This is a genomic window from Chryseobacterium sp. CS2K3 (genome assembly GCF_059515185.1).
On record NZ_JCAKRW010000001.1, the window covers coordinates 402,202 to 459,872 of the forward strand.

55 protein-coding genes (2 of these 55 only partly in view) are annotated in these 57,671 nt (G+C 36.7%); 30 read left to right on the plus strand and 25 right to left on the minus strand.

What is annotated here, in order from left to right; genetic code table 11:
* Positions 1 to 1,139, plus strand: partial view of a Fe-S cluster assembly protein SufD gene (gene sufD / locus AC5YGG_RS01825; protein ID WP_496142707.1) — the 3' portion only. The gene continues 169 nt to the left of window position 1, outside the view; 1,139 of the gene's 1,308 nt are visible here — the last part of the coding sequence; the start codon falls outside the window, past its left edge; its stop codon occupies positions 1,137 to 1,139.
* 68 nt (positions 1,140 to 1,207) lie between these two features.
* Here the strand turns inward: sufD and AC5YGG_RS01830 are convergent, their stop codons facing one another.
* Both AC5YGG_RS01830 and AC5YGG_RS01835 read right to left on the minus strand, forming a co-directional pair.
* The gene (locus AC5YGG_RS01830) at positions 1,208 to 2,131 is read right to left on the minus strand and encodes a DUF3078 domain-containing protein (protein ID WP_496142708.1); all 924 of its coding nucleotides are present in this window, start codon (positions 2,129 to 2,131) and stop codon (positions 1,208 to 1,210) included.
* A 229-nt stretch (positions 2,132 to 2,360) separates the two neighbouring features.
* Entirely contained in the window at positions 2,361 to 3,287 is a 927-nt protein-coding gene (locus AC5YGG_RS01835) for a DUF3078 domain-containing protein (RefSeq protein ID WP_496142709.1), read from the minus strand.
* A gap of 246 nt (positions 3,288 to 3,533) precedes the next feature.
* Here AC5YGG_RS01835 and AC5YGG_RS01840 point away from each other — a divergent pair, with 246 nt between their 5' ends.
* The 4 genes from AC5YGG_RS01840 (at position 3,534) to AC5YGG_RS01855 (ending at position 7,492) form a co-directional block, all read left to right on the plus strand.
* Positions 3,534 to 4,301: a rhomboid family intramembrane serine protease gene (locus tag AC5YGG_RS01840; RefSeq protein ID WP_496142710.1), complete on the plus strand. Its 768-nt coding sequence runs from the start codon at positions 3,534 to 3,536 to the stop codon at positions 4,299 to 4,301.
* A gap of 34 nt (positions 4,302 to 4,335) precedes the next feature.
* Positions 4,336 to 5,445, plus strand: coding sequence for a DNA-processing protein DprA (gene dprA / locus AC5YGG_RS01845; protein ID WP_496142711.1), 1,110 nt, complete (start codon positions 4,336 to 4,338; stop codon positions 5,443 to 5,445).
* Positions 5,446 to 5,635: 190 nt separating this feature from the next.
* Positions 5,636 to 6,994 (plus strand): NADP-specific glutamate dehydrogenase, encoded by a 1,359-nt coding sequence (gdhA, locus tag AC5YGG_RS01850; RefSeq protein ID WP_496142712.1) that lies wholly within the window; start codon positions 5,636 to 5,638, stop codon positions 6,992 to 6,994.
* A gap of 186 nt (positions 6,995 to 7,180) precedes the next feature.
* Positions 7,181 to 7,492: an iron chaperone gene (locus tag AC5YGG_RS01855; protein WP_496142713.1), complete on the plus strand. Its 312-nt coding sequence runs from the start codon at positions 7,181 to 7,183 to the stop codon at positions 7,490 to 7,492.
* Between the two features lie 45 nt (positions 7,493 to 7,537).
* Here the strand turns inward: AC5YGG_RS01855 and AC5YGG_RS01860 are convergent, their stop codons facing one another.
* Positions 7,538 to 7,840 carry a hypothetical protein gene (locus AC5YGG_RS01860; protein WP_496142714.1) on the minus strand — a complete coding sequence of 101 codons (303 nt, stop codon included), beginning with the start codon at positions 7,838 to 7,840 and terminating at the stop codon, positions 7,538 to 7,540.
* A 248-nt stretch (positions 7,841 to 8,088) separates the two neighbouring features.
* A complete protein-coding gene (locus AC5YGG_RS01865) occupies positions 8,089 to 8,577 on the minus strand; it encodes a YkgJ family cysteine cluster protein (protein ID WP_496142715.1) in 489 nt (162 codons plus the stop codon).
* A 100-nt stretch (positions 8,578 to 8,677) separates the two neighbouring features.
* On the opposite strand from AC5YGG_RS01865, the gene AC5YGG_RS01870 reads away from it, so the two are divergent.
* Both AC5YGG_RS01870 and AC5YGG_RS01875 read left to right on the plus strand, forming a co-directional pair.
* Positions 8,678 to 9,058 (plus strand): group III truncated hemoglobin, encoded by a 381-nt coding sequence (locus AC5YGG_RS01870; protein WP_123858541.1) that lies wholly within the window; start codon positions 8,678 to 8,680, stop codon positions 9,056 to 9,058.
* 309 nt (positions 9,059 to 9,367) lie between these two features.
* A complete protein-coding gene (locus AC5YGG_RS01875) occupies positions 9,368 to 9,781 on the plus strand; it encodes a fascin domain-containing protein (RefSeq protein ID WP_065395658.1) in 414 nt (137 codons plus the stop codon).
* 81 nt (positions 9,782 to 9,862) lie between these two features.
* Here the strand turns inward: AC5YGG_RS01875 and AC5YGG_RS01880 are convergent, their stop codons facing one another.
* The 6 genes from AC5YGG_RS01880 to hflX all read right to left on the minus strand — a co-directional run bounded on the left by AC5YGG_RS01880 (position 9,863) and on the right by hflX (position 15,230).
* Positions 9,863 to 10,933 (minus strand): calcium:cation antiporter, encoded by a 1,071-nt coding sequence (locus AC5YGG_RS01880; RefSeq protein WP_496142716.1) that lies wholly within the window; start codon positions 10,931 to 10,933, stop codon positions 9,863 to 9,865.
* Positions 10,934 to 10,999: 66 nt separating this feature from the next.
* A complete protein-coding gene (locus AC5YGG_RS01885; RefSeq protein ID WP_496142717.1) occupies positions 11,000 to 11,332 on the minus strand; it encodes a DUF6122 family protein in 333 nt (110 codons plus the stop codon).
* The gene (locus AC5YGG_RS01890) at positions 11,329 to 12,048 is read right to left on the minus strand and encodes a DNA alkylation repair protein (RefSeq protein ID WP_496142718.1); all 720 of its coding nucleotides are present in this window, start codon (positions 12,046 to 12,048) and stop codon (positions 11,329 to 11,331) included. The genes AC5YGG_RS01885 and AC5YGG_RS01890 overlap by 4 nt, the downstream gene beginning before the upstream one ends.
* A 25-nt stretch (positions 12,049 to 12,073) precedes the next feature.
* Positions 12,074 to 13,354 carry a cation:proton antiporter gene (locus AC5YGG_RS01895; protein ID WP_065395654.1) on the minus strand — a complete coding sequence of 427 codons (1,281 nt, stop codon included), beginning with the start codon at positions 13,352 to 13,354 and terminating at the stop codon, positions 12,074 to 12,076.
* A 17-nt stretch (positions 13,355 to 13,371) separates the two neighbouring features.
* The gene (locus tag AC5YGG_RS01900; RefSeq protein ID WP_496142719.1) at positions 13,372 to 14,007 is read right to left on the minus strand and encodes a DUF4919 domain-containing protein; all 636 of its coding nucleotides are present in this window, start codon (positions 14,005 to 14,007) and stop codon (positions 13,372 to 13,374) included.
* The gene (gene hflX / locus AC5YGG_RS01905; RefSeq protein WP_496142720.1) at positions 14,007 to 15,230 is read right to left on the minus strand and encodes a GTPase HflX; all 1,224 of its coding nucleotides are present in this window, start codon (positions 15,228 to 15,230) and stop codon (positions 14,007 to 14,009) included. Before hflX ends, AC5YGG_RS01900 begins: the two co-directional genes overlap by 1 nt.
* A 195-nt stretch (positions 15,231 to 15,425) precedes the next feature.
* Between hflX and AC5YGG_RS01910 the strand changes: the two genes are divergently transcribed.
* The 4 genes from AC5YGG_RS01910 (at position 15,426) to AC5YGG_RS01925 (ending at position 19,720) form a co-directional block, all read left to right on the plus strand.
* A complete protein-coding gene (locus tag AC5YGG_RS01910) occupies positions 15,426 to 16,133 on the plus strand; it encodes a LytR/AlgR family response regulator transcription factor (protein WP_496142721.1) in 708 nt (235 codons plus the stop codon).
* Between the two features lie 162 nt (positions 16,134 to 16,295).
* Positions 16,296 to 16,772, plus strand: coding sequence for a T9SS type A sorting domain-containing protein (locus tag AC5YGG_RS01915; protein WP_496142722.1), 477 nt, complete (start codon positions 16,296 to 16,298; stop codon positions 16,770 to 16,772).
* A gap of 5 nt (positions 16,773 to 16,777) precedes the next feature.
* On the plus strand, positions 16,778 to 19,300 hold the full coding sequence (locus AC5YGG_RS01920; RefSeq protein WP_496142723.1) for a beta strand repeat-containing protein: 2,523 nt from the start codon (positions 16,778 to 16,780) through the stop codon (positions 19,298 to 19,300).
* Positions 19,301 to 19,306: 6 nt separating this feature from the next.
* Positions 19,307 to 19,720, plus strand: a complete 414-nt coding sequence (locus AC5YGG_RS01925) for a hypothetical protein (RefSeq protein WP_496142724.1) — start codon at positions 19,307 to 19,309, stop codon at positions 19,718 to 19,720.
* A gap of 90 nt (positions 19,721 to 19,810) precedes the next feature.
* Here AC5YGG_RS01925 and AC5YGG_RS01930 read toward each other — a convergent pair whose 3' ends face one another.
* On the minus strand, positions 19,811 to 20,248 hold the full coding sequence (locus AC5YGG_RS01930; protein ID WP_496142725.1) for an META domain-containing protein: 438 nt from the start codon (positions 20,246 to 20,248) through the stop codon (positions 19,811 to 19,813).
* Between the two features lie 86 nt (positions 20,249 to 20,334).
* On the opposite strand from AC5YGG_RS01930, the gene AC5YGG_RS01935 reads away from it, so the two are divergent.
* Together AC5YGG_RS01935 and AC5YGG_RS01940 are read left to right on the plus strand one after the other, a co-directional pair.
* Positions 20,335 to 22,542 carry a S46 family peptidase gene (locus AC5YGG_RS01935; protein ID WP_496142726.1) on the plus strand — a complete coding sequence of 736 codons (2,208 nt, stop codon included), beginning with the start codon at positions 20,335 to 20,337 and terminating at the stop codon, positions 22,540 to 22,542.
* Positions 22,543 to 22,620: 78 nt separating this feature from the next.
* Complete coding sequence (locus AC5YGG_RS01940; RefSeq protein ID WP_496142727.1) at positions 22,621 to 23,097, plus strand: YdeI/OmpD-associated family protein; 477 nt, start codon at positions 22,621 to 22,623, stop codon at positions 23,095 to 23,097.
* 39 nt (positions 23,098 to 23,136) lie between these two features.
* Here AC5YGG_RS01940 and AC5YGG_RS01945 read toward each other — a convergent pair whose 3' ends face one another.
* The 4 genes from AC5YGG_RS01945 to AC5YGG_RS01960 form a co-directional block, all read right to left on the minus strand.
* The gene (locus AC5YGG_RS01945) at positions 23,137 to 24,672 is read right to left on the minus strand and encodes a YifB family Mg chelatase-like AAA ATPase (RefSeq protein ID WP_496142728.1); all 1,536 of its coding nucleotides are present in this window, start codon (positions 24,670 to 24,672) and stop codon (positions 23,137 to 23,139) included.
* 189 nt (positions 24,673 to 24,861) lie between these two features.
* Positions 24,862 to 25,812, minus strand: coding sequence for a hypothetical protein (locus AC5YGG_RS01950; RefSeq protein ID WP_496142729.1), 951 nt, complete (start codon positions 25,810 to 25,812; stop codon positions 24,862 to 24,864).
* A 50-nt stretch (positions 25,813 to 25,862) separates the two neighbouring features.
* A complete protein-coding gene (locus AC5YGG_RS01955; RefSeq protein WP_496142730.1) occupies positions 25,863 to 27,164 on the minus strand; it encodes an HlyD family secretion protein in 1,302 nt (433 codons plus the stop codon).
* Positions 27,124 to 29,343, minus strand: coding sequence for a peptidase domain-containing ABC transporter (locus tag AC5YGG_RS01960; RefSeq protein WP_496142731.1), 2,220 nt, complete (start codon positions 29,341 to 29,343; stop codon positions 27,124 to 27,126). Before AC5YGG_RS01960 ends, AC5YGG_RS01955 begins: the two co-directional genes overlap by 41 nt.
* A 148-nt stretch (positions 29,344 to 29,491) precedes the next feature.
* On the opposite strand from AC5YGG_RS01960, the gene AC5YGG_RS01965 reads away from it, so the two are divergent.
* From AC5YGG_RS01965 to AC5YGG_RS02025, 13 genes are all read left to right on the plus strand, one after another.
* Positions 29,492 to 30,187 carry a 2-C-methyl-D-erythritol 4-phosphate cytidylyltransferase gene (locus AC5YGG_RS01965; RefSeq protein ID WP_496142732.1) on the plus strand — a complete coding sequence of 232 codons (696 nt, stop codon included), beginning with the start codon at positions 29,492 to 29,494 and terminating at the stop codon, positions 30,185 to 30,187.
* Complete coding sequence (locus AC5YGG_RS01970; RefSeq protein WP_496142733.1) at positions 30,171 to 31,361, plus strand: LicD family protein; 1,191 nt, start codon at positions 30,171 to 30,173, stop codon at positions 31,359 to 31,361. Before AC5YGG_RS01965 ends, AC5YGG_RS01970 begins: the two co-directional genes overlap by 17 nt.
* Before the next feature lie 27 nt (positions 31,362 to 31,388).
* Complete coding sequence (locus AC5YGG_RS01975; protein ID WP_496142734.1) at positions 31,389 to 32,213, plus strand: hypothetical protein; 825 nt, start codon at positions 31,389 to 31,391, stop codon at positions 32,211 to 32,213.
* Between the two features lie 6 nt (positions 32,214 to 32,219).
* Positions 32,220 to 32,771, plus strand: coding sequence for a hypothetical protein (locus AC5YGG_RS01980; RefSeq protein ID WP_496142735.1), 552 nt, complete (start codon positions 32,220 to 32,222; stop codon positions 32,769 to 32,771).
* 139 nt (positions 32,772 to 32,910) lie between these two features.
* A complete protein-coding gene (locus tag AC5YGG_RS01985; RefSeq protein WP_496142736.1) occupies positions 32,911 to 34,509 on the plus strand; it encodes a Na+/H+ antiporter in 1,599 nt (532 codons plus the stop codon).
* Positions 34,510 to 34,675: 166 nt separating this feature from the next.
* Positions 34,676 to 35,347, plus strand: coding sequence for a 3,4-dihydroxy-2-butanone-4-phosphate synthase (ribB, locus tag AC5YGG_RS01990; protein ID WP_496142737.1), 672 nt, complete (start codon positions 34,676 to 34,678; stop codon positions 35,345 to 35,347).
* 15 nt (positions 35,348 to 35,362) lie between these two features.
* Positions 35,363 to 36,115: a siderophore-interacting protein gene (locus AC5YGG_RS01995; protein WP_496142738.1), complete on the plus strand. Its 753-nt coding sequence runs from the start codon at positions 35,363 to 35,365 to the stop codon at positions 36,113 to 36,115.
* Positions 36,116 to 36,199: 84 nt separating this feature from the next.
* Positions 36,200 to 36,637, plus strand: coding sequence for a universal stress protein (locus AC5YGG_RS02000; RefSeq protein ID WP_496142739.1), 438 nt, complete (start codon positions 36,200 to 36,202; stop codon positions 36,635 to 36,637).
* A 72-nt stretch (positions 36,638 to 36,709) separates the two neighbouring features.
* Complete coding sequence (locus AC5YGG_RS02005) at positions 36,710 to 38,056, plus strand: TolC family protein (protein ID WP_496142740.1); 1,347 nt, start codon at positions 36,710 to 36,712, stop codon at positions 38,054 to 38,056.
* An 8-nt stretch (positions 38,057 to 38,064) separates the two neighbouring features.
* On the plus strand, positions 38,065 to 39,123 hold the full coding sequence (locus AC5YGG_RS02010; RefSeq protein ID WP_496142741.1) for an HlyD family secretion protein: 1,059 nt from the start codon (positions 38,065 to 38,067) through the stop codon (positions 39,121 to 39,123).
* 6 nt (positions 39,124 to 39,129) lie between these two features.
* Positions 39,130 to 40,683: an MDR family MFS transporter gene (locus AC5YGG_RS02015; protein ID WP_496142742.1), complete on the plus strand. Its 1,554-nt coding sequence runs from the start codon at positions 39,130 to 39,132 to the stop codon at positions 40,681 to 40,683.
* A gap of 44 nt (positions 40,684 to 40,727) precedes the next feature.
* Positions 40,728 to 41,408 (plus strand): siderophore-interacting protein, encoded by a 681-nt coding sequence (locus tag AC5YGG_RS02020; RefSeq protein WP_496142743.1) that lies wholly within the window; start codon positions 40,728 to 40,730, stop codon positions 41,406 to 41,408.
* 10 nt (positions 41,409 to 41,418) lie between these two features.
* Positions 41,419 to 41,994 carry a Crp/Fnr family transcriptional regulator gene (locus tag AC5YGG_RS02025; protein ID WP_065395630.1) on the plus strand — a complete coding sequence of 192 codons (576 nt, stop codon included), beginning with the start codon at positions 41,419 to 41,421 and terminating at the stop codon, positions 41,992 to 41,994.
* Between the two features lie 474 nt (positions 41,995 to 42,468).
* Here the strand turns inward: AC5YGG_RS02025 and AC5YGG_RS02030 are convergent, their stop codons facing one another.
* The 9 genes from AC5YGG_RS02030 to AC5YGG_RS02070 form a co-directional block, all read right to left on the minus strand.
* Positions 42,469 to 43,434: a T9SS type A sorting domain-containing protein gene (locus tag AC5YGG_RS02030; RefSeq protein WP_496142744.1), complete on the minus strand. Its 966-nt coding sequence runs from the start codon at positions 43,432 to 43,434 to the stop codon at positions 42,469 to 42,471.
* 29 nt (positions 43,435 to 43,463) lie between these two features.
* A complete protein-coding gene (locus AC5YGG_RS02035; RefSeq protein WP_496142745.1) occupies positions 43,464 to 44,867 on the minus strand; it encodes an outer membrane beta-barrel protein in 1,404 nt (467 codons plus the stop codon).
* Positions 44,860 to 45,426 (minus strand): RNA polymerase sigma factor, encoded by a 567-nt coding sequence (locus tag AC5YGG_RS02040; protein WP_496142746.1) that lies wholly within the window; start codon positions 45,424 to 45,426, stop codon positions 44,860 to 44,862. The genes AC5YGG_RS02035 and AC5YGG_RS02040 overlap by 8 nt, the downstream gene beginning before the upstream one ends.
* A 93-nt stretch (positions 45,427 to 45,519) precedes the next feature.
* On the minus strand, positions 45,520 to 46,095 hold the full coding sequence (locus AC5YGG_RS02045; RefSeq protein WP_496142747.1) for a DUF4840 domain-containing protein: 576 nt from the start codon (positions 46,093 to 46,095) through the stop codon (positions 45,520 to 45,522).
* A 242-nt stretch (positions 46,096 to 46,337) separates the two neighbouring features.
* Positions 46,338 to 47,753 (minus strand): efflux transporter outer membrane subunit, encoded by a 1,416-nt coding sequence (locus tag AC5YGG_RS02050; RefSeq protein ID WP_496142748.1) that lies wholly within the window; start codon positions 47,751 to 47,753, stop codon positions 46,338 to 46,340.
* Entirely contained in the window at positions 47,740 to 50,898 is a 3,159-nt protein-coding gene (locus tag AC5YGG_RS02055) for an efflux RND transporter permease subunit (RefSeq protein ID WP_496142749.1), read from the minus strand. The genes AC5YGG_RS02050 and AC5YGG_RS02055 overlap by 14 nt, the downstream gene beginning before the upstream one ends.
* A gap of 30 nt (positions 50,899 to 50,928) precedes the next feature.
* Positions 50,929 to 52,050: an efflux RND transporter periplasmic adaptor subunit gene (locus tag AC5YGG_RS02060; RefSeq protein ID WP_496142750.1), complete on the minus strand. Its 1,122-nt coding sequence runs from the start codon at positions 52,048 to 52,050 to the stop codon at positions 50,929 to 50,931.
* Positions 52,051 to 52,298: 248 nt separating this feature from the next.
* Positions 52,299 to 53,063, minus strand: coding sequence for a LytR/AlgR family response regulator transcription factor (locus AC5YGG_RS02065; RefSeq protein WP_496142751.1), 765 nt, complete (start codon positions 53,061 to 53,063; stop codon positions 52,299 to 52,301).
* Complete coding sequence (locus AC5YGG_RS02070) at positions 53,060 to 54,178, minus strand: sensor histidine kinase (protein ID WP_496142752.1); 1,119 nt, start codon at positions 54,176 to 54,178, stop codon at positions 53,060 to 53,062. The genes AC5YGG_RS02065 and AC5YGG_RS02070 overlap by 4 nt, the downstream gene beginning before the upstream one ends.
* 229 nt (positions 54,179 to 54,407) lie before the next feature.
* On the opposite strand from AC5YGG_RS02070, the gene AC5YGG_RS02075 reads away from it, so the two are divergent.
* Entirely contained in the window at positions 54,408 to 55,232 is an 825-nt protein-coding gene (locus AC5YGG_RS02075) for a universal stress protein (RefSeq protein ID WP_496142753.1), read from the plus strand.
* Positions 55,233 to 55,419: 187 nt separating this feature from the next.
* On the opposite strand, the gene AC5YGG_RS02080 is transcribed toward AC5YGG_RS02075, so the two are convergent.
* Positions 55,420 to 56,289, minus strand: coding sequence for an ATP-grasp domain-containing protein (locus AC5YGG_RS02080; RefSeq protein ID WP_496142754.1), 870 nt, complete (start codon positions 56,287 to 56,289; stop codon positions 55,420 to 55,422).
* Positions 56,290 to 56,506: 217 nt separating this feature from the next.
* Between AC5YGG_RS02080 and AC5YGG_RS02085 the strand changes: the two genes are divergently transcribed.
* The 3 genes in view from AC5YGG_RS02085 to AC5YGG_RS02095 are tightly spaced (at most 15 nt apart) and all read left to right on the plus strand, a layout consistent with a single transcriptional unit that may run on beyond the window.
* Positions 56,507 to 57,016, plus strand: coding sequence for a hypothetical protein (locus AC5YGG_RS02085; RefSeq protein WP_496142755.1), 510 nt, complete (start codon positions 56,507 to 56,509; stop codon positions 57,014 to 57,016).
* Positions 57,013 to 57,360, plus strand: coding sequence for a tRNA-binding protein (locus tag AC5YGG_RS02090; protein ID WP_496142756.1), 348 nt, complete (start codon positions 57,013 to 57,015; stop codon positions 57,358 to 57,360). Before AC5YGG_RS02085 ends, AC5YGG_RS02090 begins: the two co-directional genes overlap by 4 nt.
* A gap of 15 nt (positions 57,361 to 57,375) precedes the next feature.
* Positions 57,376 to 57,671, plus strand: the beginning of a protein-coding gene (locus tag AC5YGG_RS02095) for a 3'-5' exonuclease (RefSeq protein WP_496142757.1). It continues 406 nt past the right edge of the window; only the first 296 of its 702 coding nucleotides appear in the window; its start codon is at positions 57,376 to 57,378; its stop codon lies off the right edge, out of view.

Sequence of the window (57,671 nt, forward strand, 5' to 3'; positions counted from 1 at the left end):
AAAAAAACTACAACTTCTTTCCGAACGAACACCATAATATCACTAAGGAGCAGTTTGATCAATTGCATCTGGGTGAAGAAAATTTTGATTGGATTGTTTTTGTAAATGGTAAACTTCACAAAGAGCTTTCAAAAGTATCTATTGAAAATGTAGAGTTCCTTTCATTCAATTATGCATTGAATGATGACAAACATAAAGAGGTTTTTGAAAAATATTTCAATACAATTGCTTCTAAAGATTTAGCTTTCACAAACTTAAACCTTGCTTACTGCAAATACGGTTTCTTTTTGAAAGTTCCTAAAAATGTAGTAATTGAAAAGCCAATTCATGTTTTCTATATCTCTCAGAATCAAGAAGAAAACACATTCTACAACACAAGAAATCTATTGATCGTAGAAGAAGGGGCAAAAGTAGAGATCATTGAAAGTCATCACAACTTTGACAGTACTTATGTATTAACAAACTCTGTGACTGAGATTTTCACTTATCCAAATGCAAAAGCAGACTGGCATAAACTTCAGAACGACAACAATACTTCATATCTTATTGACAATACTTTCGCAAAACAGGAAAAAGACAGTTTAACAACTGTAAATACATTCTCATTCGGAGGTAAATTGGTAAGAAACAACCTTGATTTCATCCAGAATGGATCTAATATCAATTCATTCATGAATGGTATTACGATTATCGGAAAAGATCAGTTGGTAGATCATCACACGGCAGTTCATCATAATTTCCCGAACTGTGAGAGTTACCAAAACTACAAAGGAATCTTTGATGGTAATGCACACGGAGTTTTCAACGGGAAAGTATTTGTTGATAAAATTGCTCAGAAAACCAATGCTTACCAGCAGAATAACAACGTATTGCTAAGCGAAGGCGCAAGCATTGACACAAAACCTCAGTTGGAAATTTTTGCTGATGATGTAAAATGTTCTCACGGATGTACAGTAGGACAGCTGAATGAAGATGCATTATTCTATTTAAGAGCAAGAGGAATCTCTAAAAAAGAAGCTCAGGCATTACTTCTGTATGCATTTGCTAATGATGCTATGCAGAATATCGATATTGAACCTCTAAAGGAGAAAATTTCAAAGCTTTTGGCAGAGAAACTGGAAGTAGATATAGAATTTTAAAATTTATATATATTGATAAAGTAAAAGCACTTCTTATGAAGTGCTTTTTTATGTATAATAACTCCGAATTATTTTTTCAACCAATTTTGGTTATCCTTGTTCTCGGAACGTTTTTTTCCATTATCAAAGTTGTAAGCAAGACCTACTCCTAATGTTTGCTTTAACTGTGTTTTCCAGATCTGATTGTGATCATACAAAAGATCCAGAGTAACGTTGGTAGAGATATATTTATTAATCTTCATACTTAACACTCCACTATATCCCAATACCAGCCTTTCAGGGTGATCTAAGTAGTTTGAGAATACGGAAGCGGTATTAAGCAGAGTAATATTTTCCATAATTTTCAGCTTATACATTGCTGTTCCCAAGAAACCGAACTGAAACAGAGAAGAATCTCCATCATTTTTAAGACCGTAAGTTCCTGCTGTCTGAAGATCTTTATCCAATACAAAAGTCCATCTCGCGTTAGCAGGGCGTAAAGTTACCGTCAGATTTTCATTTGGACGGTAAGTAACACCAGCACCCAGATTCAGATATCCCGGAGCCATAAAGCTTGAAATTTTCTTTGCATCAGGATTATTCCCGTCTTCATAACCTGGTGCAAACTGAGTCTGAAGACCTGCTCCTGCAGAGAAGTACCAGTTTTTAGCAAACTCTCTTCCGTAATTGGTTGATAAATTAATAACATCCTGAGTTTTTCTTACTCCGGTACCCTGTGTATTATTTTGTCCGTAACCAAGAATGATAATATTTTCCCAAAGGTCCTTATTCTTCTCATAAGTAAGGTTATAATTAACCCCTGCAAGCCATCCCACGTTGTTGGCTCCACCACCTACCCAGTTTGAAAAGGCAGCCTGATTAAGCATTAGTGTGTTTTGTCCCTGAATAGACCAGGCTTTCACGGTATCTGCTGCTGGGGCATCAGCTTTAGTTTCTTGTGCTGTTACAATAGCTCCAAAAGAAATGGAAGCGATCAATAAAACTTTTTTCATAATCAAACGATTTTTTACAAATGTATAAAAATAATACTCCACACCTTCTCAAAATTCACTCTGAAATGAATTTAGTTTCACTTTAAAACCCAATGTAACACAATAAAATTAAAGCAATTAACTACTTGAATATAGTATAACGAACTTAAAGAAACTTAAAATAGTTGTATAATTTAAAACAAAAAACACCTCATTTCTGAAGTGTTTTCATATTATAGTATTTTTTAATTTATTTTTTTATCCACCATTGGCTGTCTTTTCGATCAGAGCGTTTTACTCCGTTATCCAATGTATAGGCAAAACCAATTCCTAAGGTCTGCTTTAGCTGTGTTTTTTCAATCTGATTATGATCATACAGCACATCTAATGTTATATTGGATGAAATATACTTGTTAACCTTTAAATTTAAGATCGCTCCATAAGCAAGAACCAGCCTGTCCGGACGATCCAGGTAATTGGAGAATACAGATGCGGTATTCGTTAAGTGAACATCTTCCATAATTTTAACCTTGTACAGCGCTGTTCCTAAGAAACCGAATTGTAACAACGAAGAATCTCCATCACTTTTCAGACCATAATTTCCTGCAATCTGAAGATCTTTATCTAAAACAAAAGTCCATCTGGCGTTGGTAGGTCGTAGAGTCACGGTTAAATTATCATTGGGTCTATACGTGATACCCATCCCGACGTTCAGATAGCCCGGAGACATAAAATTTGAAATCTTTTTTGCTTCCGGATTATTTCCATCTTCATATCCCGGAGCAAACTGAGACTGCAATCCTGTCCCTAAAGAGAAATACCAGCTTTTGGAAAACTTACGCCCGTAGTTGGTAGAAACATTGATCATATCCTGTGTTTTTCTGATCCCAAGTCCTTTGGTATCATTCTGCCCGTAGCCAAGAATGATAATGTTTTCCCAAAGATCATTATCTTTTTCATAGGTAATATTATAATTAATACCAGCAAGCCACCCTACGTTATTGGCTCCACCCCCTACCCAATTTGAAAAGGCAGCCTGATTAATCATTAAAGTGTTTTTTCCTAATACCGACCAGTACTTTACTGTATCTACCACGATGGAATCCTTTTTTAATTCTTCTTGTGCACTGGCATACATCCCAACAAAAAAGGAGAGAATCAATAAAAACTTCTTCATTATTCTAAATTTTCAATGCAAAAATATTAATATAATTTTTTTAAAAGGCAAATTAAGCCTTAAAGAATTCTATTCTATAAAGTTTAATCCCTTAACAATAAGGTTCTTTAGTAAAATTGATGCCAAAATAAGATGCTTAAACGTTAAAATTGACAACTTTTGTCTTAAAATCAGAGCAATAGAAACTCTTTCATCGACAAATTTTCCGAAATTTATCATTGGCTTTTGATTTGACGTAAAACCTTCATGTTTAAAAATGTAATTTCCAAAAGAGCGATTATATATCCATTGCTGATGCTTTCTGCAATGTGGTTCGGGTACTTTTTACAAATGCATGGCTTTTTTGGAAGTTGCTTCGGAGCCATTATTCCTCTTGTTCCGGAAGGGCTGCTGGGTATCATTACCTCTCCTCTTCTTCATGGAAATATGGATCATATCATTGGAAATTCAATTCCTATCGCGGCTTTGATGTTTCTTTTATATCAGTTTTATCCTTTGGTAGCCAACAAGGTGTTCTTTACCGGATGGATTGCAACAGGACTGTTGGTATGGCTACTCCCTCCTATTGATATCATGACTGGAGAATATATGTACACGTGTACCATTGGTGCCAGCGGTGTGGTATATGTTCTTGCATTTTTTCTTTTCTTCAGTGGGGTGTTTAAATGGAATATGAAGCTGCTTACCATTTCACTGCTTGTGGTATTGTATTATGGAAGTTTAGTTTGGGGAATGCTTCCTGAAGAACTTTTCTATAATATGCAGGAACCCAGCAAGATTTCATGGCAGGCTCACCTTTCCGGAGCTTTAGTCGGTAGTATTATAGCCTTTCTCTTTAAAAATGTAGGTGAAAGAAAGAAAAAATTTATTTGGGAATTTCCCAATTATTACAGTGAAAAAGATGATAAGCTTTGGCAGGAATACAAAGAAAATCACCCGGAAGATTTCCTGGAACTTCCTTATAAAAAAAGAGATGACATTTGGGATCATTTGGATGAATTAAGAAAAAAATAAAAACTTAATTCACTACATTTGAAAAAAAACACAAATGATCACCGAAGAATACTTCTATGCAATCGCCCTACGTGAATGTAGCCAGATCGGCGATATCAATTTCAATAAGCTGATTAAAATTTTCGGAAGCGCTCAGGAGACCTGGACTCATGCAAAAAAGCAATATAAAAAGATAGACGGAATGGGGCTTAAAACCGTTTCTGATATTGGGAATGATGACCATTTACGCTTTGCTGAAAAAGAATTGATGTTTTGTGAAAAAAATAACGTCAATATAAGACTAAGGCACCTTGGAGAAATACCTTCCCTTCTTAATGAATGTGCAGATGCTCCCGCAATTCTTTACCAAAAAGGAAATATTGATGATACCCTTCAAAAAGTAAGCATTGTAGGAACACGTAATATGACTTCCTATGGTAAGCAGTTTATTGAAGATTTCTTTGAAGCAAGCCAATCCTCAAAATATGCTTCTGTAAGTGGTCTTGCCTTAGGGGTAGATAAAGAGGTTCATGAACAGTCTATTCGGAGACAAAAACCAACTATAGCAGTGCTTGCCCACGGTTTTGAGTTTTTATATCCAGCCAAAAACAGAAGCCTGTCAGAAAAAATACTTCAGGATGGAGGAGCATTATTGACCGAGTTCAATTCTTCAAGAAAACCGGACCGTGAAAACTTTATACAGAGAAATAGAATTGTAGCCGGAATTTCCCCCTCTACTATTGTCGTACAAACTGCTTTTGGAGGAGGATCTGTAAGTACAGCTTCTTTCGCCAATGACTATAACAGAGATGTTTTTGCTCTTCCGGGAAAGATTTCGGACATTTATAGCCAAGGTTGTAATCAATTGATTTTCCATAACAAAGCAACGGCTATTTCAACAATCAAAGATCTTATCAATCTTTTGGGATTTAACGATCCCTCAGGAAAAATTGAAGAACTGTTTCCCCGCAGTGAGACTTCAATACAATTAACTGAAAATCAAAAACTTGTTTTACAATCTATCAAAGACCATCCACAGATTTCATTGGACGATCTGGCTCAGGAAATTTCTGTTTCGTCTCATAAAATTTTACCAATAATTTTGGAATTAGAACTTTTGGGGAAAGTAAAATCATTTTCCGGGAGGCAATTTATTGCAATTTAAGAATTAACGATTTCTTAATATTGCATTATTTCATACATAACATTTCATTTTTAATAATTTTTACGAATAAATTATCAATTTAATAATATTACGAAACATTATTATTTAATTTTTAACAATGTTAAAATATAGTGTTGTGAATCTTGAAAAAAAAATTAAATTTGTTGACAATAATATTCAACCTTAATATATGGAACAATATAATATTGACCAGAAAATCCAAGAGTTTATTGCAAAAATTGAAGCAAAAAATCCTAACGAACCGGAGTTCTTACAGGCTGTAAAAGAAGTTGCCGTAACCGTAATTCCATTCATTGCTACTAAAAAAGAATATACCGGAATGAAGCTGCTTGAAAGAATGGCTGAAGCTGAAAGAATTATTATTTTCAGAGTTCCATGGGTTGATGATAAAGGAGAAATTCAGGTTAACAGAGGTTTCAGAATTCAAATGAACTCTGCAATTGGACCATATAAAGGAGGAATCCGTTTCCACCCTACTGTAAACTTATCAGTTCTTAAGTTCTTAGCTTTCGAACAAGTGTTTAAAAACTCTCTGACTACTCTTCCAATGGGTGGAGGTAAAGGAGGTTCAGATTTCGATCCACAAGGTAAATCTGATATGGAAGTAATGCGTTTCTGCCAGGCTTTCATGACAGAATTATGCAAGCACATCGGTCCTGAAACGGACGTACCTGCAGGAGATATCGGTGTAGGAGCAAGAGAAATCGGATATTTATTCGGACAGTACAAAAAAATCAGAAACGAGTTTACAGGAGTACTTACAGGAAAAGGTCTTGCTTACGGAGGATCATTGATCCGTCCTGAAGCTACAGGATACGGAGTTGTATACTTTGCTGAGCAGATGCTTAAAACTATCGGACAGGATTTCCAAGGAAAAACTGTAACGGTATCAGGTTTCGGAAACGTAGCTTGGGGAGTTATCAAAAAAGCAACTGAGCTTGGTGCTAAAGTTGTAACGATCTCAGGTCCGGATGGATACATCTATGATAAAGATGGTATCAGCGGAGAAAAAATTGATTATTTATTAGAGCTTAGATCTTCAGGAAACAACAGAGCTGAAGATTATGCTAAAAAATATCCATCTGCTGAATTCCACGCTGGAAAACGTCCTTGGGATGTGAAGTGTGATGTAGCATTCCCTTCTGCAACTCAAAACGAGTTAGATTTAGATGATGCAAGAAAATTAGTTGAAAACGGATGTCTTTGTGTAACTGAAGCTGCGAACATGCCTTCTACACTTGATGCGATCAACTATTTCTTAGATAATAAAGTATTATTCTCTCCTGGTAAGGCTTCCAATGCTGGAGGTGTTGCAACTTCAGGATTAGAGATGACTCAGAACTCTATCCGTCTTAACTGGACGTCTGAAGAGGTAGATGCAAGATTAAAGGAAATCATGATCGGTATCCACAAAGCTTGTAGAGACTACGGAAAAGATGAGGACGGTTATGTAAACTATGTAAAAGGTGCCAATATTGCCGGCTTTGTAAAAGTAGCAGAAGCAATGTTAGCTCAAGGAGTTGTGTAATAAAAAAACAAAGGTTGGGAAAAATCCCGACCTTTTTTAATATAGCCTGTTCCCGGGATAATGGGAAAAAAGTAAAAAGTGAAAGGAGAAAGCGTTGCTATATGCAACGCTTTTTTTATTTTTAAGGTATAGAAAAATGCCTTTAAAAATATTGATGAATATCTTCTTCTATTTCCTATAGATGTAATGGAGAAACTGGCTGAACTGAGAAAAGCAATACATGCTGTGGCTCCTGATTTAGAAGAATATATCGGATATCAGATGCCAGCTTTTAAATATCTGGGTAAACCTTTGGTATATTTTGCCGGATATCAAAAACATATTGGATTTTATCCTGGAGCTGAAGGTATTAAGAATTTTGAAAAGGATTTCGAAAAAAGAAAATATAAGTTTTCCAAAGGGGCTGTACAGTTTCCGATCACAGAAAATATTCCGTTTGAACTGATTACTAAAATTGTTGAATTCAGGATGGATGAAATAAGAAAGAAAAAATCCTGAAATACAAGATTTCAGGATTCCGACTAGTTGTTTACTAAAGTACTATCACTTTTTCTTTTTAGATTTCTTTTCTTCTTTTGTAGCTTCAGAAGGTTTTGTAGCTTCAGGGGTAGTTCCAGGGCTTACAGACGGGTCTGCTGCCGGCTCTGTAGTAGGAGTATTCGTTGCAGGAGTAGTAGACTTCTGAGTGGTAGTAGAAGTACTCCAATCTGTTTTCACTTCTTCTGTTTTTGGTTGTGTTTGGGTAGTGTTTGGCGCTTCACCCGGTTTCTTTTGCGTTTCCGTTTGAGCTGATACTGTGATCACACCTACTAATGTAAATGCAGCAGTTAAAAATAACTTTTTCATAATGTAATATTTTAAATGGTTGTTTAAACTAAACGACACATTATGTACAAAATTATTTGTAAGTTACTTATTTAACGTACTTTATTATTTTTTAAGAACAATTTACAAAAAATAATCTGACGGGCTTTTCAGGAAAATAAAAGCTGGATAATGGCGATATTTTTTTATTAAAAGGACTTTCTTGAACCTTTTTACAAATCCTTGTTAAGGTTTTAAACCTTGACAAGGATTTCTTTTCTCCCAAAAAATTACTTTCCGATATTCTTCATCATCTTCTCTACAAACTCATATGCAGCGGGGCAAATAACCGTGTTTTTCAGCATCAAATTATTAATCTGATAGATCTTTTTACGATCTGTATGCGGATATTCTCTGCATGCCTTTGGTCTTACTTCATAGATAGAACAGGTATTGTCATTATTTAGAAAGAAGCATGGTAAATTCTGTAATACTTTATCATTGTCTTCATCCACTCTTAAAAATTTAGCTTCAAAATCAGCTGATTTCATCCGAAGATGCTTAGCAATCCTTTCAATATCCTTTTCTGTATATAAAGGACCTGTTGTTTTACAGCAATTGGCGCACTGTAAACAGTCTATTTCATCAAAGACTTCATCATGGGTTTCTTGTACAATATAATCAAGATTTTTGGGCGGTTTCTTTTTTAATCCGTCCAGAAATTTTTTATGTTCTTTCTGCTTTTGTAAAGCCTGTTTTTTATAAAAGTCTAAATTCATTCTTATTTCATCTCCGGATGCAAAGATAAAATATTGTTTTTATGAAATTTATCAATCCAATCTATAGATTTATCTTTTGTTTTTGCTGTACATTTGAAATATGAAAAAGCTTGAATCAAGAGAAGACATTGAACACCTTGTGAATTCATTTTATGCAAAAGTCGTTAAGGATGAAACCATTAGCTTCTTTTTTAATGATATTGCAAAAGTTGATTGGGATAAACACCTTCCAAAGATGTATTCTTTTTGGGAATCTATTTTATTTGGACAAATGACCTATAAAGGAAATCCTATGGGTGTACATTTTCCCATTAATGAGATTCAGGCTATGGAACAAAAGCATTTTGACAAGTGGCTTGAATTGTGGAGAACAACCATTGAAGAGAATTTCGTAGGAGAAAACGCTGATATGGCAATCTACAAATCTGAAAATATAGCAAAGCTTATGGCTTTTAAAATGGAATTAGCTAGAAGGCTTTAAGCAATTATCTCTCAAATTTTATCTGATTTTTATTTTTTAGCTGAAATTCAACAATCGAATTTCGTCAATTTCCTGAAATGCATTTTTAATTTTAAAGTGCAGAAGACCATGAATAATCAAAAAAAATAAAATAATTCACTATTTGGTTAAATTTGCAAATAGTTGATTTTTAAGTATTTCTACTGATCAAATTCGTTTTTTTAATATCTACCTTTACTTCATCAAAATTACTACAGACGTCTTAAACAAATTTTGACTGCGGTATCCGAAAAGCAATCAGAGTAGGAAATTTTTAAAAACTCAGAAATCATGGAACTAGTTAAAGAAAACGTAGAAACAGCTCAAGTAGTATTATTACAAGCCTTAGGAAAAGAGCAAGGACAATTCTTAAGTCATGGAAATGGAGAAGTATTTCTTCAAAATGGTATCAGAGGATTAGGCGAAGTCTTCATTCTTGAAAAATTATCAAATAACAGAGTAGCATTAAGATGCACCAGCAAAGAAAAAGGGTTATACTTAAGCCATGCTTTTGATAAATTGTGGTTACAAAACGGAATTCAGGGAGAAGGTGAAGAGTGGGAATTGGTAGTACACAGTCCTAATAAAGTTTCCTTCAATTGCTATGGCAAAGAAAAAGGTAAAACTCTTAGCCATGCCTTCGATAAAATGTGGCTACAGAATGGCTACCAAGGCGAAGGAGAGCTATGGGATATGCAAGATTAAAAGATAAATACAGTAAATACAGGGTCTGCAATTTAAAATATTGTAGACTCTTTTTTATATGAAAAAGGTAATTATAATTTTTTATGGGACAATGACCGTAAAAATATAAGCTGCCAGATTTACCAGAAGAACTGTTCCATAAAGGATATTGGTTTTTCCGCGACTTAAGGAAAGCATTACAATAAATACGGATAAGGAAAGCAGGATCACATCTTTTTTATCCAATCCTAAAACCAATGGAATGTCATACATGATACAAACTGTAGAAACTGCCGGAATCGTTAACCCTATACTTGCTAAAGCTGAACCTAAAGCCAGGTTTAAACTGGATTGAATTTGATTGGCTCTTGCTGCACGAATGGCTGCAACACCTTCCGGAAGAAGTACTACGGCTGCAATGATAACCCCAACTAAAGATTTAGGCGCTCCTAAGCTCTGCACCATATTTTCAATTGTGTCGGATAAGCCTTTTGCCATAAGAACGACGATAGCAAGACAAACAACCAAAAAGCCAAAGCTTATGAATGTTTTAGTTAATGAAGGAATATAATGTTCTTCAGGATGCTCATCCGGTACAATGAAATAGCTTCTGTGCCTCACCGTCTGGACCATTAGGAAAACTCCATAAATAACAAGACAAGCAATGGATACAAAAATAAGCTGAGCTTCATTATAGAATGGTCCGTTTACACTCGAAGTAAAATTAGGAAGAACAAGGGTTAGTATTAGAATAGAAACAATACTTACCAGATATGTTGTAGCAGAAGTTCTTGCAAAGAATTGTTCATGATATTTAACGCCACCTACTAAAATACAGATTCCTAAAATACCATTAAGAATAAGCATAACAGCGGCAAAAACAGTATCTCTAGCCAGCGTGATCGCCTGATCTCCGCCGGCAACCATCAGTGAGATGATTAAGGCGACTTCAATAATTGTAATACAAAGAGCAAGGATAATAGTCCCGAATGGCTCCCCTACTTTATGGGCAACAACTTCGGCATGATGCACCGCCGATAATACACTCCCAATAAGCAAAATTCCGGCAATGACATCATAAATGATACCACCACCCATTAGTCCTGAAAAGTAATAAATTACCGCAAGGACAGGAAAAATATAAGTATAATGTAAAAGTTCTCTAAGTCTCATAAAGTGACTACAAAATACAAAAAATCTATAAATTTTTAAATACTAAAAGAAAATATTAATGATATTTTAATGACACCACAAGGTAAAGTCCTGAAAATCCGTGATCATATGAAACAATAGCCCAATAGCAATAATTCTAATATTCCCTTTGAAAAATAACATTGCACAATACACGGCAATAGCATAATATGAATGGAGAATATGAAATCCTATACTATTTCTTGAAGGATCAAAAATCGGATTGGCAAAAAGATGATCGAGATCCACCAGCATTGTTGCCAATAAAATGAGATATGCCTTTTTCCAATTCTTACGGTAAAATACCAATGCTATACATACCGGAAATCCAAAGTGCAAAAAATAATGAGTAAATGATTTCCAAAAGAGACAATCCATCATATTCTGCCTTTTAAATAATCCTGTCTCACTTCTTCATCCAGTTTTTCGATAGCATATCGCAGGCAAGTTCTTGGCATTTCTTTGTAATATTGGTTCAGATAAGAAATCAGCTCTCCTTCGTTCATATTTCCCATTTCACGCAATAGCCAGCCATTTGCTTTATGCATAAGATCGTGAGAATGTTTTAGATTTCTGGTTACAAACTCCTTGGTAAGTTCAAAAGATCCTTTTTTTATATGGTGCATCGTCCCCACCACTGCAATTCTCTTATGCCACATTTCCTCGGCTTCTGAGAGTTCTCTCAGGAGATTTTCTTTCTTATTTTCATAAGCATATCTCCCTAAAATTTTATAACAACTTGAATCTACCAGGTCCCAATTGTTAACATAAGGAAGATGATTGAGATAAAAATCCACCACTTCTTCTTTTACACTGATATCTTTTGTTTTTTCAAACTTTGAGATCAGGATAAAAAGGGCAGTAAGACGATGTTCATGATATTTAGAGGAAAGTAATTCACTTAATTCTTTTAAATTGATTTTTGAGTAGTATTCTTTAGCTACAGACCTTTGATCAGGAACTTTTACACCCAGAAACAAATCTCCTTCACCATATTCTCCTTTTCCTGTTTTGAAAAACCTTGGAAAGAATTCCGCTTTCTCAGGAATGGATAAGACCGCAAGAGCTTCATGGATTTCTTTAATAATACTACTCATTTTAATAACAATCTGGTGTTAAAAGCTACGCTTTATCTTCTAAAATACCTTGTTCCTCTTCTTCTTTTACAATCTGGTTAGGATTCGCCACTTTAGCAATGGTAAGCCCCTGAACAATAATGGAAAACACCACTACACAATAAGTAATACTAAGAATAATCTCACTATATTCACTTTTGGGAATAGACATCGCCAATGCAATGGAAACACCCCCACGAATTCCTCCCCAAACCAATACTTTCACTGTTTGTGGGCTGAAACTCTTTCTCAGAGAAGTAAACTTCGTAGGTCCCCATATGGAAATAAATCTTGCAAACAGAACTACGAAAATCGCCAGTAATCCTGGAATCATGAAGTGTTTCAGATCTTTAATCATTAAAAGTTCAAATCCTATAAAAAGGAATAGTACAGCATTCAGAATTTCATCGATGAGCTCCCAGAATTTGATCAGATAATCCTGAGTAACGGACTTCATTTTAAAGTTTCTGTTGAAGTTCCCCATAAATAATCCTGCCGCTACCATCGTTAGTGGTCCTGAAATATGCATTTGTCTAGCAATAAGATAACCTCCCATCACCACAGAAAGTGTTACCAGCACGGAAATAATATAATCATCTACTTCACGCATCAATCTGGACGTTACCCATCCCAGTAAAACACCTAAAAGAATACCTCCACCAGCTTCATGAAGTAGCAATAAACCTATACTTTCCACTCCAAGATCCACTTCTTTACCCACAGCCAGTTGTAAAACCACCGTGAAAACCACAACAGCCATACCATCATTGAAAAGAGATTCTCCGGCAACTTTAGTTTCCAGAGATTTCGATACTTTCGCTTGTTTCAAGACACTTAATACTGCCACCGGATCGGTAGGAGAAATCAATGCCCCAAATACAAGACAGTAAATAAACGGAAGCTTGACGCCCACATAAGGAAGAAGATAAAACATCCCGAAACCAACTACAAAAGTGGAAATTACGACTCCCACCGTAGAAAATATCAGTACAGGACGAAACTGCTCCTTAAGATCGTTGATATTAATATGGATTCCCCCCGCAAAGAGAAGGAAGTTAAGCATAGCTCCCATCAGAATTTCTGTAAAATCAATACTTTCCATCAGGCTATTAAGGTGCCCAAACGTTCTTGGTAAAACCGTTTCTCCAAACAATACAAGAAAAATGGAAACCACAATGGCTATGACCATAATTCCGATAGTACTTGGAAGTTTTAAGAATCTGTAGTTAAGATATGCAAATATAGATGCTAATACGATTAATGCTGAAAATGAATAATATAATTCCACTAAGTGTTTTTTAAAGATTAATTGGTTAGTTCTAAATAAAGTACTTTGATATAAATTTTGTTACCCTCTTTTTCCCAAATATCATACATCCCGTCTTTGGATGGTTTTGAACCTCTTGTGTAATCCTTTCCTATATTCAAAATATTAAGAAAAATATATTCATCTCCTACGGAATTGACCAGGTAAGCCGTTTTTTCAGATTTTCCATCTCCCGAGCTCTTTATACCATCCGCAAGAGAGCGAAACTGATTAAGATGATGCATGAAATTATTACCATCCTTCTTAGAATCATATGCTCTAAGAAGAATCAGAAGAATATCAAGATTGGTAGGATCTTTATCATATAAAACCTTTCCCTGCTTAATACATTCCTCAAAATTATTCAGTTTAAAAGCTTCTACCAGGTTTTTGAAACGTTCGTCAGAAGTTGATATTTTATCATTTCTAAAATTCCTTCCGTAGTAAAGATATTGTGATTCTATACTATCTAAAGACTTAGGATACCCTTTATATTTAAAAATAAGCTTCTCGTAATTGTACGGAGAATCTGTTTTTTTAAGACTTTTTTCAATAGCTTTAAAATCTATTTTTGATTTCTGGCTGAAGCCAAAAACTGAAAACAGAATGAATAAAAGGAAAAAATGGTATCTCATTATTTGTTGTTTTCTTCTTCCTCGTCATCAAAGTACTCGAAAAGGAAATCGTTGTACGGAAATCTGGAAATATGAATCTTCATAACCTCATCATAGATCATCTTTTTCATTTCCGGGAAGTTTTCCTTTGTAAGTGCTGAGATGAAAACAGTAGGATGTTTGGATTTTGCCATCCATGTTTTTTCCCACTCTTCCAGAGAGACATTTTTCTTCGTACTAGGCGTCAGATCATCATCATCTTTTCTCTCGTAGCTGAAATCATCAATTTTATTGAAAACCATGATCATTGGCTTTTGATGAGCATTGATTTCCATTAATATCTGATTTACAGATTCAATATGATCTTCGAAGCTTGCATGAGAAATATCCACCACATGAATAAGAAGATCCGCTTCACGCACCTCATCCAATGTAGATTTGAACGATTCGACTAACTGTGTAGGTAATTTTCTTATAAATCCTACCGTATCGGTAAGTAAGAATGGAAGATTCCCGATGACAACTTTTCGTACGGTAGTATCCAGAGTTGCAAACAATTTATTTTCTGCAAAAACTTCAGACTTTGAAAGAGAATTCATCAAAGTAGATTTTCCTACGTTCGTATATCCTACTAATGCAGCACGAACAACTTTTCCACGATTGTTACGCTGAGTCGCCATTTGTTTATCAATCGTCTTCAGTTTCTCTTTCAGCAAGGTAATTCTGTCACGGATGATACGACGGTCAGTTTCAATTTCCGTTTCTCCGGGACCTCTCATCCCGATCCCCCCTTTCTGACGTTCAAGGTGGGTCCACATCCTTGTCAACCTAGGTAAAAGATACTGATATTGTGCTAACTCCACCTGAGTTCTTGCATAAGAAGTCTGTGCTCTTTGGGCAAAAATATCAAGAATAAGGTTCGTACGGTCCAGGATCTTAACTTCCATTTCTCTTTCCAGGTTTTTAAGCTGTGAAGGAGAAAGCTCATCGTCAAAAATTACGGTTCCGATTTCGTTTTCTTTTACATATTCTTTTATTTCAAGTGCTTTTCCGCTTCCGATAAAGGTTTTGGAATCAGGCTGTGTTAATTTTTGAGTGAAGCGCTTTTGTACAGTGGCTCCGGCAGTGAAAGCTAAAAACTCCAGTTCATCCATATACTCTGTAAGCTTTTCTTCGTCCTGATGCTGGGTTACAATACCCACCAAGACTGCTTTCTCATAATTATGTTCTTTCTTTTCTAACATTAAGTTCTGTCTATGTTTATGATTTTTACAAGATAATATTTTTCAGAAAAAAAACAAAATCAATTTTTATTTAATAACACATTTTAATATAAATTTAAGTTGAGAGACCTATTGTTTTATAAAAAATCAATAACTTTATGTAATAATTTTCTGATTTTTAAATTTTTAAATTAAAAATTAACACCCCAGAAGATCATGATTTCCCATATCAAATGTATGATTATTGATGATGATGAACTGGACAGGCTGGTTCTTCAGCATTATATTAAGCAATATGAAAATATTGAAATGGTCGCTTCTTTTGATTCAGCAGAAAAAGCAATTCCTTATCTTGAACTTCCCATTGATCTCATCATCACCAATACGAACCTGAAAGGCATGAGTGGTCTTGAGTTTAGAAAAATCGCTCGAAAGATACCCGCCTGTATCTTTGTAAGTGCTTATCCTGAACTAGCCGCATGTGTTTTTGAAATGGATACGTTAGATTTCATTACCAAACCAGTGACTAAAGAACGTTTTCATTATTCTATGCAGAGACTTTTCGAGTTTTTTAAGGTAAAAGAAAAGTGTGAATGTTATGATGCCATGCTGGGACAAGATTGTATCAAATTAAAAGAAAGTGGAAATATTTTCCAGGTCAGAAAAACAGATATTCTGTATCTGGAAGCATTAAAGGATTACACCAGAATTATTACCCTTGAAAAAAAGCATTGTATTCTGGATTCTCTTGGTAATCTTCTTCATAAAAGCTTTTTTGATTCTTTTGTAAGAATTCACCGAAGCTATGCCGTGCCTCGCCATCTTATCCGTGGAAAAAATTGCCATGAAATAGAACTTATTCACCAGATAAAGCTTCCTATTGGCAGAACTTACAGGGATAACCTTTCCTTTTTTGAATCTTAAAAACAAGAACAGATTTTCAATAATAATTCACAAAATGCTATTGGTCGATTATTTCTGCCGTTAGTCTATTTTTCTCTTATTCAATTCTGATAGGCAGTAATTTAGTCTTCCCAAATTTCACATTGAGAAAAGACATTTATTAGCAACTTAAAACTGTTATTCATGAAAAGAATATCTATGTATTATTGTATTCTGCTCATCTTTCCCGCCTCAATTCTGCATGCACAATCAGCAGTATTAGCAACAGGAATGGATGCCTCAGGAGGTAATGGCTCAAGCTCTTATAGTGTAGGTCAGATCGCATATCTTTTCAAAGGTACTGATCCTCAAATCATGGAGGGTTTGCAGCAACCTTACGAAATCATCACCCTTGCTACTCTCGAACCGTCCTCAGACCTTGAAGGTATTTTAATATACCCCAATCCTTTCAAAGATTATCTGTACCTGGATTTTACCACAAATAATTATAAAGGTTCAGAATACCAGCTCTTCGACTCACAAGGTAAGCTGATCAAAAAAGACGTGATTTTACAATCAAAATCCGAGCTTAATTTTTCTTCCCTGCCATCTGCAATGTATATCATAAGGATCAATCAGAAAGGAGAAAATATCAAGACCTTTAAAATCATTAAAAAATAATCACCATGAAAAAAATATTATCAATGTTTTGGATCTTGTCCGGGCTCTTTATAGGGCTTTCACAAGCTCCGGAAAAAATGAGTTACCAAGCAGTCATCAGAAACGGTTCCGGACAGCTTTTGGTTAATCAGGGGATCGCTACCAGAGTAAGTGTATTACAAGGTTCTCCTGCAGGAGCATCAGTTTATTCGGAACGACTTACCGGAAATACCAACGCCAATGGATTAATCACTATGGAAATAGGTACGGGAACGGTACTTACAGGAACATTTGCTTCTATAGACTGGTCTTCGGGAAGTTATTACTTAAAAACTGAAACTGACCCGGCTGGCGGAAGCAGTTATACAATAATAGGAACCAGCCAGCTATTAAGCGTACCCTATGCCTTGTATGCAAAATCGGCAGGTGGCACTGGTGGAAGTTTCACTATCCCCTATACCAATACAGTAAATAATGCATCTACCTTATTTTCTCTAACAAATGACGGAGATGGAACTTCACTGGAAGGAATCAATAATACTGCGACATCAAGTATCTCTGCCATAAGAGGTATTGTAAACAGTACAGCACCTGGTGGATTCTCTACCGGAGTCCGCGGGATTAATAACGGCACAGGAGGATTAGGAATCGGAGTATGGGGGAGCCAGGCTGGAAGTGGCTGGGGTGTTTATGGGTCTACTCCCAACGGATTAGGGGTATATGGTAACGCGACATCAAACGGAATCGGTGTTTACGCCAACAGTAATACAGGTACGGGGCTTACAGCAACCAGTAATAACGGAATCCCGGCAAGTATTTCTATTTTCAATAACGCAAATAATAATAGTGTTCTTAATGTTTCCAGTGTAGGAAACGGGACTATTGTAAATGTAACCACTACAGGTAACGGTGATGGTGTATCGAGTTCTACAGGATCAGGAATTGCTCTTAGAGGAACCACCAGTATGCAGACTTCTGCCGGTGTGCTGGGTAGTAACAACGGAAATGGAGAAGCTGTAGTAGGTCTTACCACCAGCGATATTGCAGGAGCCGTCGTGGGGAGAAACGATGGCGGCGGTTATGGAGTAAGAGGTTTCATCGCTACTAATACAGCCGGAACCGGAATTGGTGTATACGGACAGGTTGGGCTGAACAACAGTACCGGACGAGCTGGTAGATTTGAAAATTTTAACCCAACCAATACCGATGCCAATACTTTTGAAGTAAAATCAAACGGAAATGGCAATATCCCGGACAATACAAAAGGAAATGCTTCTTCTTTCCTGCTTGATAACACCAACAGTGTAGGGGCAGCAGTAAGAGCGGAAGTGAATACTATTTTCGGAAATTTTGGAGCCGCTGCTGTATTTGGTGTTTCTTCTGGCACAGGAGGACGCGCCGGATTATTCTATGCATCCAATCCTGCAGGTAACGGAGCTTCTCTAATAGCACTTACAGATGGAAACGGAAATGCGATCACCGCCAATGCCGGTAAGGATGGAAATGGTGTAGAAACCAATATTGATGGTGCAGGAAATGCTCTGTATGCGTGGGTTCCTTCTTTTTCAACAGGACGTGCCGGTAGATTTGAAATTTTCAATGACAATAATACAAGTGATGTGATCACAGTAAAAACCATTGGAAATGGTATTGCCGGAAGTTTTAAAGTAGATAAAGTTACCGGAACATCTCCTGCCGTAAAAGGAGAAGTTAATTCTCAATTTGCTAATTTCGGAACTGCTGGTATTTATGGGATATCTTCAGGTACAGGAGGATTTGCCGGTTTATTTCATGCAAGTAATCCTGCCGGAAACGGACCTGCTTTAGTAGCTATTGCGGATGGAAATGGAAACGGAATCACAGCCAATGCATCCAATACAGGAGACGGAGTTGAAACAACTGTAGACGGATCAGGAAATGCTCTTTTCGCATGGGTTCCGAATTTTGCAACCGGACGAGCTGCGAGACTTGTTAATTTTAACACCTCCAATACCAACCCTGTTCTTACAGCAGAAACCCATAGTTCCGGCTCTATTGCTCTATTCAAATCCGGAAATCCCGGAACGGTAAACGTAGCACGTATAGATAATACAGGAAAAGGCTTTTTTAACGGAGGAACACAAAACAGTGGTGCCGATGTTGCCGAAGCATTTGATGTAAACGGACACATTTCTGAATATGAACCAGGCGATATTCTGACTATCTCAACAAAAGCAGACAGAACAGTAGAAAAATCTTCAAAACCTTATTCCAATCTTGTTGCCGGAGTATATGCTACCAAACCGGGAGTACTTCTTACTGAGGAACATATAGACACAGATCTTTCCAATAAAGTTCCGATGGGGGTAATCGGTGTTATTCCAACAAAAGTTTGTATGGAGAGTGGTAAAATCAAAAGAGGAGATCTTTTAGTTACCTCATCAAAGTCTGGTGTTGCCATGAAAGCTGATCTTAAAAAAGTAAAAATAGGACAAGTCATCGGAAAAGCTCTTCAGGATTATGATCAAAAAGAGATTGGAAAAATTCAAGTATTAGTCAATATAAAATAAATCGTCATGAAAATAGTATATATCATCCCATTATTGTTTGTAAGTATTATCACCTATGCTCAGGAAAGCACAAAATCTGCTCCCGCAGAAGATCAAACCTTGGCTGTAAAACAAATAAAGGAGCAGGAAGCAAAGATTTTAAAAGAGACTAAGGAAAGTACAGAGAAAAAAGCACCACAAACAGGGCTGGTTTCTAATCATGGGCTTGAAGTCAAAAATAAAGAATCTAAGCCCAAATCTACGGACAACAGTTCAGGCAAAATGCTTCCCAATACAGCAAGTCTTGAAGACCTCAAAAAAACTATTCCCAACAGACAGGCATCTCATACTATAAATTCTAGGAACACAAGTACAATGACCATTGGACTGCCAAATACGGCAACTTTAGAGGAAATAAAAAAAACAATCTCTAAAAACTAATAACATCCAAAAAGCTGATAACCAAACTAGATTTTTCAAACAAAAGAAGTCCGCTACTAAGCGGACTTTTTATATTTTCTAGAGGAGAAATTAATCCCAATCTGCAGCAACAAATTTCATGGAGTTTCCTTTATCATCAGACAATGTAAGGAAATGTCCTTCTACAGTATACTTTGTCATAGTATTAAAATTTTTCTGAAAAGCAGTTTCCAAACTCATATCTTGACATGCTTTCATCGTCCCAATTCCATTTGAAATTTTCACTTTTCCATTTTCTTTAAACTCAGTAGTATATGACATTTGGTTACAGCCCATGTATACACTTCCCTGAATTTTACCATCTTCCATTGGGGATGTCAGGTTAAGCTCTGCTTTATGGGCAATCAGCTCATCTTTAGAAAATCCATCTAAGGAAACCAACATCCATTGTCTCTGAATCTTGTAATCTTTGAGCTGAGGAACAGCTGAACAGTTTAAAGCAATCCCCAAAAATAAAACAGCCAAAAGTGGTAATAGTATTTTTTTCATGCGCTTTATCATCCCATTTTCATACCAATTCACCACAGAATCTCGTAAAAATTAGTAAATTAGCATCACAAAAATTATTTTATAAAATGAAAAGACTATTTCTACTATTCACTTTCTTGCTGGGCTTTGCTCAGATGAGGGCGGATGAGGGGATGTGGCTGCTAATGCTCATCAAAAGACTTAACGGTGTTGATATGCAAAAGGAGGGTCTACATCTAACGCCTGAGGAAATTTATTCAGTGAACAATTCCAGTATGAAGGATGCTATCGTAAGTTTCGGTGGTTTCTGTACTGGTGAGATTGTTTCTGACAAAGGACTTTTATTCACAAACCACCACTGTGGTTATGGTGCTGTGGCTGCAGCTTCTACTCCTGAAAAAGACTATTTAAAAAATGGTTTCTGGGCAATGAAGCAAAAAGACGAATTCAATGCAAAAGATCTTTATGTAAGATTTTTAGTAAGAATGGATGATGCTACTCAAAGAATCACGTCTAAGCTAAACAACAATATGACCGGAGCAGAGAGAAAAGCTGTTATTGATGCTGAAACTAAGGCAATTCAAACAGAAAACTCTGAAAACGGAAAATATACTGTCGTAGTAAAAGATTTCTTCAACGGGAATGAATTCTACTATTTTGTATATCAGGATTATAAAGATGTAAGATTAGTAGGTGCTCCACCTTCATCATTAGGAAAATTCGGAGGTGATACTGACAACTGGGAGTGGCCAAGACATACTGCAGACTTCACAGTCTTCAGAGTATATGCTGATGCTGCTGGTAACCCGGCTGAATATTCTCCAAGCAATGTTCCTATGAAGCCTAAGCATTTCTTACCGGTTTCTCTTAAAGGAATTAAGCCTGGTGATTTCTCAATGATCATGGGATACCCTGGTAGAACAAACCGTTACCTGACTTCTTACGGAATTCAGCAGATGGTAGGAAAAGACTATCCGGCATGGGTAGAAGCTTCTAAAACTGCAATGGATGTAATGAAGAAGTACATGGATAAAGATAAAGCTACTCAGCTTAACTATGCTTCTCAGTATGCTTCTGTAGCAAACTACTGGAAAAACAGACAAGGAACGATTGATGCTGTAGAGAAAAACGGTACCATCTCTGACAAGATGAAAATCGAAGAAACCTTCAAAACATGGGCTTCTATGCCAGCAAATACCATGTATGATGGTGTTTTAGAAGATATTGGTACTTATTACAAGCAAACTTCCGACAGAAATGTTGAGAAAAACTATGCTACTCAATTCACAAGAAATGCTAAATATATTTCTCTTGCTTTACAAGTAGGATCTGTTCTTAAAGCTTATGCTGCTCAGGATATGCAAGGAAGATTGGCAATGAAAGCTAAAACTGAAGCTGCAATCAAAGCTGCTTATGAAAACTTCAGCCCTTCTTTAGAAGGTGAAATGCTTGCCGCAATGACGAGTCTTTACCAAGCCAGAGTAAAAAATCCTGAAGTTGCTTCTGCTACGATCTTAGGCTTAGATGCTAAAACAGTTTCTAACTTTGCTTACTCTTCTATTTTTGCTAACAAGACTTCTGTAACAAATTTCTTATTAAATCCAGATGCATTAAAGCTTGATGCTGATCCACTTTGGAAAGCTGCAAACGGTATTACGGCTGATCAGAAAATGAGCACTGAAAAATATGTAAAAGTAGATGATAACTTTGCTAAAAACAGCCGTCTATTCTTAGCTGGTTTAATGAAAGCAATGCCTGAGAAGAAATTCTATCCGGATGCTAACTCTACAATGAGATTAACTTATGGTACAGTAGATAAACTTCCTATCAGAGAAGACAGAAACTATTTCGGAGTTACAGATAACTATTATACAGATATGGCTGGTCTTGTTGGAAAATACAAGAAAGGTGATGAAGAATTCGATCTTCCACAAAGAGTGATTGATCTTTACAACCTTAAAGATTTCGGACAATATGCTGATGCAAAAGGATACATGCCTGTAAACTTCCTTTCAAACAATGATATTACAGGAGGTAACTCTGGTTCTCCGGTAATTGATGGTGATGGAAACCTTATCGGTCTTGCATTTGACGGAAATAGTGAAGCTTTAAGCGGAGATATCGTATTCGAGCCTGAATGGCAGAAAACAATCAACGTTGACGTTCGTTTTGTACTTTGGACAATTGATAAATTTGCTGGTGCAAGAAGATTAATTGACGAGTTAAAGCTTGTAAGAGACGAAAACACTCCGGCTGATACAAAAACTAAAAACTCAGGTACTACAGCAACACCTAAGAAAACAAAGAAAAAATAATCTTTTTAGATATATTTTAAAACCGTGAAATTTACTTTCACGGTTTTTTTATTTTTGATAATTAAAAACTGATCTAATATGACTCTTGAGCCCATAGAATTCACAGCCGTTATTAAACAAAACGGAAACATGAATGCCGCCTTTGTGGAGTTTCCGTTTTCCACAGAAGAGCTCTTCAATAAAAAGGGGCTGGTAAAAATAAAAGTGGTATTTGATAACAAGGTAGAATATCGTGGAAGTCTTGCTAAGATGAAATCTGAATGTCACATCTTAGGGCTAACCCAAGAAATCAGAAAACAACTTGGGAAGACCTTCGGAGATGAAGTTTTCGTGTCTCTTATTGAGGATAAACAAGAAAGAACAGTTGAAATTGCCGATGATATTGCCACGGTTTTTAATGCTAATCCTGAAGCAAAATTATTATTTGATAAGATGAGCTATACCCACAAAAAAGAATACATCCGCTGGATAGAAGAAGCAAAAAAGCCGGAAACCAGAGAGAATAGAAAAATAAAAATGATACAGATGATTCTGGATGGAAAAAAGGGAGTTTAGTTTTTTCACTCCCAATATTCTTTAAATTTCAAAGCTTCACTAAGCATTCCAAAATTCCCTATCTAAACTTCTATATTGTATTGCTTCGGAAATATGATGTGAGAGGATTTTTTCAGACTCCTCAAGATCAGCAATGGTGCGCGCAACTTTCAATATTCTGTCGTACGCTCTTGCCGACAGATTAAGTTTTTCCATTGCTAATTTTATGAGTTGTAAAGAGGTTTCATCCAATTCACAAAACGCTTCAAGTTCTTTAGGTCCTATCTGTGCATTACTGCTTATAGTGAGATCTTTATATCTTTCATTCTGAATTTCTCTTGCAATCAGCACCCGTTTCCTTATATCTTCACTCTTCTCTCCTTTTCTTTTTTCAGATAATTGTTCAAATTCTACTTTTTGAACTTCAATATGAATATCAATCCGATCCAGAAGGGGTCCGGACAATTTATTCATGTACCGTTGCATTTCATACACGGAAGAAGTATTATTGGGATCATCCGGAAAAAAGCCACTCGGGCTTGGATTCATTGAAGCGACTAACATAAAACTTGCAGGATAGTTTACCGTAAATCTCGCTCTTGAAATAGTAACCTCTCGGTCTTCCAACGGTTGGCGCATCACTTCCAGAACAGTTCGTTTAAATTCCGGCATTTCATCCAGAAATAATACGCCGTTATGAGCTAAAGAAATTTCTCCAGGCTGAGGGTAACTTCCTCCACCAACTAAGGCTACATCTGAGATCGTGTGATGAGGTGCACGGTAAGGACGCACGGTCATTAATGAAGCTTCGGTTCCTATTTTTCCTGCTACGGAATGTATTTTTGTTGTTTCCAAGGCTTCTTTCAACGTCAGAGGAGGTAAGATGCTGGGAACTCTTTTTGCCAACATCGTTTTTCCACTGCCTGGAGGACCTATCAAAATAATATTATGACCGCCAGCCGCAGCCACTTCCATAGCTCTTTTGGCTGTTTCCTGTCCTTTAACTTCAGAAAAATCAAATGGAAAATTATTAATCTTTTCATGAAATTCTTTTCGAGTGTCCAGGATAACTTTATTAATAGGTTTTCCTTCATTAAAAAAGTCTATTACTTCTTTAATATTCTCTACTCCATATACATCCAGATCATTGACAATTGCTGCTTCTCTGGCGTTTTGAATAGGAAGAATTATTCCTTTAAAACCTTCTTCTCTCGCCTGAATAGCTATGGGCAAAACTCCTTTAATAGGCTGAAGGCTTCCATCCAGAGAAAGCTCACCCATAATAATATAGTTTTGAGTTTCTTCAGCAAGGATCTGGTCTGATGCTGCTAAAATTCCAATAGCAATGCTAAGATCGTATGCAGAGCCTTCTTTTCTTAGGTCTGCCGGAGCCATATTAATCGTGATTTTCTTCCCAGGAATTTTATACCCTACGTTTTTCAATGCAGCTGAAATTCTATAGCTGCTTTCTTTGATCGCATTATCAGGAAGTCCTACCAAATGATAGCCTACTCCTCCACTATCTACATTTACTTCAATTGTTATTGTCTGTGCTGCAACTCCGTGAATGGCACTGCCGTAAATTTTAATCAGCATGATGTGTTTTTGAAGTAAAAATAATGAATATACTATTTTAAAATATTGATAATTAAATGTATAATATTCTAAAATAAACGAGATTATAAAAAGGGATTTAAGAAAAATACAATTAAAAACGATGACACCCAACAAGTGTAATAAAAAAACCACTGCAACTACAGTGGTTTCATATTTATAGATAGGAATCTAATTATTACAATTTGCTACAAACAAAGGCTTTGGTAACTTTTTAACAGCAACTTTTGGCTGCGAGGTGCCTGTAATTTTATCAAACTTCATGAGGACATCATTGTAATGAAAATCATCGCTTTTGTAGTTCAGTTCTTTTATAGGAACAGCTGGATTTATATAGACGTTTCGCTGTTTATCATATTTATAATCCGATACATCTATTTTTTCTGCCATATCATCATTCATATTGTATGCATTATTGACCAGTTTATAGTCTGCATCAAATGCCATGTCAAAAGATTGATTCAGAAAATTCAATTCCTTTTCATCAGAAAGCTCTTTTTGAGAAGATTTTTTAAGAGGTACTTCTGAACCGTCATAGATTTCTGATAATCCTTTTTTTGTGATTTTAAAAACAAAATCATTGTAGTAAAGGCTATCCTTCATGTATTGTACAATAAAATCATTGTAATCACCTGTTGGAAAAGTATACATCAGCTTTGGAATATCTACCCCTCTTCCGTTTTCATAATTCTTTTCTTCCAGTAACGTTATTGCTGATAGTTTTTCTTTAAAGACATAAACATTGGGATAATCCATACAATTTGCATCATCATTAAAGAGTGGTTGCATTTTACCCGGAAATTCTCCTGCCAGAATATTCCCCGTAATACCATCTCCGTTGAAATTAACTCGCATTCCTTTCTTAATATCTGGATTTTTTCGGGCATAAACATAAAACTTGGCATCAGGATTTTTGGGTTTCAGATGAAGAAAGTCTTTTTCAACGGTCCAGGTTCCTTTGATCAGAGTTCCATAAGCGATAACCAAAAAGGTTTTATTCTTATTGATCACAAAGGATGCTCCCTTGGATTGATAAACTCCGTCTATATTTCCCTGAGCACACAGCAACATACTGCAAAATGCCATCAGAAAGATAAGAGCCTTATTAAAAATCATTTTCATAGTCTTAATATTTTCGATAAATATCGCAAAAAAACTGAAAATGACTATCATTAGCGATACACACTTAATAGTATTCTCTCAAGAATTCTTTCATAAAGTCTCTTATTATTGGTCATAATTTCACCTTCACCCATCACCCCATCTGTTAATGTAATATGATTATCAGAAGGTGAAATAGCCAGATCGATCAGGTATCTTTTTTCTTCTCCATTCGCTGTTTTTACGAGATTTCCTACATATGAAACTTTTAAAACCTTTCCTCTTATAGAACCATATTCTTCATGTGGAAAATTATTAAGCTTTATCAGCACATCCTGATTTTCCTTAATTTTTCCCATCCCGAAATCTGACACCAGCATTTGCCCGTTCATTGTATTTGACATGGGAACTACTGCAAATATGGGTTCCTGATGATTAATAAACTGATTGTTTTTCAAGAAACTCAGATATTGTACTCTGCCCTGAACAGGTGCGGTAATGAGGTAAGTTCTCCTCCAGGTCCTAATTTTATTTACAAGATCATTATAGCTGTTATATAAATCAGATGCTAGCTTTTCTGTCTTCTCCGTTTTTAAAATCAAAGCTTCGTTGCCCTTGCTTTTTGTACTTAATATTTCCTGATCCAGTTTATATATATCCTGTTGTGTTGCATTCTTATATTGTCTTGAATTCAAATAATTCTGCTCTGTATTTTCATATTGCTCCTGGCTGATTACGAGAGACTGCTTCAATAGGGAGTCTCTTTTTACCTTATTATAAGCAAGTTTATCGTTTTTATTCAATATGTGAATTCTCTGCTGTTGTAACTGAAGTTGTTTTTCCTGTTTTTGAGCAAGATCACTCAACAATTGATGCTGTTTATCATACAATTTGTTTTCTGCAAAGAATGTATATTGCTGCAATGCATTCATAAAGGTGAAATAGCTGCTGTTTATTTCTCCAAGATGAACAATTTTAGGAAGTGTATTATAATAATGGGAATAATCCATTTCAGAATTAAACGCTAAAATTTTTTTCTCAAGCTCTATAAGCTCATCAAATGTTGATTCGTTTTCAATATAAGCAATCACATCTCCTTTCTTTACAATTTCATGGTCTTTTTTCAGGATCACAATAGGTCCGTGATAGCTGGCAACAAGATTTAAAGAAGGATTGTCTGCAATGATGGTAACAGATCCTTTATATGAATCGGGATATCGTATAGTGAATAATCCGATAAGAATCATAATTAACAGGACACTAATGAGTGTAAATATTTTGATATTGATACTGCTGGGAATCTTTGAAACCAAAAATGTGATCTCCTCCGAATTAGTTTGCTTCAGCTTCTGTGTATAATTTTTCAGCTCCATTTAAAACATTTATTTGACTTTCAAACAATAGGTAATAGTATCCTTTTTGTTCCATTAAAGTTTGATGATTTCCTTTTTCAATGATTCTTCCATCCTTCATTACGATAATCTGATCTGCATTTACAATGGTACTGAGACGATGTGCCACTACCACCACTGTTTTATTGATAAAAAGTTTGGAAAGAGAATTGACTATTTTTTTCTCATTGATAGAATCCAGCGCATTGGTTGCTTCATCCAGAAAGACGTATTTGGGGTTTCTGTATAACGCTCTGGCAATAAGTATCCTCTGCTTCTGCCCTCCGCTTATTCCCCTGCCATTTTCTCCTATTTTTGTTTTATATCCCAGAGGCATATTTTCAATTTCCTCTGTCATATTCGCTGCACTTACCACTTGTTTGAGCAGCTCATAATCTACATCTTCGGCATTCATGACAATATTATTGAGAACAGTATCATTAAAGATTTTTCCATCCTGAAATACACTTCCACACTGATTCCGCCAATGAGAAATATTAATATGCTTATAATTCATATCTCCTATTTTCACATCGCCTGAAGACGGTTCATAAAGTCTTAACAATAATTTCAGAATGGTAGACTTTCCACTTCCGCTATCCCCCACAATGGCTGTTATTTTTCCATCCGGGATGGTAAAGTTTAAATTTTGAAGAACATAAGGCTGTCTTGGCGAATACTGAAAATAAACATTAGAGAAACGAAGTGCTCCTGAAGAAAATAGTAAAGCATTATTATTGTTTTCATTCTGATCTTCTTCATTTAGTGATTTTATCTCCCGAATTCTGTTAAAACTTAGTTTCGCCATCTGAAAACTCAGAAAAAACTGCACAAGCTGCTGAATCGGACCATTAAGCAAGCCTAGAATCATCTGTATTGAAATAAGTTCACCCAATGTCATCTTTGAATCAATAACGAGCATGGCACAATAGAATGTAATACTCACGTTCTTAAGGTTATCAATCACCTGTGCCCCAGAGTTTTGTCTGTTGGTAATAGACTGCATCTGAAGGTTCTGCTTAAAAATTTTGGCTTGTATCTCATCCCATTTTAATTTTCTTGCAGTTTCGTGGTTATTGATCTTAATTTCCTGAATATTATTAATTGTTTCAATCCAAAATCCCTGATCCTTACCCATTAAAGCAAAATAGTTCATATCCACCTGCTTTCTTGCCTTAAAAAACAGAAATATCCATACAAGATAAGTTATGGTACCTCCCATAAAAATCAGGAAAACAGGAACATTATAGATCAGCAGAACAAATATAAATGCGGAAAATGACAGGAGAGAGAAGATTATATTAAGAGAATTCCCCATAATAAAACTTCGGATACGCTCATGATCATGTGCCCGCTGTAAAATATCTCCCGGATGCTTATTTTCAAAAAAACTGAATGGTAATCTCAGTAATTTTGCCAGATAATCTGAGATAATATTCACGCTCACTCTGTTTGAAACCTGAAGAATGATCCAGTCTCTGACTACAGTTGCAAAAAATGAACAGACAATAAGTGCCAGATTTGCTAAAAGAATCATTTCTATGAACTTAAGATCTCTTTTGCTTACCCCAATATCAATTACCGATCTGGAAATAAATGGTAAGAATAAATTTAATACTGTTATAATCCCCATTACGAGCAGTAATAGGAATAATATTCTCTTATAATTTGAAAAGTACTTTAGAAAATCAAACAATCCGTTTTTTTGTTCAATACTTTCCTCTATGTTGACCGTCTTAAAATGAGTGGAAGGCTGTAATAAAAGCGCAATGCCTTTATTATTTTCTTTAATCCATTTTTTTTGAAAATCCTTCAGCGTATAAACCAATTTTCCTCTTGCAGGATCAGAGATATAGATTTTATTAGCTTTAATTTTATAAAGCACTACAAAGTGGCTTTCTCCCCAATGAAGAATAACCGGAAGATTCACCTGGGTCTTTAAACCGTCTACTGTTGCTTTAACGGCATGGGTCTTCAATCCTATTTTGTCTGCAGTGTAAATCAGATCTGCAATCGAAACGCCTTCTTTCGTTACGCTGCATAATTCTCTTAAAAACTGGAGTGAATAAAATCGTCCATAGTGTTTGGCTACTATTTTCAGACATGTGGGACCGCAATCCATTTTATCATACTGCCTTTCCTGCGGAAATCGTCTTATCATTAGTTTTTTTTGCAAAATAAGGACACTAAAAAACACCAGAAAACCCTTTACCAGAGATTTAAAGATATGTTCACAGTCCATTAATAAAAAGAATTTCTACATGTCATAGTTTTGACCCGACCATAAAAACAGGAAACGATTGAAATACATGAAGAATTATATTATTATCCTCGCAGCCGGAAAAGGAAACCGATTAGGAGCCGAAATGGCAAAGCAGTTTCTCCCATTGAATGGCAAGCCCATCCTTATGCACACCATTGATCAGTTTATCGATAATGTATATCATAATTTTGAAATTATCCTTGTGCTGAATAAAGATGATTTACAGATATGGGAAGACTTTTGTGAACAATTCCATTACCGTCATTCAATCAGAATTGTAATGGGGGGTAAAGAACGTTTTCACTCCGTAAAGAATGCTTTAAACACTATTGAAGACCGCCATTGTTACATTGGAATTCATGATGCAGTAAGACCTTTTGTAAATAAAAAAGTGATTGATACAGCTTTTACCGAAGTAAGAGAACATGATGCTGTTGTACCCTGTATATCAATGATTCCCACAATCAGAAGAATAGATAAGAAAGGTAATATCGGGATGAACCGGGATGAATTTAAAATTATTCAGACTCCTCAGGTATTCAGATCCGACGTGATAAAAAAAGCTTATGAAACTTCTTATCAATCCCATTTTTTTGATGATGCCACTGTTGCAGAATATTGTGGGTATACCATAAAGCTTATTGATGGAAATGAAGAAAACATCAAAATAACTCTTCCCATTGACTATACCACCGCTAAAGCATTAAAAACTAAAATCTTACAATATGATATTCCAAATTAGTAAAGACACTGTATTTCTTCATAACGGTGCCGAAACCTTTGAAATCTGTTCAGATATACCTTTACAAAAGAGCAATATCCATTATCATACTGAAAAGTATGGCTTCGAGATGTGTCCGGAAGATATTCAAAACTATTCTGCCCATCTTTCTATTTGGGAATATATTCTACAGCACCATATTGAGGCTCCATGTATTATCATCGAAAATAATGTAAGGTTAAATCGGACCTACGAAGCCATTGTAAGTGAAACCGCTTCTACTGAGGATTGGGATGTCATAGTCCCTTACAATAAGCTCAATATTGATGCTGATTTAAGAAACGAGATATTCCCAAGTAGGCTTGGATACTATTGGGGAAGCTATATTTATGTTGTGAACGGCAGGAATATTGAGAAACTGTTATCTATAAAAGCCATCAGACAACCGATAGATGAGGAAATTCTTGAAGCATCCTTCAACAACACCTTAAAAACGCTTCTGATGGATACAGACTGGTTTGAATTTAATGAAAAAAATTGCCCGGTATATCAAAACAGAAGCTTATTCTTCCTTGAAAAAATACAGGAGATTAATGTCTGGGAAAGCAATCATAAGGAACAGGCTATTAGTATCATGACTTATTTAGCCAATAAATCAAAGGAACATAATTTAAACCTTTTTGCGCATGCCGGCACGTTACTGGGAATCATCAGACATGATGAAATTATGCCTTGGGATGATGATGTAGATCTATGTATGGACGAGCATGAAATACAAACTCTTCTGAAAGCTGTGCAAGAAGAAAATATCGTAAAATATACTAAAAGCACCTGGCATAAAACAGGATTCGAATATTATAAATTCTTTTATGAAAACGGAGAGCATAAAAACGGATATGAATATACATTTCCTTTTGTAGATATCTGGCTGCTTTTCCATAGAGAAAATTCATTCATTACTTCTGATGGATATGAAGCCTATACAAGCGATTATCTTCCCGGAAAAGAATACCTGTTTCATCAGGCTCCTATTCTTCTTCCTCAAAATCACGAATCAATTTTGAATAAAATGTATAAAAACTGGGATAAATACATTAAGGTCTTTTCATGGTCTCACAGACAAAAAGAAAATTGTATTGACAGTATTATTGTACCCATTAAAACCGATCATACCGGAAAACTGATTACTTACTGATAATAACCTTTTTTAAACTTTAAATAAATGAGAAACTCAAACGTAGTAGAACTCAACAGCACACTGGAGCTGTTGAACGAGAATGAATTGTATTCATTCAAAGGCGGACTTGCCGGAGGGCAGAGTGAAACCGAAATCCCTGAAGTCATTATCCCTGCTCCGGATCATGGTGGCAATGACGATGGCGATGGCGGATTCGATGATGGCAGTAATCCTCCAGGATGGAATGATGATGATCCACCGGGATGGAACGATGGTGATGATCCTTTTCCACCAGACGGGGGTGGTATTGATGATAATAATACCCCGCCTCCACCCAATAATCTTCCCGGAACTCTCCCTGCAATGTGCCAGCAAGCCTCATATTCAGGAAGCTGTGCGATAAGAGCTTTGGATTGGGTAGGTAAATATTTAGGCGTTTCAGGTCTGAATAAAGATGATTTTGCTGAATTCTTCGGAGCAAAGACACCAGCTGATGCCTTCAATACTTTTGAAATAGGTCCCGGAACAACTCCCTCACAGTATCTTACTGCTATTAATTCTTTCTTTACCAGTACTAATATCTCGTCTTCAGCGGATATAAATACACATGTAGGACAAGGACATCCGGTTTTGGCAACCTTAATAATGCCGGACGGTGGGCTTCACGCAGCAGTAATCACAGGAATAGATGTTTCTACCGGCATGGTAACAATGGCAAATTCATTAGCTAGCGGAGGTTTTGAAACTGTTGCATTCGGCTCTCTTAATATCAGAGGTCTTAATGCAATCACAGGTGTTCAAAATAACAGTGTTGTAACAAAATACACTTCTGATACCGGAGACTGGTGGACTCACTGTAGTATTTATTAATATCGTATGATGTATAAAAAAGTCATATCAATAGTATTTCTGTTGATTGTAGTAAGTTATAACGCACAGCAAGAGCATAATCAACCAGCTGTTGAAAAGCTTACGAAACCACAGAATATCAACAACATTGATTCTCAATTAGCAGATATAAAGGATTTTTATGATTCTTATAACCGCTATGGCAAAGACACGTCTAAGGCAATGATGATGTTGAAAAAGACAATGGATGATGCAAGCATTACTCCTTCTGATCAAAAAAAGATTATAAAAGCTCTTCAAAAAAAGATTGCCAGAAATAAGTCTCGTCAGGAAAAAATAGACTTTAGTGCAAAGCAGGTTGTTTTTGGAGATGTATTTTTCTATGATATTTTAGAACAGAAGCTGCAAAAGGAAAATTTAGATTCATTATACAGCATCATCTTTGAAAAAAGAAATAAAGCCAATAGTGCAGTCCGAATTATTACTGATAATTTTTACCAGCTTAAGCAAAGTAAAATCATCAACACATCATTTCATAATTCCGGAGAATTTATTACATCTGTTTTAAAGCAGAAATAATAGAAAATGACAGTTATTTTAGCCCTCCAGCGTATTGGAGGGCTTTATATTTTAGCATTCAGTTTCATCACTGTCGTTTTTGATCTAAGTCAAAGTTTTGCTTTTCCTTGCTCTATAATTTTGCGCCATAATAAAAAACATGGCAGAGCTTGAAAAAATTATATGGATTTCTATTATTCTGATCGTCATTATTTCGGTAAAAGAAAAGCTGAAACTGGCACTTCCTCTTTTACTTCTGTTGACAGGTCTTATTTTAAGTCTTACAAGGCTTGTCCCTTCCATAGATATGAGTCCGGAAATGATTTTTTACGTTGTCTTACCTCCTATTTTGTTCGATGCAGCATGGAATACTTCAATTCCTGAGTTTAAAAAAGAATTCTCTAAAATATCTCTTCTTGCCGTAGGACTTGTTTTTCTTACGACTACTATCATCGCATTGATTGCTCATACTATTATTCCTGGGTTTTCATGGTCTTTGGCATTCATTTTAGGCGCTATTATTTCTCCGCCAGATGCTGTAGCAGCCACAAGTATCACCAAAGGACTGCCACTTCCTAAAAAACTGGTTACCATTCTTGAGGGAGAAAGTCTGCTGAATGATGCTTCTGCCCTTATTGCTTATAAATGTGCATTAATCGCCATTGTAAGTGGTACTTTCTCTTTTCGTGAAGCAGGATTTCAATTTGTAACCATCAGCTTAGGCGGAATAATCGTTGGACTTGCCATCGGATACATTTTCCTTAAACTGCACAGATTTCTTAACGGAAACGGAAACGCAGAAACTTTTGTGATCATTCTGTTACCTTTTGCTACGTATAGTATGGCAGAACATCTGGAATGTTCTGGGGTCTTAGCTGTTGTGGTATTGGGAATGTTTCTTTCATGGAATTCATTTTCCCTTTTCAGTTCCGGCAGCAGAATACAGATGAGCCATTTTTGGGACGTTATTGTATTCGTTTTGAACGGATTGGTGTTTCTTATTCTGGGAATGCAGCTGCCTCAGATCATTGCAGATATTCCACATTCAGATCTTCCGGTTCTCATTCTTTATGGTTTGCTTATTTTCGGAATTTTAATCATTATCCGTCTGTTTGTCATCTGTACTTTCCCTTTATTCTCTGTGAATCAGGTAAAAAAGAATGCAGGGTTTTTCTCGCAGGCAAAGAAAGAATATATCATTTTATCCTGGTCGGGAATGCGGGGCGTTGTATCTCTGGCTGCTGCCCTGGCAATGCCTTTACATGATAATACCGGCACATTAATAGGACAGAGAAGCACTATCCTCTTTATAACATTTGTAGTAATCATTTTCACCTTATTGATTCAGGGTTTGACTTTACCTAATCTGATTAAACTGATTAAACCTGCTGAAGAAGAGGAAAAAAACGAAAAAGAGCTGAACATTCTTCTGATTGATCAATCCCTTTTATACCTAAAAAGCATGAATGGAAGTAAAACAATGACGGATGAAATTGTAACCGGAATGATTGAAAAACTGAAAAAAGAGGAAACTGAGCTTTCCAAAAATGAAATATCTCAATCTACCGACCGTATAGAATGGAGAAAAACCTATTTCAACATTGAGCTTCAGCTGATAGAGTTTCAAAGAAAAGAACTTATTAAAAATTATTACAAAGGTGAATATTCACTTGAAGTAATCCGCAAAAAAGAATGGGAATTAGACTTTTGGGCAACCACAGTACATCATGAAATGGAAACCCTGGAATATAAAAAGTAGATCTTTTTTTACTTTTTTAACCTAAGTCAAAGTTTTTCATTTTCGACATGTCCAACTTTGCAGCATCAAATTAATCCTCCGTAAGGAACGATATCTTATAAATCTTCCTTTACATTATTAAAACAAACACACTTAATCATTTAACACATAATTTAAATATTTACTTATGGAAAATATGTTGAAAATATTTGGTGAAAATTCCAAAGAACGAGTAGAAAACGCAATTCAGGAACTACAATCCGGAAAAGGTGTTTTATTGATAGACAATGAAGACCGTGAAAATGAAGGTGACCTTATTTTCTCCGTAGAAAACATGAATGTAGACGATATGATCCAGATGATACGGTATTGCAGCGGAGTTGTTTGTCTTTGTCTTACCCATGAAAAAGCTGATGAACTGGAACTCCCGTATATGGTAACAGATAATTCGAGTCCTTATCAGACTCCTTTTACGGTTTCCATAGACGCAAGAGAAGGTACTACTACAGGGTTGTCTGCCATAGACAGAATTGCAGCGATCAAAGCAGCCTGTAATGTAAATGCTAAACCCGAAGATCTGGTTCGTCCGGGACATATTTTCCCTTTAAGAGCCCATGAAAACGGTGTATTGGGCAGAAACGGGCATACCGAAGGAAGTATAGATCTGATGCGTCTTGCAGGGTTAAAACCCATGTCCGTCCTCTCCGAGCTTATGAACGACGACGGAACAATGTCCAGATTTCCGCAGATTGTGGTATTTGCTCTCAAAAATGATCTTATGATTCTGTCTATAGAGGATATCATTCAATACAGACTTCATCATACAACAAATAACAAAGTAAAATTTGAGCTTTTCTAATAAAAATTGAATAGTATGAACTCAACCGAAACAAAAAAAATACGCTCAGTGTTTCATGTGAAACATAAGGAATATATTACGCCGCATTTCATCAGGGTTATTTTCGATATAAATGATAGTCAGGCAGAAATGCTCACTCATGTAAAATCTGGTTCAAATAACAAAATTTTTATTCCTAACGGAGAACCTGATTCTTTAGGCATCGTAAGAACGTATACCAACCGTAAAATTGACCTTGAAAACAGGGAGCTGAGCATTGACTTTGTAGCTCACGGAGACAATGGTCCTGCCTCAGCCTGGGCATTAAAAGCACAGGAAGGAGATTTTCTGGGTATAGGCATGAAGGAAAGCACAAGACCTTTGGTTCCTGAAGCAGATTCTTATCTTTTGGTGGGTGATGCTACAGCGCTTCCCGTTATCAGTGCTATTGTAGAACAACTTCCCATAGGTGTGGAAGCTAAAGTGATCATGGAAACCTTCGGAAAGGAAGACGAAATCCTCTCCTGCTCAGCTGCCAACGTGGATATTGAATGGGTTCATAATCCTACTCCGGAAAAAGGAAGCCGGATTGCAGAAATAGCTAAAAGATTTGAATTCCCGGAAAAAGCACAGAAAAAGTACGTGTATGTAGCTGCAGAATATACTACAGTGAGAGAACTTCGGGAATATTTCAAAGCAGATGAATCTCTTGATGCAAGATCTCTACATGCCGTTTCTTACTGGAAAGCTGGTGAATCTGAAGATCAGGCTGGGCTTCATAAAAAATAATCTTGTGAAGGTCGTTTTTTAACCCAAGTCAAAGTTTTTCTTCTTCAGGTAACGGAATTTTGCAACATCATTTAAATATAAAATATGAACATTCAATCTATTGTCATTGCCCTGGATGAAAGCGATTTTTCTCCAAGAATAGCTTCCCGGGGCTTTGAACTTGCCGTTTTTTTCAACGCTACCGTAGAATTACTGCTCGTAAGGAACAATACCGCCATTATCAATGCCTCATTAGCCAATACTTCCATAGAAAATGATGACACCATGGAAAGACAAATGAGCAACATCAGACAGGTTACCGAAAAGTATCATCTTGTAGAACATTCAACAACAATACTGAACGGAGATCCTCAGGAACAGATTATTCAATTCATGACTCACAGCAACGCAGATCTGTTGATTGCAGGCACTCATGGAAGAACTGGAATTGATCATTTAATAAGTGGCAGCATTGCGGAATATATCATTCGTCACTCTACCATTCCCGTATTGGTTATCCCTTATAACCACGAAACACACTAAATCTCACTCACAATAACTAACCCCAAATAAAGCAAGCCAATCGCCTGCCTGGCGGAGCTATGCCTTACAACAATGAAAACATTTATTCATCCATTACAACTTCTCTGGAGATCACTCCTGCTATGTATCGGTACAGGTATCGGGATTTCCGGAGTATATGCTCAAACCCGTTTGCTTACCTTACATCAAACCGTGGAAATGGCTCTTTCCAACAGCAACACCCTGAAAATGAAACGTTCTGCTGTAGAACTTGCCATCAATAAATATAACCAAGTCAAAGATCAGTCTCTTCCTACGGGAAGCGTCAGCGGAACATTTTCTCACACTGAAAATATTGCGAACCATATCAAACTGGGATCTCTTGATTGGATACTTCCTAAAAGAGCCGAATCCTATGTAGGAAATGCTTCACTTAATGAAACTGTTTTCAATGGTTTTAAGCTGAAGTATGCAAGACAGTCTACCCTACTCCTTTCTGAAATTGCGAAAACGAATGTAACTCTTACCGAGGATGAGGTGATCTATACCGCCGTTCAGATGTATTTTGATCTGTACAAAATCTCTCAAAGCCAAAAAATTGTACAGCAAAACCTGACTGCAGTTGATCACCTTATCCAACAATCCGAGCAGTTTTACCGCCATGGTATCGTTACTAAAAATGATGTCCTGCGTTTTAAACTTCAAAGATCGGGAATAGAGATCACCGCTTCAGACCTTGAAGCCAATCGCAAAATCGTATGCTATAACATGACAGTCCTTCTGGGACTTCCGGACAACCTTGACCTCCAGACAGATTCGGTCCTTTTAAAAGAAGAAACGCCTTTTTCACTGGAACAATATCTTGAAATGGCGTTTTCCAAAAGAAAGGAATTGGAACAGAATGCATTGCAGTCACAGATTCATGATTTCTCTTTTAAATATCTGAAATCCGATGAGTTACCTAAATTATCCGTAGGTGCCGGGATGGGATACAATCATGCCGGCTCTACATTTATTCCTTCCAACGGAACTTTTATCGCTCCGTTTTCTTTGGGCGCAACGGTTTCATGGGATTTTTCCACCTTGTGGATGAATAAAAACAAACTCTCTGAAATTCAAATCAATAAAAAGCAAACATCAATAGAAAAGAATATCTGGGCAGACAGAATCCGTACTGAAGTAAACCAGGCTTATCAACTGTATGTAAGGGCTTTGAATAAAGTAAATCTCCTCCACTCTTCCATAGAAGAAGCAACGGAAAATGACCGTATGCAGGCAGACCGCTACAAAAATAATGTCACCACAGTCACAGACCGCATTGATGCAGATACTAAACTTTATCAAGCACTTACGGACCTAGAAATTGCCCGCGCAGATGCTTCTGTTGCATGGTATAACCTCCTGAAAGTTTCAGGAAAAATTTCAACGATTACTCAATAATATCAATTATGAACACTAACAATACTATGGAAGCTACCCCACAAAAACAGAAAAAATACATCGTTCCCGTCATCCTGCTGGTTGTCATTGTCGCAGGAAGTATTTTCGGAATCAAACAATATTATTATCATCAAAACCATGAAGATACAGATGATGCGCAGATAGACGGAGATCTTAGTGCTGTGGTAACCCGTGTAGGCGGTTATATCGATTCTATCGGATTTGAAGATAACCAAAGGGTAACGAAAGGACAGGTTCTTGTCAAATTAGAAGACAACGAGTACCGTATAAAACTGGCACAGGCAATGGCAGCACAGAAAACGGCAGGTTCTAAAATCGGGGTTTCCGAAACACAGGTTTCTACTACTCATACAGCATCGTTAGGCTTTAAAGCAAAAATAGATGAAGCAAAAGCAAAATTATGGCAAGCTGATCAGGATTATGAGCGCTATGCAGCATTGATTAAGAATGGCTCTATTCCACAGCAAACTTTTGATAAGGCTAAAGCAGATCGTCAAATTGCTCAGGCAGCATTACAATCCGCAGAGGAACAATATAAAACGGCTATTGCCCAAATCGGTAACAGCCGTTCCGAACTGAATGTGACGAATACGGCAACAGGACAACAACAGGTAGATGTAGATTATGCTAAGCTGCTTCTGTCTTACACCACGATAAAAGCACCGGTTTCAGGAATTGTTACGAAGCGTCGTGTTCAGATGGGACAATTACTTCAGGCTGGGCAAACATTATTTGCAGTTGTGGATGAAAATAACCTGTATGTGACGGCTAATTTTAAGGAAACTCAGATGCAGAACATCCGTGCGGGGCAAAAAGCAGAAGTGATTGTTGATGCTTATCCTAATGAGCCGATTCAAGGGGTTGTACACAATTTTGCCGGAACTACAGGGGCAAAAATGTCTTTATTGCCACCGGACAATGCTACCGGAAATTTCGTCAAGGTTGTACAGCGTATTCCTGTGAAAATTAAAATCAAAGCGACTCCAGAATTGCTTAAAAAGATTCGTCCGGGAATGAATGTGGAGGTAAGCGTATTAACTAAATAACTCAACATGATGGCTGAGAAAGGATTTAGAAAATGGGTGATCACGTTTACGATGGTATTGTCATGTATGCTTGAATTTTTGGATACCACCATTGTGAACGTTGCAATCCCTCATATTCAGGGAAATATGGGCGCTATCTTGGAAGATGTTGCCTGGGTTTCTACCGGTTATGCGGTTGCCAATGTTATTATTTTACCCATGTCAGGATGGTTGGGAAGTCGGTTTGGAAGGAAAAATTACTTTTTATTTTCCATTATTGTATTTACCATTGCGTCTATGCTTTGTGGGAATTCTCATACATTGACAGAACTTGTAGTATTCAGAATTTTACAGGGATTAGCTGGTGGAGGCTTAATTTCTACAGCGCAAGCAATTTTACTTGAAACTTGGGCTCCTGAAGAAAGAGGAACTGCGACTGCTATTTTTGGTTTTGGAGCTGTAGTAGGACCTACGGTTGCGCCTGCTTTGGGCGGTTACCTTACAGATCATTTTTCATGGCCGTGGGTATTCTATATCAATCTTCCTTTAGGAATTTTAGCAGCTATCCTTACGTATCAGTATGTGAGGGCTACTCCTAAGGAAAGTACGGGTAAACCTGTTGACTGGTGGGGAATTCTGCTCTTAACGATTGCTGTGGGAAGTTTGCAGACTGTTCTTGAAAAAGGAGAAGAAAAAGACTGGTTCGCAACTAATTACATTACAGTTCTTAGTGTATCCTCGGTAATTGGTATCTTATTGTTTATCTGGCGGGAAACCACTACGGAATACCCTGTTGTGAACCTTAAACTATTCCGGTACAGAAGTTTTTCTGCGGGTATGGTCACATCATTCCTGTTTGGAATCGGGTTGTATGGATCGGTTTTTATATTTCCGCAGTTTTGTCAGAGTCTATTAGGGTTTTCGGCACAACAAACTGGTTTTTTACTCTTACCCGGACAGATTTTTACTATTGCACTGATGCCTACGGTTGGTAAATTACTGAAGAAAGGAGTTCCACCGCAGCTTTTTGTTATTGCAGGTTTCCTTTGCTTCTTTATTTTCCCGATGATTATGAGTAAAGCTACTCTATCTTCCGGAAATACAGATTTCTACTTCCCACTTTATTTTAGAGGAATTGGGATCGGATTGCTGTTTGTTCCGTTGATTACACTTGCTATTAAAGATCTTAAAGGTCCTGAAATTGGGCAGGGAGCCGGATTATACAATATGATGCGCCAGCTGGGAGGTTCTTTTGGAATTGCAGGATTAGCAACAACGGTTCATATTGGCAAGGGGCAGCATAGAAATTATCTGTTGGAAAACATTAATGAATATGGATCTGCTTACTGGGAAAGAACGCAGGATTATATTTCCGGTTTCATGGTGAAGGGTTTTTCTCATTCCGATGCTTCTGAAATGGCTTTACATGCTATAGATAAGGTAATTAACAAACAAGCTATGCTGATGGGATTCACGGATGCTTATCAACTTCTTGGAATTGCGATGTTATGCTGTATCCCGTTTGTATTGCTGCAAGGTTTTAAGAAGAAAAAAACAGAAATCCCGGCAGATGCCCATTAACGTTTCGTCTTAATACAATTATCTCACTCCAAAACAGTCACAAAATGAATTCAAAATTAGATAATATCAACAGCGGTGAAATCATTTCTTCGAAAAAAATCACTCCTACTTCATGGCATATAAAATTAAAGGTACCTTTTTATATAGAACTGAATATGGACAGAAACCCAGGGTATATCATACCATTATTGTCCGGAGATGAAGAGGAAGCAGATTCTGTTATCATCAGATCTACGCTGTGGAACTATGATATAGTACGCAATATGGTAGAGGTTATCATTCATACACAGAAAGAAAATGAGACATGGCTTGAAAAACTTTCTTCGGGAAAGGCTATTCAATATCTTGATCCTGAAGAGATTATTATACAAGGGTTGAACGCTGATCAATATTACCTCATCGGTAATGCTGGCGCACAGGCTTTTTTCCATCAGTTTAACAGAAGTCTTCCTTTTACAAGTACAGTCAATAGTTTTATATATAGCAGGCAAACGGGGGAATTTTTCCCGGATACTGATGGAAGTTATCCGCTCAACTATCACATTATTTATCCTTTCAGCCCTGAGCGGGTACTCCATCTCTTTAAAAAAGATTTTGTCAGGGAAAATGAAAATTTCATTATTCTGCTTTATTGCGAACAAGAGGTTAACACTCTGTTTTCTAATTACTTTAAAAAGGAATGGGGAGCTACGAATAGCCAAATTAAGATTTCCAATTTTCATTAATATTTTAAGTATGTATTCATTATTGGCTGAGAAAATTTCTCAAATTACTTCCATTGATGATGAAGGGATGGAAATCGTTTTATCATATTTCAGGTATTTTCAGATCAAAAAGGAGGAAATTCTACTGAATGAGAAGGAAAATTCTTCTAAAATATATTTTGTGGTAAAAGGCTGCCTTAGAATCTATTTTCTTCAGGCTGACGGAAGTGAGGCAACCCGATATATTGCTTTTGAAAACAATTTTGCCAGCAATCTTGTGGGGTTGATCACCGGTGAAGGTTCTGAAGAATATATTCAGGCATTGGAAAGTTCGGAGCTACTTTATATTTATTTCAAGGATTTCCAGAGCCTTCTGGGCAGGGTTCCAGGTTGGGAGAAATTTTATATTTATTATCTGGAAAACGCTTATGTGAACAATACCCGTCATCTGATGAGTTTTCTTACCATGGATGCAACAGAAAGATATAAGCAGCTCCTTGAACAGAATCCGGCAGTGGTTCAAAGATTATCGAACAGAATGGTCGCCAATTATCTCGGAATTTCACAAGAGTCTTTAAGCAGACTCAAAGGAAGACTTTATAAATAATAGCCAACTAACATCTTTATTTTTTTGCCAGACTCATCATTATTGGGGTCTGGTTTTTTGATTATAAAAAGATGATGATTTTAAACTTCTCCTACCAAAAGAGTATAACCAAAGAATGCAATAACAGCCATTCCTACAACTCCTGAAAGAATAAAAGATAAGAAGTAATATAAAAAGCTTTTCATCTGCTTTTTAATAATATGAGAGATTAAAACAGAAATCGTGTACAGCACCGCAGGAACGAAAAAACACAAAAGTGCAAGTAAAAAGACAAATTCATCTGAAATAATGTTGGCGGAACTGAGCATAATTGAGTTTAAAAAAATTATCAGTTACAAATATAGCATCTTCGTATTAGCTTTGATGGTTTTTCATTTATCATAATTTGGTTAATACAATTAAAAAAGCCGGCACAAATTGCTTTGTGCCGACCTAACCATTATTAAAAACTAACGAAAAGATTAATTAAAATCCTTATTTTTTTATGAATCTGTTCTTGTATTCTGTACCATTAGCTGCTACAGAAACAATAATATAATTACCTGGTGTAAGGCTGCTTACATCAATAGGCTGATTGTATTTATGATCATTTTTCTGCATAACAAGTTTCCCGGACATATCCATGATCGTCACTTTAGTATATGCTTTGTCGGTTTCTTTACCGATATAAAGTAATTGTGCTGTAGGATTCGGATAAACTTTAAGATTGTTGTCTTTACGCTTTGTTTCTCCGGTTCCCAATTCGCCACAGAAATCCCACTCTCCAAAATTCAGCTGCACGAATGAAAAAGGATCTAAAAGCTCGCATTGCCCCGGACAGTATTCCGTACATGCATAGAATCCATATTTACCGGATTCTGTAGCAATTAAAGTATCTCCTGTCACTCCTGAAACCACGCAGGGATCTCCTGAAAATGGAGCATTGGTGGTAGGAACACACTTAAACCAGATATGATTTTCGTAGACCGCAGGAAAGACATTATCAAATTTTACAGAGGCTCCTTTACATACATTTACCACTCCCATATCCACTTCCTGATATGTTCCAGGTGTGTAGGTAGACATCATTGCCGGAAGTCCGTACATATATCCGTCAGCAAAAACAGCCGGGCTTTCTGCAGTGCAATCTCCCTGGGTAACTTCCACTTTATAATAGTAAAGCTGGTCGTCATATCCATTAATCGTCAATTGTTGTGAAGTAGCTCCGGCAATAGGTATCCAAGGGCTATTATTAGGAGTCTGCCACGTCCATTGCTGCTTATACCATTGGTAACTTTCAAATGGCTGGGTAGAAAGTATTTCATTCTCATCACTACAGAATAAGATGGTATTTGGGGTTCTGAGCCCGAGTCTTGGGCTGGTAATGGTAGGATTACACTGTGCTTGTATGTTCAGAAGCCCGAACAGTAAAAATGTTAAAAAAATCAGTTTTGTTTTCATATGTAGACATTTAAGGTTGATTTCCGTATTTAATCAATCAGCAATCTGATTCCGAACTTCACATTGAATTGTAAAGGCTTCTCTTTATAAATGGTATTGGGAGAGTTTTCACTTTTGAAATGATATCCCACGCCCGGTTCTGCATAGATTCCCAGCCTGTCAATCACTTTCAGCTGAAGCCCTACTGCTGTATTCACTGAGAACTGCAGGGGTTTTCTATCCAGAGTTTCTTTGGATGTTTCTTTTACTTCATCATTTACTACATATGTTGTTCTCACGCTCCCCGATACCGGTTTTTCTACCAAAGCTCCTCCTGTCACATACCCTGTAAATTTTCCTTTCTGAATGACATTATAATTGACCTGAACCGGAATTCCTACATAATGGATGGTCTGATCTCCTTTAATATAATTCTCACTGCTTCCGGAGTGCAGTTCGGACACCAGTTTTGTATAGCTCAATCCTGTTCCTATTCCCCATTTTTTGCCAAGATTATAATAAACGGATAACCCAAATGTAACAGGCAGCTTGTGTGTAATTCTTGCTTCTACAGGCTGGCTTTGATTTGCCAATAATATTTGCGTTAAAGGATCATCTACAAACTCAGAGGCACTCCATACTTCTTCCACATTCATTGGTGTTCCGTTTATGGATGCATAGCCTGGAAACTGCTGTTCCGCACCATTAGATGAGGTATTACCGGTAAGCATACCCAGCATCCATTTCTTTTTCTCTTCAGTCTTTAAGGCTTTAGCCTTTGTATTGTCAGCGTAAGTTTTCCCGAGGTTATTCTTTTCAAAAAGATCTTTTTCTGCTTCTCCATCATTATTTTTATGAACTGGATTTTCACCAGTCAAGGGTATTTCCGATGAAGGTTTATCTGCTTTAGCAATAGGTCCTGCGATTTCCGGAGTTGTTCTTATTTCCTGAGCCGTTTCCATGCTTCCGGTTTCTTTCTTCCCTACATTTTCAAACTTTATTTTCTTTGTATTTTTCTCTGTCTGTATTGTATTTAAATGATTCTGCGCTACGATAACATCTGTATTCTGATGTTTCTCAACAGCTATATCATTATGATTTTCAAATCTTTTTAATTTATCTTTATCATTAAGTTCTTTTAAGTGAGATGGATTCTTTGAAATAATTTCATCTTGATCTTTAGGCAGCATTTTGATTACCATAAATCCTAAAACTGCTGCTGCTGCCATCCCTCCAATGCGATAATATAAAGATCTGTTTCCTGCTTTTGAAGCTCCTGTTATCGTATTTTTTTCCTCATCATTATCTACTATAGGCATACTTCCGGCAATGACTGTATTTTCTTCTTTCTCTGAGAACAGTTCGTCCCTGATGTCATCCCATAACCCTTCCGGAACTTCCTCTTCATGGTCGTCCATTCTGTTTCGCAGGTTATTTAGCCATTCATTACTCATACTGTGCTTTTTTTGACATTTTAAACTCTTTTACTTTCTGAATAAGCAGTCCCTTTGCCCGATGGAACTGTGATGCAGAAGAGTTCTCTGCAATTCCCAATAATTCAGCGATTTCCTTATGGCTTCTTCCTTCAAATACAAACAGGTTAAATACTGTTCTGTAACCATCAGGAAGTGATCTGATCATGTCCATAATATCCGTTTTAGGAATTTCCTCAAAATCCGGCTCCTCTTCTTCAGGCACATCCGGAAGCTCCTCTACCTCAACGGTTGATCGGAAATCACCTTTCTGTTTTATATGCTTTAATGCCTCATTCACTGCAATTCTTGTCATCCAGGCTTTCAAAGATCCTATTCCCCGGTATTCAAATGACTCTATAGAGCGAAACATCTTAATAAAACTGTTCTGAACAACATCATGTACATCTTCTCGTTCAGCCACATATCGGGTGCATACATAGGTCAGATTACCTGAATAAGCTCCAAAAAGCTCTTTCCAGGCGGATTCCTCCTTCTGTAGAAGGCGTCTTACCAAAATCTGTTCTTTACTTTCTTCCATGTACTGCTACCGTATCCGAGACTGTTCTAAAAATTCGAAGGCAAAAATAGATTGCATCTTATAAATGCAATCCATTATCATAATATCTATTCATTAATTCTTTACACAGAACGGAAAATTATAATTAATCGCTTCATAGGAGCTGAGTACCGTACCATCTACAATAATTTTTTCTGCTACCAATGCAAACCTCATTGATTTATCCATTCCTACATAAAACCCTTTCTGTTTAGCAGCCAATACCACTTCTGTCTTTTTAATGGTTCCATCTACCGGAATTCTTATTTCCAGGTTTTTGGGAACAAGATTTAACTCTACAACATTACTGGCTGTGTTTACAGATGAGGTATATTTAATGTTATACTTTACTTTTCCTATCGTTTTTACTGCTTCTTCAGTCTTTACCGGATCTTTTACTACTGTCTTTACAATTTCCTGTATCGGAAATTCTGCAAAGACTATTGTATCTTTTTTTACTTTAAAGTCTTTAATTTTTTCTGTTTTGACATTTCCCTGTATGGTAATGAGTCTTCCTTTATAGTTTCCGTTAACGTCTTCAAGTTTTACTGGCGGAATATCCGGAGCATCACTATTACATGAGAACAAAGAGAAACCTGTCACTACAATTAAAATGGCTGTCAAAAGTTGAGTTACTGTAAATTTTTTCATTGCATTATTTTTTCATTAAACATTAATTATTTCGAGTACTCAATGATATAAATCTCCTTTTTCAAAAATCTTGCATCTTATTTTAAAAAAAAGACAATATTTTTCATAACCAACTGATTTTATGGATGAAAAATTCAATTAAACCAAATACATTTTTAATAAAAATCAATATTCATTTACAATTTCACATTAAAAAAGGAAGCTACATCTGTAACTTCCTTGTTGTATTAATCTTTTAAATTTTACTCTACACCACCTCCAAGTGCTCTGTACAGATCAACCTCAGCATTTAACTTTTCAAGTGTAACATTGATGGCTTCCAGGTCATTCTGAAGCTTATTATTCTGAGCGGTAATAACTTCCAGATAATTTGCCATTCCGCTTTTGTATAATTTCAGGGCATCATTGATTCCTTTATCCAAAATTGCTGTTTTCTGCTCAAGAAGCTGTAGTCTTTCTGACGAACCTTGAGATTTTGCCATAGCATCGGAAACTTCTCCTACAGCCGTCATTACAGACTGTTTAAAGTTGATAGCCGCCTTTTCCTGTTCAATTAACGCCGTTTCATAGGCGGTTTTCAACTGTTTCTTCTGAAAAATAGGCGCCGCTAAATTAGCAGCCACAGCTTTGGTAATAGATCCGGGAATATCAAACCATGAACTGAATTTATTGGAATTGACTCCAATCTGTGGGCTTAAGCTGATACTCGGATACATTGCTGCCTTCGCCAATCCTGTTTTTGAATTCAGACTGATCACGTTAAATTCCGCCATTTTCAGATCTGGTCTTCTGCTCAGCAGCTGTGCGGGTAATCCTTCTGAAAGTCTGTTTTCAGGGATCATCGTTTTCAGATTTCCCTGTCTTTCAATTTTAGCAGGATATTCTCCACAAAGGATGCTCAAAGCATTTTCCTGAATCGAAATATTCTGTTTAGCCAAGGGAATCAGTAATTCCGCCGTTTTCTTTTGAGCTTCAGATTGTTGTACGGCAAGTGAATTGATCTGCCCTGCCTTAAACTGAAGTTCCATCATTTTAAGGGTATTATTGCTTAGCTCAATATTCTGTTCGGCTATTTTCATCTGCTCGTCCAGACTGATCAGATTGTAGTAAGATTGTGCTACCTGAACTACGATTCTGCTTTTTATAGCATTCAGATTTTCTTTTTGGGCAAAGTATTCTGCGGCGGCAGATTCTTTCTGCATCTTCGCTTTCCCCCATATATCCACTTCCCACGAAAGCCTAACACTTGCACTGAAATCATCCATATGAGTTGTTCCTGCAAACTGTTCATTAAGTGATCCGTTCAGCGTATTGGTAGAAGCCCAGCTTCTGTTGGCTCCTGCACTGAAATCCAGAGTTGGGAGAAGAGACAGCTTAGCCTGCTTATAGATCAGATCCAGCTGTTCTATATTTTTTAGGGCAATATTTACTTCATTATTTCTTTTTAAAGCTTTATCTATCAACTCTACCAGCTTAGGATCTTTGAAGAAGGTCTTCCATGGAAGAACCACTGTATCTCCTGTTACCTGTACAGATTCTTTATAGGTTTCCGGCACCTGAAGATCTGTTCTTGCATAGGGTTTTCCCACGGCGCAGGACACCAGTACTGATGCCATTGCGCCTGAAATAAGGAAATTCTTTATATTAAATATTCTCATTTGTCAATTGATTTTGTATTACGGGATACTTCTTTTTGGATGAAAATTTCTCATCCAGATATTGGAAGAACATATATAGCACAGGGATTACAAATACTCCCAGCACTACTCCGCTCAACATTCCTATTGCTGCACTTACACTGATGGATTTGTTTCCTGAAGCCATTCCTCCTGTAGAAATCATCAATGGAATCATCCCAACGATAAATGCTAATGATGTCATGATGATCGGACGCAGCCTTGCCTTTGCTCCTTCCAGCGCAGAATCCAGAATAGATAGTCCTGATTTTCTACGCTGAACCGCAAATTCCACAATAAGAATGGCATTCTTCGCCAACAGACCAATAAGCATGATCAATCCTACCTGCACATAGATATTATTATCCAGCCCAATCGCTTTGATTCCAAGGAAGGCTCCTACAATACCTGTCGGGATAGAAAGCATTACTGCTAATGGAAGAATATAACTTTCATATTGAGCAGCCAGCAACAGATAAACGAATAGTAAACATAATCCGAGAATCACTGCGGTCTGGTTTCCTGCTGATTTTTCTTCCAGACTTAATCCGGTCCATTCATAACTGTAATCAGAAGGCAGTTTATTCAGTGTCGGTTCAATTTTATCCATCAAAGCTCCGTTACTGATTCCCGGTTTTGGAACTACATTAATATTCAGTGAATTATAAAGATTATATCGTTGGACAGATTCCGGACCATATACTTTTTTCAAAGTGATTAAGGTATTGGCGGGAACCATTTCGCCTTTATTATTCTTCACAAAAATGTCATTGAATGCCTGTTCATCCATTCTGAAAACACCGTCTGCCTTGATATTCACTCTGTAGAACTTTCCGAATCTCGAGAAATTCTGAGACTGATCTCCTGAGAAGTATGTCTGTATTGATCCTAATAAATTAGAAATACTTACGCCTAATTGCTTTGCTTTATCTTCATTCACTTCAAGCTCCAGCTGCGGATAATCTGCTCTGAACATGGTATATGCATAAGCCACTTCCGGCACCTGCATCAATTGCCCGATCACATTATCTGCCTTCGCTTTAAGGACTTGCGGATCTCTGCCCATACGATCCTGAAGCACGATTTCTGCATCATTGGTTACTCCATATCCTTCTACCGGAGGCATTCTGAAGCTCATTACACTTCCTTCTTTGATCACAGCCAGTTTTTCATTGACGATATTCATGATTTCATCAATATTCTGGACGGCGCCTCTTTCTTTTTTAGGTTTTAATTTCACAAATCCCATTGCATAAGCAGGTCCTGCACTGTTACTTAACAGGTTAAATCCTGTAATAGAGGTATTTTCCTGAACGGCATCTACTGTTTTTAAGATAGCATTGATTTTATTTGAAACTTCTGTTGTTTTCGTCAGCCCTGTTCCTGGTGGCATACTTAATGAATAGATAAAAAACCCGTCATCTTCCATTGGTACAAAACTTTTTGTAGTACTTGTCATCAACCATGCTGAAAGCCCAATGATACCTGCTACCAAACCTGCTGCGATCCATTTTTTTCCAATCAAAAATCTTACTCCTTTTGCATATCGGTCTGTCATATTATTGAAACCTGCATTGAAGGCAACGGCAAATCTCTGTCCGAATCCTTTTGATTTTCCACCTTCTTCTGCGTGGTGATTTTTCAAAAATACAGCACATAAAGCCGGTGTTAAGGTAAGCGCATTTACGGCTGAGATAATAATAGCTATTGCTAATGTATAGGCAAACTGTTTATAGAATAATCCTGCGGAACCAGACATAAACCCAATCGGGATGAATACTGCAGACATCACCAAAGTAATGGAAATAACAGCTCCTGTGATTTCATTCATTGCTTTGTGAGTAGCATCTCTTCCGGAAAGATCTGTTCCTTCCATATTACTGTGAACTGCTTCTACCACTACAATAGCATCATCCACTACAATACCGATTGCAAGCACAAGAGCAAATAACGTCAGTACATTGATCGTAAATCCTAATACCAAAAGGAAGAAGAATGTACCAATAATAGCAACGGGAACGGCAATCGCCGGGATAATGGTAGATCTGAAATCCTGTAAGAAGATAAAAACTACAATGAATACAAGGATAAATGCTTCTATCAAAGTAGATTTCACCTGCCCTGTTGCTTCATCCAATCTTTCTTTGGTACTCATTACCTTAGTATATTTAATACCTGGAGGGAATGATTTTGAAAGCTGATCAATCGCTTTATTTACTCCTATTTCAATTTCATTTGCATTGGAACCGGTTGTCTGCATAATGGCAACAGTAACGGCATTTTTACCATTGGAAAGGTTATCTCCGCTGTTATTGATGGATCCGAATTCTACTCTTGCCACATCTTTAAGCCTGATGACATTGGTTCCGTCATTTTTTACCACAATATTTTCGTATTGTTCCGGCTTATTCTTTTTCCCTTTGTATCTGATTACATATTCCAGCGCAGCATCAGATTCTTCTCCCAGCTTACCCGGAGCCGATTCTAAACTGTGATCGGCAATTGCATTGGACACATCCGAAGGTTCAAGACCGTAAGAAGACATTTTCTGCGGGTTAAGCCAGATTCTCATGGAATAATCTTTTACCCCGAAGATCTGTGCCTGCCCTACCCCTTTTACCCTTTTAATCTGTGGAATAAGATTGATGTTCGCGTAGTTCTGAAGAAAGGTTTCATCATACTGCTTATTATCTTCAGTATAAATATTGAAAATCAATACCATACTGTTCTGTTGCTTAGAGGTCGTCAGTCCCATTCTTACCACTTCCTGAGGTAATATCGGGGTTGCCTGCTGTACTCTGTTCTGAACGTTTACTGCTGCCTGATCGGCATTTACTCCTTGCTTGAATATTACAGAGATGGTAAATGTACCGTCATTACTAGCCGTAGATTTCATGTAGCTCATGTCTTCTACTCCATTTATCTGCTCTTCCAAAGGAGTCACTACAGAGCGGATCACTGTTTCACTGTTCCCTCCCGGATATGAACCTGAAACTGTAATGGTAGGCGGAGAAATGTCCGGAAACCTGGTCACTGCCAGCTGGTTTAGTCCTATGATCCCCAAAATGACAATAATGAGGGATATTACCGTCGCCAGTACCGGACGGTCTATTATCTTTTTTAACATTTTCGAATTTTCTAAGAATGATTATAAAAATTATTTTGAAGGTGCTACTTTGGCTACAACCAAAGCCCCGTCTGTAAGAGCATCAATTCTATTGATGGCAATTTTATCTCCTGCTCCCACACCTTCTTTTACAAAATAATCTTCAGGTGTACTTCCTGATACTTTTATCTGGGTCATTTTTACTTTATCCTTGCCATCAAGCTTGTAAACGAAGAATTTATCCTGAATATCTTTTACGGATGTTTTCGGAAGCTTAATTACTCCATCCAGAGCATTGTGTATCATCACTCTGCCTGTGCCTCCCGATCTCAACAATTTATCAGGGTTCTGGAAAACAGCTTTCATCTGGATGCTTCCTGTATTTCTGTCGAAATTTCCACTTGCATTTTCCAATCTTCCTTTGAATCCGTATTTGGAACCATCTGCTAAAACAAGCTCTACATTTTCTGCTTTTTCACCGGATGCTGCGGCTCTGCTGTGTGCAATAAAATCCGCTTCATTCATAGAAAAATATACATTCACAGTGCTGATGTTTGATAATGTTGTAAGGGGAGAAGCATCCGACGGGCTGATCAGGTTTCCTACCCTGTTCGGAATTCTTCCTATGTATCCGCTTACCGGAGCTTTGATATAAGTAAAGTTGGCATTGATCTTTGATGATCCTAAAGAAGACTGTGCCTGAGCGACTTGTGCTGATGCTGCTTTTAGGTTTGCCTGAGCTGTTTTCAGCTGCATATCGGACACTACTTTTCCTTCTACAAGAGGTCTGAGTTTTTCCACTTCCAGCCTTGCTGTTTCCTGAGCTGCCAAAGCAGATTTCAATGCTGCTTCATTAGTGTTTACCTGCTCATTATATACAGAAGGATTGATTCTGAATAATGTTTGCCCTTTACTCACATACTGTCCTTCTTTTATATAAACAGCTTCCAGGTATCCTGTTACCTGAGCTTTAATTTCTACATTATCCTGCCCTTCTATACTTCCGGGATATCCTGTAGAAACATCTTCATTTCCGGATTTCACCTGGATAAAATCTGTAGGAAGTGCCTGCTGCATCTGCTGAGCATTTTCCTGGGCATTCCCAGACCCGCAAGAATACAATATTGATGCAGCCGCGAGTGAAAGTGCCAGATATCCTTTTCTGTAATTCATAACATTTGATTTTAAATTTTACAACAGCAAAATAAGTTCATATAATAAGGATAGTGATCTAAAAATGAGGTGAAGCGTAATTAATCGCAGGTGAAACGTAGCATTCCAAAAATGAAAGGAAAATGAATATTCCTGCCATTCTGATTGTTAAAAAGAGGGTTTTAACTTTAATATTATGGAGGTTTAAAAGCAAGGCAAAATAAAAGCTGCCCCGATTGAGACAGCTTGTAAATATTTAAATTCTTTGATTAATAATCCATCCAGGATTTGAATACAGAAGCCTTTTCCCGACTTACAATGACCTCCATTTCAGGTTGTTTTCTCAATTCCAGTTTTAGTTTACCATTAAAATGATTATAAATCTGTTTTACAGAATCTATGTGGATAATAAATTGTCTGTTCGCACGGAAGAAAAATTTAGGATCAAGCTGTTTTTCAAGCTCTTCTAATGTCTGAGGAATATTTTCTACAACCCCTGTATTTAACATTGCTTTACTGATTCCTAGTTCTGTATAAAAGTATAAAATATCTTCGGCAAGCACCGTTTTATATCCGTCACGGTGAACAATCAAAAAGCGCTTTCTATAATCTTTTGGCTGAATATAATTAAGTAAGCCTTCAATAGCAGAACCTACTACCGGAACCGCTTCCATAAAGGTTTCATAACGTTTCAGGGCTGCATCAAGCTCTTCCTCATCTATCGGTTTCAAAAGATAATCTACACTGTTATATTTGAAAGCCTGCACCGCATATTCATCGTATGCTGTTGTGAAGATGACTGCACTTTTAATTTCGTGTTTATTAAAAATCTCAAAGCTAATCCCGTCTGCCAAACGAATATCCATCATGATGATATCCGGAACAACGTTGTTTTCCAGCCAATTTACGGTAGAGGTTATCGAGTCTTCTACAGACAGTATTTCAATATGAGGTCTTAGTTTCAGCAACAACCTTTTTAACCTGTCGGCATTGGGTCTTTCATCTTCTACAATTAAAATTTTATTTATCTTCATATCAATGGAAGTTTTACAATAAATTTATCTTCAGTCTTTTCAATGATCGGTTTTGCATATCCAAGGATCTCATATCGGGTCATCACGTTGGTAAGTCCTACCCCTGAGGAATCCGGTTTATTAATCAAAGGTAAAAACGTATTGGAAACCACAAGCTCTCCCTCTGCGTTTGTATGCACATGAATTTCCAGCGGATTCGCCTTTGAGGTTTGATTATGCTTGATGGCATTTTCAACCAATAGCTGCAGGGACAACGGAAGGGTGTACATAGATCTGTATTCTTCTTTAATATCTATTTTAAATATCACTCCTTCTCCTATTCTTTTCTCAATCAGAAAGATATAAGAGTCTAAAAATTTCAGCTCTTCTTCTACAGCAATGATATCTTTTTTGGAATTGACCAATAAGTATCTGTATACTCTTGCAAATTTTTCTGAATACTCATATCCAAGCTGCTGATCTTCAAGAATAAGCTCAGAAAGCACACTCAGATTATTAAAGATAAAATGCGGATCTATCTGCAGCTTGAGTGCCTGAAGTTCTGCTGCCATAGCCGCCTGCTTGTGTTTGGAGGCTCTGATTTTATGCTGAGCTGCTTCTACGGCTGTTTTTTTCCAGTTTTGAAGTAAATAATCCACTGTATTAAACCCGCTTATGATCAATGATATTACAATATTGGTAGCTACCCATTGTCCCATCAAGGTGTATTCTTTTCGGGAATCCATTTCCGGTAAATTGTCTGAGGTACATTCTACAATGGCATTCACAATCACTACAATCAGAACACTTCCTACAATCTGAATAAAACCCTGAATAAGTAATCGTTTGACCGTCCTGTCTTTCCAGGGAAGTAATTTATTGAGTGCCATATCAATAAGGATACTTACTTCAGAAATGATAACAGAGAAAAGAAGAATCCATAAGGCGTCTTCAACCACCATTTTTAACGGGGTGTCTAAATAGCTTTGCCAAACGGGATCAAAAGGGTCTATCAGATAAGAAAATCCGCAGAAAGCAACTACTGCTACCGCCCAAATCACCAACCTCCTTTTCATTGCGGAAAGGATCTTTTTACTGCGTATTAAATTTTTTCTTATGGTAGAAATCTTATTCATTTCCGGGGCTTTGTGAGTGTAAATATAAAAATAGATTTTAGAAGAGTCTGACCGATTTTAAACGAGACCGCCAAAACCGTACATGAAACGTAAAATAAGAGAGTTCAAATGAAGACTGACGTTTCATCACCTGAAAAATACATTTCATCATCATTTTATGCAACATCACATTATTTTTAATCAAAAGCGATCTGATCCTTCCTAGTTTTGCAATACTAAAATCGGTACAATGAAAACAATAATTGTCTGCACAGATTTCTCACCGGAAGCTGAAAATGCCACACATTATGCGGCTTCTATTGCGAAGGAAAACCAATATAAAATGATTCTTTTCAATTTACAGAGTATTTCTATTCACGCCCTGAATGCTCAGGCTTCTGCTGATTTTTTCTATGAACAGACTCTTAAAAATCAAAAAAAACTTTCTGATAAGGCTAATGAAATCAATGCAATATATTCTATAGAAACAGAATATCACCTTGCTTCAGGTAATTTTATTGAAGAACTTAATAATTGCATCCGGATCATAAACTGTGACTTTATCATCATGGGAATGGCTGAAAAAACACTTGAACAAAGACTGTTGGGAAATACCGTGACCAAAGCCATTCACAGAATCAGAAAACCCATACTGATTGTTCCCGGACATATTGAATATACGGGTATCCGAAAGATTCTTTTTGCTTATGATACTCATAAATGTATGAGCTGGTCTGCAATGAATGATATTTATTATTTCATCAATGAATTCAGTTCTGAGATAGAAGTATTCAATGTAAGTGAAAGTCTGGAGGATTTTACGGAAGCCATTGAAGATATAGATTTAAATTCCGGATATGACATGGATGATATTAAATATACCTTTAAAATGATTCAGTCTATGGAAGTGATAAAAGCCATTGAAGAGGAAGTAAAACTAACCAATGCGGACCTTCTGACCATGATCCCTTATCGGTATAATTTCGTGGAGTCTCTATTTCACCGAAGCAAAACGGCTATTATGGCTTATAAAAATAAAGTACCATTACTATCAATCCCCTTAAACATAGATTAAGATTCAATAAAAATCTGTACACATTTGTATTCTTTTTGCCTTTATAAGGCTGAATTTTACACTTAATCTTGTTTAACAGGACCGGAACTTGCCCTCCGATCCTGTTTTTATTTTAAAATATCACTCTCAATTATTAAATAAAAACCGTCTCAAAGCAGAAACGGTTTATTACAAAATAATTTAAAAATTAAGAAACCAGAGTCATTAATGCCTGATAATAATTTTCCAATAAGGTATTGTTTCCATTCAAAAACAGGTAAGGTTCAATGAGTTCCAGTTCCATTAACCTGAATGAGTGATCAATAAGAACTCCGTCTACTCTCGCATAAAGCGTTGATTGTGGTAAACTTTTTAAATAAGCACCTGCCTGTTCTATATGCAAGGGATCTGGTATAGGATAACTGATTGTTCCGCCATGATAATGCTGTACTCTGAAATCGCCTTGCTTGGGAGTTTTTAATGAACAGTGGCTATATTTTCCATTGAAAAAAAGGAATGACCATTCTCCGTTTTGGATTTCCTCTACAAAAGGCTGTACCATATAATCCTGCTCTTTCAAAAGCTGTTCTATTTCTGCTGAACGTTCATCAAAGTTGTTTCTGCTTACGGTAATTGTATTTTGTGCTCCCGCACTTACACAAGGTTTTACCACGAGCTTCTCTGCTTTAAAAAGATCAAAAAAATGATTGTTAAAAGAAGAGCCTTTGTCAAGATATTCAGCTGGGATTACCGGAAGTCCTTTAGCTGCAATATCTTTCAGGTAATGCTTGTCTGAGTTCCATTTAATAATATCAACCGGATTCAATACTTTAACCCCCAGTTTATTAATTCTTTCCAGCCAATTCAGGAATTCATTCAAATGGTTATGATAATCCCACGGAGATTTAATAATCGCAATGTCAAAATTACTCCAGTCTATATTTTCATCATTCCAGATGGAAGGAACAACGTCCAAGCCTTTGCTGATTAAAAAATTAATTAATTCTGTATCTTCATCATTCGCCACACCCTGAGAAAACTTTTTCTCCATTTTATAGCCTACTATTGTGATTTTCATGCTTCTGTTATTATGTATTTATCTTTAAGTAAAGTTCTGAAGAATGGATGAATAAGCACAGATACAGTTTTTTCAATTTAAACGGATACAATTAAAGCGTCTTAATTACCTGTAATCATTTAAATATTTAATTCAACAATATTTAAAAGGCAATATTCCCACAAACAGTCTTTGTATTCTCAATATTTTAATACATTTGTTATAAAACATATTCTAAATGAATTTCGAGCAGATCCATTTACACCTTGACGCCTATAAGGAACACAATCAAATACTGGATGCCGCAAAATATCTTATTCATTCTTTTGATCTTGAACACGATAATTTTGCAGGTTTTGGTTTCAGGGAAGAGCTTTCTCCAACCTCCATGCTTCTTACCGCAGAAGGTGAATTGGGAGGACCCCAAACCGTAATGATTCCAAGAAATTTATTTGATTTTGATCTGAATCTGGTTCTAAACATGATTGCTCATGAGATGCTTCATGTAAGGCAAAAAGCTCCCGGACAAGTTATTGAAGACAAAAATGAACGCGAATTCCAGGCTTACTATGAAATGCTTTTTCATAAAGTTTTTCCACAGGTTCCGGAGATTTCGGATTTTCATAAAAAATTCTTTGGTGGTAAGGCTCTGGAATATTACAAAAGAATGGGCGAAGGTTCAGAATTACAACAAAAATATGCAGAACAGAAAACAGAAGTAGAACATTTAATTAATACATTACCATGACCACAAAACCAGACATCACTTGGGCAGATTTTGAAAAAGTAGACATCAGATGCGGAACGATTATTTCAGTAAACGATTTTGAAAAGGCAAGAAATCCGTCTTATCAATTAGAAATAGATTTTGGAGATTTAGGAATCAGAAAATCCTCTGCACAAATCACTTCTCTTTATGAAAAAGAAGAATTGATAGGAAAACAGATTTTAGCAGTGGTAAATTTCCCTAAAAAACAGATTGCCAATTTCTTCAGTGAATGTTTAGTTTTAGGATTATATGGTGATGATAAAAAAGATGTTACCCTTTTAACACCTTCTTTACCAACAAAAAACGGAATGCAGGTAGGATAGCAAATAAAAAACACAATGATACAGAACATACCATTAGAAAGAGTTTTATTCCTTGATATTGAAACCGTTCCACAGGCAGCCTCCTGGGATGATTTATCTGAAACCGATCAGCATCTTTGGGACAAAAAAACTAAGTTTCAGAGGAAAGATGAGGTATCAGCAGAAGAGTTTTATGACAGAGCCGGTATTATGGCTGAATTCGGAAAGATCATCTGCATCACCATCGGAATGCTGGAAAAGAATGAGACTTTAAAGATCAAAAGCTTCTCCGGACATGATGAAAAGAAAATGCTTCTGGAATTTGGTGAAAT

Bases quoted from the DNA above. Each gene is read 5' to 3' on its own strand.
- AC5YGG_RS01830 (WP_496142708.1), bottom strand. From the start codon at position 2,131: ATGAAAAAAGTTTTATTGATCGCTTCCATTTCTTTTGGAGCTATTGTA.
- AC5YGG_RS01835 (WP_496142709.1), bottom strand. From the start codon at position 3,287: ATGAAGAAGTTTTTATTGATTCTCTCCTTTTTTGTTGGGATGTATGCC.
- AC5YGG_RS01840 (WP_496142710.1), top strand. From the start codon at position 3,534: ATGTTTAAAAATGTAATTTCCAAAAGAGCGATTATATATCCATTGCTG.
- dprA (WP_496142711.1), top strand. From the start codon at position 4,336: ATGATCACCGAAGAATACTTCTATGCAATCGCCCTACGTGAATGTAGC.
- gdhA (WP_496142712.1), top strand. From the start codon at position 5,636: ATGGAACAATATAATATTGACCAGAAAATCCAAGAGTTTATTGCAAAA.
- AC5YGG_RS01855 (WP_496142713.1), top strand. From the start codon at position 7,181: ATGGAGAAACTGGCTGAACTGAGAAAAGCAATACATGCTGTGGCTCCT.
- AC5YGG_RS01860 (WP_496142714.1), bottom strand. From the start codon at position 7,840: ATGAAAAAGTTATTTTTAACTGCTGCATTTACATTAGTAGGTGTGATC.
- AC5YGG_RS01865 (WP_496142715.1), bottom strand. From the start codon at position 8,577: ATGAATTTAGACTTTTATAAAAAACAGGCTTTACAAAAGCAGAAAGAA.
- AC5YGG_RS01870 (WP_123858541.1), top strand. From the start codon at position 8,678: ATGAAAAAGCTTGAATCAAGAGAAGACATTGAACACCTTGTGAATTCA.
- AC5YGG_RS01875 (WP_065395658.1), top strand. From the start codon at position 9,368: ATGGAACTAGTTAAAGAAAACGTAGAAACAGCTCAAGTAGTATTATTA.
- AC5YGG_RS01880 (WP_496142716.1), bottom strand. From the start codon at position 10,933: ATGAGACTTAGAGAACTTTTACATTATACTTATATTTTTCCTGTCCTT.
- AC5YGG_RS01885 (WP_496142717.1), bottom strand. From the start codon at position 11,332: ATGATGGATTGTCTCTTTTGGAAATCATTTACTCATTATTTTTTGCAC.
- AC5YGG_RS01890 (WP_496142718.1), bottom strand. From the start codon at position 12,048: ATGAGTAGTATTATTAAAGAAATCCATGAAGCTCTTGCGGTCTTATCC.
- AC5YGG_RS01900 (WP_496142719.1), bottom strand. From the start codon at position 14,007: ATGAGATACCATTTTTTCCTTTTATTCATTCTGTTTTCAGTTTTTGGC.
- hflX (WP_496142720.1), bottom strand. From the start codon at position 15,230: ATGTTAGAAAAGAAAGAACATAATTATGAGAAAGCAGTCTTGGTGGGT.
- AC5YGG_RS01910 (WP_496142721.1), top strand. From the start codon at position 15,426: ATGATTTCCCATATCAAATGTATGATTATTGATGATGATGAACTGGAC.
- AC5YGG_RS01915 (WP_496142722.1), top strand. From the start codon at position 16,296: ATGAAAAGAATATCTATGTATTATTGTATTCTGCTCATCTTTCCCGCC.
- AC5YGG_RS01920 (WP_496142723.1), top strand. From the start codon at position 16,778: ATGAAAAAAATATTATCAATGTTTTGGATCTTGTCCGGGCTCTTTATA.
- AC5YGG_RS01925 (WP_496142724.1), top strand. From the start codon at position 19,307: ATGAAAATAGTATATATCATCCCATTATTGTTTGTAAGTATTATCACC.
- AC5YGG_RS01930 (WP_496142725.1), bottom strand. From the start codon at position 20,248: ATGAAAAAAATACTATTACCACTTTTGGCTGTTTTATTTTTGGGGATT.
- AC5YGG_RS01935 (WP_496142726.1), top strand. From the start codon at position 20,335: ATGAAAAGACTATTTCTACTATTCACTTTCTTGCTGGGCTTTGCTCAG.
- AC5YGG_RS01940 (WP_496142727.1), top strand. From the start codon at position 22,621: ATGACTCTTGAGCCCATAGAATTCACAGCCGTTATTAAACAAAACGGA.
- AC5YGG_RS01945 (WP_496142728.1), bottom strand. From the start codon at position 24,672: ATGCTGATTAAAATTTACGGCAGTGCCATTCACGGAGTTGCAGCACAG.
- AC5YGG_RS01950 (WP_496142729.1), bottom strand. From the start codon at position 25,812: ATGAAAATGATTTTTAATAAGGCTCTTATCTTTCTGATGGCATTTTGC.
- AC5YGG_RS01955 (WP_496142730.1), bottom strand. From the start codon at position 27,164: ATGGAGCTGAAAAATTATACACAGAAGCTGAAGCAAACTAATTCGGAG.
- AC5YGG_RS01960 (WP_496142731.1), bottom strand. From the start codon at position 29,343: ATGATAAGACGATTTCCGCAGGAAAGGCAGTATGATAAAATGGATTGC.
- AC5YGG_RS01965 (WP_496142732.1), top strand. From the start codon at position 29,492: ATGAAGAATTATATTATTATCCTCGCAGCCGGAAAAGGAAACCGATTA.
- AC5YGG_RS01970 (WP_496142733.1), top strand. From the start codon at position 30,171: ATGATATTCCAAATTAGTAAAGACACTGTATTTCTTCATAACGGTGCC.
- AC5YGG_RS01975 (WP_496142734.1), top strand. From the start codon at position 31,389: ATGAGAAACTCAAACGTAGTAGAACTCAACAGCACACTGGAGCTGTTG.
- AC5YGG_RS01980 (WP_496142735.1), top strand. From the start codon at position 32,220: ATGATGTATAAAAAAGTCATATCAATAGTATTTCTGTTGATTGTAGTA.
- AC5YGG_RS01985 (WP_496142736.1), top strand. From the start codon at position 32,911: ATGGCAGAGCTTGAAAAAATTATATGGATTTCTATTATTCTGATCGTC.
- ribB (WP_496142737.1), top strand. From the start codon at position 34,676: ATGGAAAATATGTTGAAAATATTTGGTGAAAATTCCAAAGAACGAGTA.
- AC5YGG_RS01995 (WP_496142738.1), top strand. From the start codon at position 35,363: ATGAACTCAACCGAAACAAAAAAAATACGCTCAGTGTTTCATGTGAAA.
- AC5YGG_RS02000 (WP_496142739.1), top strand. From the start codon at position 36,200: ATGAACATTCAATCTATTGTCATTGCCCTGGATGAAAGCGATTTTTCT.
- AC5YGG_RS02005 (WP_496142740.1), top strand. From the start codon at position 36,710: ATGAAAACATTTATTCATCCATTACAACTTCTCTGGAGATCACTCCTG.
- AC5YGG_RS02010 (WP_496142741.1), top strand. From the start codon at position 38,065: ATGAACACTAACAATACTATGGAAGCTACCCCACAAAAACAGAAAAAA.
- AC5YGG_RS02015 (WP_496142742.1), top strand. From the start codon at position 39,130: ATGATGGCTGAGAAAGGATTTAGAAAATGGGTGATCACGTTTACGATG.
- AC5YGG_RS02020 (WP_496142743.1), top strand. From the start codon at position 40,728: ATGAATTCAAAATTAGATAATATCAACAGCGGTGAAATCATTTCTTCG.
- AC5YGG_RS02025 (WP_065395630.1), top strand. From the start codon at position 41,419: ATGTATTCATTATTGGCTGAGAAAATTTCTCAAATTACTTCCATTGAT.
- AC5YGG_RS02030 (WP_496142744.1), bottom strand. From the start codon at position 43,434: ATGAAAACAAAACTGATTTTTTTAACATTTTTACTGTTCGGGCTTCTG.
- AC5YGG_RS02035 (WP_496142745.1), bottom strand. From the start codon at position 44,867: ATGAGTAATGAATGGCTAAATAACCTGCGAAACAGAATGGACGACCAT.
- AC5YGG_RS02040 (WP_496142746.1), bottom strand. From the start codon at position 45,426: ATGGAAGAAAGTAAAGAACAGATTTTGGTAAGACGCCTTCTACAGAAG.
- AC5YGG_RS02045 (WP_496142747.1), bottom strand. From the start codon at position 46,095: ATGAAAAAATTTACAGTAACTCAACTTTTGACAGCCATTTTAATTGTA.
- AC5YGG_RS02050 (WP_496142748.1), bottom strand. From the start codon at position 47,753: ATGAGAATATTTAATATAAAGAATTTCCTTATTTCAGGCGCAATGGCA.
- AC5YGG_RS02055 (WP_496142749.1), bottom strand. From the start codon at position 50,898: ATGTTAAAAAAGATAATAGACCGTCCGGTACTGGCGACGGTAATATCC.
- AC5YGG_RS02060 (WP_496142750.1), bottom strand. From the start codon at position 52,050: ATGAATTACAGAAAAGGATATCTGGCACTTTCACTCGCGGCTGCATCA.
- AC5YGG_RS02065 (WP_496142751.1), bottom strand. From the start codon at position 53,063: ATGAAGATAAATAAAATTTTAATTGTAGAAGATGAAAGACCCAATGCC.
- AC5YGG_RS02070 (WP_496142752.1), bottom strand. From the start codon at position 54,178: ATGAATAAGATTTCTACCATAAGAAAAAATTTAATACGCAGTAAAAAG.
- AC5YGG_RS02075 (WP_496142753.1), top strand. From the start codon at position 54,408: ATGAAAACAATAATTGTCTGCACAGATTTCTCACCGGAAGCTGAAAAT.
- AC5YGG_RS02080 (WP_496142754.1), bottom strand. From the start codon at position 56,289: ATGAAAATCACAATAGTAGGCTATAAAATGGAGAAAAAGTTTTCTCAG.
- AC5YGG_RS02085 (WP_496142755.1), top strand. From the start codon at position 56,507: ATGAATTTCGAGCAGATCCATTTACACCTTGACGCCTATAAGGAACAC.
- AC5YGG_RS02090 (WP_496142756.1), top strand. From the start codon at position 57,013: ATGACCACAAAACCAGACATCACTTGGGCAGATTTTGAAAAAGTAGAC.